This window comes from Methylobacterium sp. GC_Met_3 (genome assembly GCF_026540775.1).
Lineage (GTDB): Bacteria > Pseudomonadota > Alphaproteobacteria > Rhizobiales > Beijerinckiaceae > Methylobacterium.
On the sequence record NZ_JALNUL010000029.1, the window covers coordinates 1 to 52823 of the forward strand.

Genomic DNA, 52823 nt, shown 5'->3' on the forward strand with positions numbered 1-52823 from the left:
CACCCGGCACGCCTATAAGCACATGGGGCTGGCCGTACCCGGGAAGGATCAAAATGATCAGTCCCGTCTTTTCGAAGGATAAGACCACTGAACACGTCCGAGTGATGACCCATGCGCTTCGTTCAGGTCAGCAATTCAATCGCTTCATGGGCGATGACATCGGAATAACCAAGGCAATCGCCGTCCCTATTCCGTCGCAAAAATCGATAACATACTGTCCGGGCTTCGATTTTAGTCTCAGGTTTTCATCTGTATAGCCAAGCTTGGAAACAAGCGTTCGCGCCGATGAGCCGCGAAAAATTTCGTTTCGGCATGGAACAGGGCGAAGACGCACCTGTTGTGGTGGCGACCGCGCCAACTTGGTTTGGTGCCGGCTAGGTTGTCGCATTCAGGGCCCTGCCCCTCGGTTCGCGGCAGATCTTCGAGCATCAAGAACAACGTCAGGGATTAACTTCCGCCATGAAGAGAATGACGCTCGCCGTCCTCGGCCTTTCCGCCGCCTTCACCGCACCGGCCTTCGCGCAGGACGCGCTGCCGATCCGCGTGCTGCCCTTCGCCCAGCAGGACGGCGTCGGCGCCGCCGCCACCGAGACCCCGGCCTTCCGCGCCGAGGCCCTGCGCTCGGACGCCGCCAGCATTGAGGCGAGCCGGATCGCCCTGCAGCGGTCGCGTAACCCGCAGGTCCGCAACTATGCCAACCGCGTTCTGGTCGAGCGCAAGGCGACCACCGACGCCCTGCTGCCGCCGAACACGTCCTTGTCGCGCAACGGCAGTGTCGTCTCCGACAACCAGGGCATCCGGACCGATCTGAGCAACCCGATCGGCCTCGTGCTGGCGCCGGTGACGGTGGCCGCGAACATTGGCACCAGCATCGTTGGCGGCGCGCTGGGCGCAGTCGGCATCATCGACAACAGCCCCGCCGAGCCGGGTCGCCGCGTGGCGCTCGGCGAGCGCGGTCAGGCCCGCCTCGCGCGGCTGCAGTCGGCTCCGAACGGCCGCGCCTTCGATCGGACCTATGTCGATCAGCAGGCCCGCTCGGACGCTCAGACCTTGGCGCTCTACGACGCCTACGCGAAGTCGGGCGACAACGCCCAGGGCCGCAAGTTCGCCAATGAGGCGCTGCCCTACATCGCCGACGAGCACGCGCATTCGGCGACCCTCGCCAACCGCATCGGCGGCTGATCGAACGCATTCACGCTCTGAAGTACGCGAAGGCCGTCCCCCCGGGGCGGTCTTCGTCGCGTTGCGCGCGCGTGCTGGCGGCCGCTAAAGGACGGGCATGACCGAACCCTTGCCCGCGACCGGCGATCCCGAGGCGGCGGACGCGCCGCCACATCGCATGAGCGTCCGCGTCTACTACGAAGACACCGATTTCTCGGGCTTCGTCTATCACGCGAGCTACCTGCGATTTCTGGAACGCGGCCGCACGGAGCTGCTCCGCGACCTTGCCGGCGACCAGTCCGACCTGCACCGGGAGGCGCAGGGCCTCGTCTTCGTCGTCCGCCGGATGAGCCTCGATTTCGTCAGCCCGGCCCGGATGGACGATCTGCTGACCATCGTCACCCGCACGCGAACCCTGCGCGGCGCCTCAATGCAGCTCGCCCAGGAGGTGCGCCGGGGCGACGTGCTGCTAGTCGCCGCCGAGGTCACGGTCGCGTGTGTCCGCGACGGCCGCGCCGTCCGCCTGCCGGAAGCTCTGCGGCGCCGGCTCGGCCCCGCCAGATAGGTCTCAGCCCGCCCGGGACGGATCAGCCTCGCGCAGCAGCCGCGCGAAAGCCTCCGCGATGGTCATCGAGTCGTACGCGATCGACACGAGCTGGAAGCCCATCGCCACCATCTCGCGCGCGCGGGCGGCCGAAGGCGCGAAGGCGCAGGGCAGCTTGCCCGCCGCCAAAGTCCTGCGGACGATCTCGCCGAGTGCCGCCGTGACGGCCGAACCCGTCGGGTCGATGGCCGCGCCCCGGGACAGGGCGATCGAGAGGTCGGCGGGCCCGACTAGGATCCCGTCGATGCCCGGCACCGCCAGGATCGATTCGAGGGCGGCGATCGACTCCGCCGTCTCACACATGGCGATGGTGAGCGCGCGTGCATTGCCGCCCGCGAGATACTCCGTCCCGTCCCGCAGTCCGGATAGCAGGATCGCCCGGTCCGGGCCCCAGCTGCGCTGACCGACCGGCGGAAACTTGGCGGCTGCGGCCAGCGCCTCCGCCTGCGCCATCGTGTTGATCATCGGCGCGACGATCCCGGCCGCACCCGCGTCGAGCATCCGCGACACCATGGCGAAATCGCCGACCGGCACCCGCACCAAGGCGGGCTTGCCGGCGAGCGCCACCTCGGTGATCGCCGCACAGCTTGTTCGGTAATCGTAGGACCCGTGTTGCTGATCCAGCAGGACGGCGTCGAATCCGGCCCGCGCCAAAGCGCCCGCGATGGCGGGGTCGGCAATGCAGGACCATCCGAGGAACCGGGCATGGCCCGTGGGCAGCAGCTCCTGAAGACTGGGAACGGGAAGTGTCATGCGCTTCCTGTGCAGATCTCGCGTGATGCGCGACTCGGTGTCGCCGGCTTCGACCATACGGGACCGGGTTCCGGCAGGTCCACCCCGCCCCGGTTCGAACAGCCGGACGCCTCAGGATCGCCCGGATCGAAACCGATCCTTAACCCTGTCGCGCCCTTAACAAGGCCGTTGCCATGGCGGGGCGCCGGGGGCCGCCGATGGCCCTTACTTTCGACAGATTCGCGGGCGACAGCGTTGATATCGCTCACGGATCCGGCGGACGCGGGCCTCGCCCGGCGCAGCGCGGTCCGGAGCAGGAGACCTCGACAGATGAACCCAGCCGACGCGATGCAGGCCGCGCCTGTCGCCGACATGACGCTGCTCGGTCTGTTCCTGCAGGCCCACTTCGTCGTGAAGATCGTGATGATCGGGCTGCTCTGCGCCTCGATCTGGTGCTGGTCGATCATCGTCGACAAGACGCTGCTGTTTCGCCGCACCCGGGCCGAGATGGATGCATTCGAGGATGCGTTCTGGTCCGGCCGCTCGCTTGAAGAGCTGTTCCGTTCGTTCAACGACCGCCCGGCCACCGGTTTGGCCGCCGTCTTCGTCGCCGCCATGCGGGAGTGGAAGCGCTCGTTCGAGGGATCGGGCCGCCAGATCCAATCCCTGTCGCAGCGCATCGAGAAGCAGCTCGACGTCACCATCCACCGCGAGGTGGAGCGGCTCGAGTCCCGCCTTCTGTTCCTCGCCTCGATCGGCTCCGCGGGTCCGTATATCGGCCTGTTCGGCACGGTCTGGGGCATCATGACCGCGTTCACCTCGATCGCGGCCTCCAAGAACACGTCGCTGGCCGTCGTCGCCCCCGGCATCGCCGAGGCGCTGTTCGCCACTGCCATCGGCCTGTTTGCCGCGATCCCGGCGGTGCTCGCCTACAACAAGCTCCAGGCCGAGGTCGCCAAGCTGCAGTCACGGCTGGAGGGCTTCGCCGACGAGTTCTCCGCCATCCTGTCCCGCCAGATCGACGAGCGTCTGCCGCTCGCCGCCTGAGGCCGATCCGGAGGAGACACGATTATGGGTATGGCAGCAGGCGCATCGCAGGGCGGCAAGCGCCGTCGCCGGAGCCGCCGCGGCGGCCCGATCAACGAGATCAACATGACGCCGTTCATCGACGTCGTGTTGGTGCTCCTGATCATCTTCATGGTCGCCGCACCGATGATGACGGTCGGCGTGCCGCTGGACCTGCCGCAATCCAAGGCCTCGCCGCTCAATTCCGACGTGAAGCCGATCACCCTGTCGATCCGCCAGAACGGCCAGATCTTCCTCGGCGAGGACGAACTCACCGACGACACGATCGTGCCGAAGCTGATGGAAACCGCCAAGACCGGGACCGAGGAACGTGTCTTCGTGCGCGGCGACAAGCGGGTCGATTACGGCCGGGTGGCGCAGGTGATGGCGATCGTGACCGGTGGTGGCTTCAAGAAGGTCGCCCTCGTGACCGAGCCTGAGCATCAGTAGGGCCTGGATCGTGGAGTTCCGCTTCGACCGCAAGGAACCCGGTGTCTGGATCTCCGCCGGCACCCATGTCGCGCTGCTCGGGCTCGCCCTGTTCAGCGTCGCCGCCCCGGCCCTGCCGGAGGCGCAGGAGGGCGTGCCCGTCGAGGTGATCACCGAGAACCAATTCTCCGAGATCACCAAGGGTGAGCGGCAGGCCGACAAGCCGATGCCGAACGCGACCTCCCGCGCCGACCGCAAGGCTGAGAAGGTCGAGGATCGCGAGCCCGAGAACGCCAAGACCGACGCGCCGACCGCGCCCACGCGCACGGCCCAGATGAAGCTCGCCAACGCGGAGGAGATGCCGCTGCGCAGCGAGCCGGACCCGCAGGAGGTGGCCCAGGCCGCCAAGGCGGCCCAGGAGAAGCGGGACGCCGAGAAGGCCGCCGCCGAGAAGGCCGCGGAAAAGGCGGCCGAGAAAGCCGCCAAGGCTGCGGCCGAGAAAGCCTCGGCCGAGAAAGCCTCGGCCGAGAAGGCTGCGGCCGCTAAGGCGGAGGCCAAGGCCGAAGCGAAAGCCAAGGCGGAGGCCGCCGAGAAGGCCGAGGCCGAGAAGCGCGAGCAGCTTGAGAAGCTGATCGAGAAGCAGGAGGCGGAGGCCGAATTGGCCGCCCAGAAGGCCGCTGCCGCGAAGGCAAAGGCCGAGGCTGCGGCCAAGGCCGAAGCCGCGAAGGAAGCCGCCAGGAAGGCTGCGGACGCCAAGGCGAAGGCCGAGGCGGAAGTTGAGCGTCAGAAGGATCTTGCCGAGGCGAAGGCCGAGGCCGAGCGCGAGAAGGCGGAGGCCGCCGCGAAATCCAAGGCGGAGGCTGCGAAGGCCGAAGCTGCGGCGAAGGCGGATGCTGCCGCCAAGGCGAAGGCCAAGGCGGTGGCGGACGCGAAGGCCAAGGCCGACGGGGAGGCCAAGGCGCGCAAGCAGGCCGAACTCGCCAACAAGTTCAATGCGGGCGACATCCGCTCGATGCTGGCCTCGAAGGCGCCGTCGCAATCGACCGGCGCCACCGGCCAGGCGGTTCAGAAGGTGGCGGCGCTCGGTGCCGCGACCGGCAATGCCCAGCGCCTGTCGCCGTCGCTGCGGGACGCCCTGGTCGGCCTGCTCCAGCAGCAGATCGAGCGCTGCTACTCGGCGCCCCCCGGCGCAGCCCAGGGGGTGGTCCTGCCGGTGCTCGACATCCGCCTGAACCCGAACGGCTCGCTCAGCACCGAGCCGCGGATCATGCGCGGCGGATCGAGTTCGGTGGATCAGTCGATCGCGCAGGCCGCGCTCCGGGCGGTCCGCCGCTGCGCGCCGTACAACATTCCGGCCACCTACGCGCCGTATTACAACGACTGGAAGGCCATCAACGCGGAGTTCGAGTTCACGGCGACTTGAGGCCCTCCAGCCCTTCTTCCGCCCTGATCCGGCCGCCTCGTCAGATCGTCACTCGGATCCGACCCATCATGCATCATCTGCCCTCCGTCGAGCGCCTCCCGACGTCCTTCGCCGCGCGCCTGATCGCGGTCTTCGCGTTGCTGACGGCTTTCCTGGCCGGGCCCGCCCAGGCGCAGCTGCAACTGCGTATCGGCGGCGGCAACTTCCAGCCGATGCCGATCGCCATCGCGGATTTCGGCGGCGATCCGAGCCTCGCCGGCCTCGTCTCCGGCGTGGTCACCAACAACCTGCGCCGCTCAGGGTATTTCACGCCGCTCGAGCATGCGCGCTTTCCCGAGCAGCCGAACTTCGATGCCGCCCCGAATTTCGAGAAGTGGCGCGCCACCGGCGTCCAGGGTCTCGTGACCGGCCGCGTCGTCCGGGACGCCGGCCGGGTCAAGGTCGAGTTCCGGCTCTGGGATGTGACCTCCGGCCAGCAGATGACCGGCCAGCAATACGGCACCGACGCCGCCAATGTCCGGCGCACCGGCCACCTGATCTCGGACGCGGTCTACACCAAGATCACCGGCCTCGGGCCCTGGTTCGACAGCCGCATCGCCTTCGTGGACGAGACCGGCCCCAAGGAGAACCGCCGCAAGCGCCTGATGGTGATGGATCAGGACGGCGCCAACGTCCGGGCGATCACCAGCGGCGAGATGTCGGTGGTGGCGCCGCGCTACTCGCCGGCCACCCAGAACATCGCCTTCATGGCGCAGGCCACCGGCCACCAGCCGCGAGTGCAGATGATCAACCTAGAGACGGGTTCGCGGCAGGCGCTCGGCAGCGTCGATTCGATGAGTGCGAGCCCGCGCTTCTCGCCGGACGGCCGCAAGATCGTCATGAGCGTTCAGCAGGGCGGCAACGCCGACATCGTCACCATGGACCTCGCCTCGAAGGCCCAGCGCTCGATCACGAGCGGCATGGCGATCGACACCTCGCCGACATACTCGCCGGACGGCGCCCAGATCGCGTTCGAGTCCGATCGTGGCGGCTCCCAGCAGGTCTACGTCATGGGCGCGGACGGCTCGAACCCGCACCGAATCACCTTCGGTTCGGGCTCGGCCTCGCAGCCGGCCTTCTCGCCCCGCGGCGACCTGATCGCCTACACGCGCCAGCGCAACGGCGGCTTCGCGATCTGCGTGTCGAAGCCGGACGGCACCGGCGAGCGCGTCCTCACCGAGGGCTTCCACAACGAGGGCCCGACCTTCGCGCCGAACGGCCAGTACGTGCTGTTCTTCCGCGATCCCGGCGGCCAGGGCGGCGGCAAGCTGTTCATGGTCGACATCACCGGCAAGGTCGAGCAGCCGGTCCCGACGCCGGCCTATGCATCGGATCCGACGTGGTCGCCGCTGCTCGGCGGGCGGTGAGCAGGACCGAGCGGGAGCCCGGCTACCAGTCGGGCTCCAACTGATCCGCCGCAACGCCATCATGCGTTTCCGCGCCGACCAGTGATGCTGCTTGATCGCGGAGGGTGGCCGGTAGCGCGCCGAGCGCCGGATCGTCGAACGCCAGATGGGGCAAGTAGCGGTTGACGAGTCCGGCAACCAGCTCTGCCTGAGCACGATCCCGGCGCCGCTTCTCGATATTCCGGTCCGGCCGCTGCGCAAGCCACGCCTTATGAAGGGCGAAAGCGCGCGGATCCGGTGCCGTCAGCTCAGCGGGATATCCGCGTAGATCAAGCACGGTGACCCGGATCTTGGGACTATTCACCAGCCAGCTCAGGCCGGCAATCTCCACCGCGACGAGATCGTCGGGATCGCGCCCGATGCGTGCCACCGGGCCGGTGCGAAGCGGAACCTTCGGAGCAGGCGTGATCAGATCGACAATGTAGCCGTCGCGATTGGCGGCGCGAAATCGGGATTTCCCCATAACCTCGAATGACGGGTCAACCTTCCGCAGAAGGCCGACCACGCCTGTGGCTGCGATCTCCGGGACAACCAGCTTCAGGCTCGCCCGTGCGTCGTCAAGAAGATCGAAGTCGGCCGTCTCAAGTGCGGCCTCGTTGATCTGGACGCCGGCCAGGCGCTCGTAGGCGAACAAAGCGTTCGTACCCACCGTCGAGACGACTGGCTGCGCGAGGCGTGCCTCTGCCAAGGCTCGTAAGATGCGGGCAGCGATCACCGGCATCCGGCCCAGGCGCTGGGCGCGATTGACTGCCGCCACTCGATCCAGCCTTCGCGCCAGCCCCAAGTTGCGCTCGCGGGCCCGTGCTCGCCCGTCGAGGAAATTCTGACGGAGCGCCTCCGTTTTCGCCGATCGGGGACCGAGCGATTTCCAGATGCCGTGTCGAGCCCGGTAAAGATAACTGCGGCCATCGACGGTCTTCCACGCCATCGAGCCGGCGAACCGGTCGCGCAGTGTCGTGCGCGCCGCACGATAGGCTTCGAAGACCTGCTCGGCGTTGATCAGCTGGCGCGCCTGCTCGTCGTCGAGTTCGATGTAGGACATAGCGGACGCCCTGCCCGCTTGGTGGTGAAATCGCGAGCCAAGCCATTCGTCCGCAATCATTTATCCATATCAAGATCAAAGCCGAGTGCGATATGGATAAATGATTGGTTCGGAGGATCGGTGGTCCTACCCTGACCGCCGACCGCAGCGGAATCGATCTACGGTCACACGCTGCGTCTCACCCCTGCACCAAGAGCCGGTCGCGGTTCCGGAGCGCCGGAAACAGCTTCCCCCACAGCAGCGCGACGCCGACCGTCGCGGCGCCGCCCGCCACCACCGCCGGGACTGCCCCGATTGCGGCGGCCAGCACCCCGGATTCGAACTCGCCGAGTTCGTTCGAGGCGCCGATGAACACCGTGTTCACCGCCGCGACCCGGCCGCGCATGGCGTCCGGTGTCTCGCCCTGCACGAAGGTCTGGCGGACATAGACTGAGATCATGTCGGCGGCGCCGGTGACGAACAGGCAGGCCATCGACAGGGGGAGCGAGGTGGAGAGACCGAACACCACCGTGGCGGCACCGAACATGGCCGCCGCCCGGAGCATGCGCAGGCCCGCATGGCGCCGAAGGGGATAGTTTGCCAGCAGCACCGCCATGGTGACGGCCCCGAAGGCCGGCATGCTGCGCAATGCCCCGAGCCCGAGGGGGCCGACATGCAGCACCTCCCCGGCATAGATCGGCAGCAGCGCGGTCGCGCCGCCGAGGAGAACGGTGAACAGGTCGAGGCTGATCGCACCCAGCACCACCGGCTGCGAGCGAATATAGCCGATCCCGGCCGAGAGGGCCGCCCAGGTGATCGGCGGACGCTCGGTCACGGCTGCCGGGCGGAAGCGGATCAGCGCCGTCAGGACGCTCGCAAGCGCAAAACTCGCCCCCGCTCCGCCGAACACGACCGCCGGCCCGAGGGCGTAAAGGAAGCCGCCCAAAGCCGGCCCCATCACCGAGGCGCTCTGCCAGAGCGAGGCGTTCCACGCGATGGCCGAGCTGAACTGAGTCGCCGGAACCAGGGTCGGCAGCAGCGCCTGCAGGGCCGGGTTGGCGAAGGCCCGGGCGGTGCCGACCAGAATCACCAGGGCGTAGATCGGCCAGATTACGTGGACGCCCGACAGGGCGCAGGCCAGGAGGCCGAAGCTCGCCACGCTCTGGAGCGCGAAGGCCCCGGCGCCGACCAAGCGGCGGTCATAGGCATCCGCGACATGCCCGGTGATCAACGCGCAGACGATCGCCGGCAGGAAGCCTGCCAGGCCGACGAGGCCCAGCGCCAGGGGGGAATGGGTCAGGTCGTAGACGAACCAGCCGATCGCCACCGCCTGCATCTGGTAGGCGAGGCCCGTGAGGAAGCGGGCCGCCCCGAACAGGCGGAAATCGCCGATGCCGAAGACGGCCCAGCCGGAGCGATCCTGTTTGGACATGCCCCCTGCTGCGCGGCACGGGCTGAAGAATCAAGCCTGACGGTCGGGCCGGCGTCGGCTTTTGCGCCGACCGTAACGCCTAATGCAGCGCCAGCCCGGGCTTTCGCGGGGCCGTTGCCGGCGTGGCTGGGGGTAGGACATCCAGGATCGGCTCGCGGCGCGACCGGGCGGCTGGATCCAGCGGAAAGGTGCAGGTCACGCAGGTGCCGGCTCCGGTCGCCGTCTCCAGATGGACGCGGCCCCCATGCAGCTCCACGAAGGAGCGGACGATCGACAGGCCGAGCCCGACACCCCGATGCCGGGTGCCGAGGGTATGGCTCTCGAACCGGTTGAAGACCGAGTCGGCGATCTCCTGGGGCATGCCGCGTCCGTAATCCCGTACGCTCAGCAGCAGATCCTGGCCGCTACGTCGGGCATGGACCTCCACGCGTTGCCCGGCCTCCGAGAAGCCGACCGCGTTCGAGAGCAGATTGAACAGGATCTGGCGGACGCGTTTCCCGTCGGCGTGCACGCTGCCGATATCCTCGGGCACGTCGAGGGAGAGGGTGATGCGCGATTCGGCGAGCCGGTCTTCGATGCCGCGCACGGCCGCCTCGATGGTGGCCTGAACGTCCACGTCCTCGCGCTGAAGCTCCAGCGAGCCGGCATCGATCGAGGCGAGATCGAGAATATCGTTGATGATGACGAGGAGCGCAGCGGAGGAGCGCATGATGTGATCGGCGTATTCGCGCTGCCGCTCATTGAGGGCGCCGACCGTCTCGTCGCCCAGGAGCTGCGTGAAGCCGATGATGTTGGTGAGCGGCGAGCGCAGCTCGTAGGAGACGTGGTGCACGAAGGTGTCGCGCAGCTGAGCGGCCTTCTCCAGGGCGTCGTTCTTCTCGGTGAGCGCCCGCTCGACGTTCACACTGGCGGTGACGTCGATCAGGGTCAGGAGCGTCGCGCCCTCCGGCAGCGGCTGGGCCGCGCAGTCCAGCACAGAGCCGTCGGCCACTTCCAGACGGCAGGCCCGGGCGGTCCGCGATTCGAGGCCTACCACGGCGTCGCGGATGTCGAGCCACGGCTCCTCGGCGGGCGCCAGTTCCCGGCAGGCCGCGATGACGGCATCGACGTGCGGACGCTCCTCGACCATCGCGGGGTCGAGCTGCCACACGGTCAGGAAGGCGCGGTTGGCGAGGGTCAGCCTTCCGTCGGCCCCGAACACCGCGACCGGCTCGGCCAGGGTGTCGAGGGTTTCGGCCTGCAGGCGGCGCAGGGCGTTGTAGCGGGATTCGGCGTTCAGATGGTCGGAGACGTCGTCGAACAGGTAGGTCAGGCCGCCCTGCGGGTTCGGATCCGCCACGACGCGGAGCGTCCGCCCGTCGGGCAGGTACCACCACGACTGGTTCGCCTCCGCGGCGCGGTAAGCGGCGAGCACGCCCTGCTTCCAGCCCCGGAAATCGGCATGCTCCTCGAGCTTCCGCTTCGCGCGCAGATGATCGAGGATCTCGCCGTCGGAGGGCCGGCCGTCTAGGAACGCCTGATCGAGGTCCCACAACTGGCGATACGCGGCGTTGTGAAAGATTAGCCGCTGCGACACGTCGAACATCGCCACCGCGGTCGGCAGCTGGTCGAGGGTGCGGACGTTGGCATTCATCTGCCGCTGCAGGTCGGCGCGGACGCTCTCCAGTTCCGACACGTCGATGGCGATACCGACGCGGCCGGTATCGAGGCTGGTCTCGAACACGTCGAGCATGCGCCGGTTCCCACCCACGATGGCCGAGAGCCGCGGCAGGCTCCGGGTCAGGCCGGCGGCGCGCGCCGCCTCCTCGCGGGCGATGGTCTCCCGGGCCGGCCGGTCGAACAGCTCCAGGCCGGAATCGAGGGCGGCCTCGCGGCTCTCCGCCTCGACGGCATTGACGTAGGCGGCGTTGACCCAGCTCAGGCTGCCCTCGCGGGTCCGCCGCCACACGGGCTGTGGGATCGCATCAAGCAGCCCGGACAGCGTCGAGAGCCCCCGGCGGGTCTCGTCCAGGGTGGCGCGCAGGTCCGCGATCTCGCTGCGTTCCTGGCTTGTCTCGCGCAGGCGCAGGAGAGCCCGGCCGGCCACCGCCTGCCCGTGCGCCTCGATGCTGCGGCCGGTCTGCGTCCGCAGGCTCAGCGTGAAGCCCGTGCCGCGTGCCCGCAAGGCCTCGACGGCGGCCTCGACCGCATTGGCGTCCGCAGTGACGAGCCAAGTGCCGAAGGCCAGGACGCGCCGGGCATAGCCTGAGGCCGGACGCTCACCGTTGATCGCGAGGCTGACATCGCCTTCCACCACCGGTTCGCTGCGCCGGTCCCAGGTGACGATGATCTGGCGCTCGGCGTTGAGCAGCATTTCGGCGCGGTCATGGGCGCCGCGCAGGACGTCGAGAGCCGCGGCCAGTTCACGCTCGCGCCGGGTCCAGCGGTTGCGCTCATAGAGGTGCAGCAGGGACAGGATGACCGCGAAGGCGACCAGGCCGCCGAAGATCGCCAGCGCGGCCACGCTGTGGATCTCGCGCGCGGAATGGGCCGCGGGCGCATCGACGAGCTCGGCCAGAGCCGCGCTCGCCGTTGTGAGAGCGAGCGCACCCACGCCGATTCGAATGTGGGTCGCCCGACCGACACCCATGGTTTGCCCCGCCCCCGCCTACCGACGGCGATGCGAGCGGCGCGCGCCATCGCGCGGCGCCAAACGCACCGTCCCCGCGGCGGTTCTCCCGAACCGGCGCGGCCCCATCGATCAAAGATTCGACGTCACTCTACCGTGCGTAGGAATCCACCCGGAAGGGGAACGAAGCGTGGCTTTTGACCGACGCGCATAATCAGTCGTTAACGACACACAGAAGACACAGTCCCAACCCGCATACACAGCTTGACAAACAAGAAGGCCCGACGCAGCGCGCCGGGCCTTCAGGGATAGCCATGAATGAGCTCCAAACGTGGCCCGACCACCGGATATACAACCGGTGGTCGGGCGCGTCCGGGCGCCCTTCGGAGCCTCAGTAGCGGTAGTGCTCGGGCTTGAACGGGCCGGTCTCGGAGACGCCGATATAGGCGGCCTGATCGGGGCGCAGCTTCGAGAGCTTCACGCCGATCTTCTCCAGGTGCAGGGCCGCGACCTTCTCGTCGAGGGTCTTGGGCAGGGTGTAGACCTGCTTCTGGTACTTGCCCGGGTTGGACCACAGCTCGATCTGAGCCAGCGTCTGGTTGGTGAACGAGGCCGACATCACGAAGGACGGGTGGCCCGTCGCGTTGCCGAGGTTCACCAGACGCCCCTCCGACAGGAGGATGATGCGGTGGCCGTCCGCGAAGGTGATCTCGTCCACCTGCGGCTTGATGTTGGACCACTTGAGGTTCTTCAGGCCGACGACCTGAATCTCGTTGTCGAAGTGGCCGATGTTGCAGACAATCGCCCGGTCCTTCATCGCCCGCATGTGGTCGAGGGTGATGATGTCCTTGTTGCCCGTGGCGGTGACGAAGATGTCGGCGCGCGGGGCCGCATCCTCCATGGTCACGACTTCGTAGCCCTCCATGGCGGCCTGAAGCGCGCAGATCGGGTCGATCTCCGACACGAGCACACGGCAGCCGGCGTTGCGCAGGGACGCGGCCGAGCCCTTGCCGACGTCACCGAAGCCGGCGACCATGGCGACCTTGCCGGCCATCATCACGTCGGTGCCGCGGCGGATGCCGTCGACCAGCGACTCCTTGCAGCCGTAGAGGTTGTCGAACTTCGACTTGGTGACCGAGTCGTTCACGTTGATCGCCGGGAAGAGCAGCTTGCCCTCCTTGGCCAGCACGTAGAGGCGGTGGACGCCCGTGGTGGTCTCCTCGGACACGCCCTTGATGCTGTCGGCGAGGCCGGCGAACCAGCCCTTCGGCTTCTCGGCCAGCTTCTTCTTGAGCAGCGCGAAGAAGACCTCCTCCTCCTCGCTCTCCGGCTTGTCGAGGAAGGCGGTGTCGCCGTTCTCGGCGCGCAGGCCGAGGTGGACGAACATGGTGGCGTCGCCGCCGTCGTCCAGGATCATGTTCGGCAGGCCGCCGTCATGCCAGTCGAACAGGCGCGAGGTGTAATCCCAGTACTCCTCCAGGGTCTCGCCCTTCACGGCGAAGACCGGGATGCCGGCGGCCGCGATGGCGGCGGCGGCATGGTCCTGGGTCGAATAGATGTTGCAGGAGACCCAGCGGATGTCGGCGCCGAGCGCCTTCAGGGTCTCGATCAGCACCGCGGTCTGGATCGTCATGTGGAGCGAGCCGGCGATCTTGGCGCCCTTCAGGGGCTGCGCAGAACCGTACTCCGCGCGGACCGCCATTAGGCCCGGCATCTCCGTCTCGGCGATCGAGATCTCCTTGCGACCGTAATCGGCCAGCCCGATGTCCTTGACGATGTAATCCTTGGCCATGTGTCGACCGCTCCGTGTTCGCGTGGGGTTCGGCGCGAGCCTCTACCACCTCGCGAGCCGCGAAGCAATCAAGATATAAACATGTCTTTATACGTTCTAGAGAGTTCTCCGCCGAAGTGGTCACCGGTTCGGCGCAGGACAGCGCGTAACCGCAAGGCTTTAGAGCCGAGGCGGCAGCTTGGCCGCCCCGGCAACTCCACGAGTCCAGTGCCTTTAGCGGGTCGGGCGAGCCAGCCAGCCGACCGCGAACGCGACGGCGGCCACGAGGGCGAGGGTCGTGCCGCGATTCTCGTCCGCGCGTGCCGCGATGCTGCGGCTGTGGTGGACGGCGCGGTCCCGGTAGTGCTGCCCGCGCTCGAAGGCCTCGTCGGCCAGATCCCGGCCGCGCGCGCTGACGTCGCGGAACCGGGTCCGGCCCTCTTCGACGAGATGCTCGCCGCCGTCGCGCAGGTCGCGCACGGCGTCCCGGGCTTCGCCGTAGGCGTATTGGGCGGCGCCGGCGGCCTGGTCGTAAGCGCCCTCGAACTGGCGTCCCGGATTACCGCCGACCGCGCCGGCAGCCGTCTTGACCCGCCCACCCAGGTGGCGGAGACCGCCTTCGAGATGATCCTTGTTCATCGTGTCCCTCCGATCCGGCATGCGCCGGGATGGCGCACCGCCTGCGTCGGGGCGGAACGAGGCCGAAGCGTTGCGGTTCCGTTTGGATCGCGGACCGAATCACACGTTTCGGTGCGTCCTGGCCCTGGACAACCGAGTCACACGCCGCCGCAGATCCCTCAGATTTCGATCTCCGTCCCGACTTCCACCACCTGCCGGGTCGGGACGCCGAAGAAGGCGCCGGTGCGCTCCGCGTTGCGCTGCATGAAGGCAAAGAGGTTCTCCCGCCAGGGTGCCATGCCGCGATCATCACTCTTGGCGATGATCGTCTCGTGACCGACGAAGATGGTCATGTCGTCGAGCACGTGCGGCGGTAGGTGGCGCGATTCGACCGCACAGGCCAGACCTTCGGGGATCGAGGCCTCCTCCATGAAGCCGTAGCGCAGGATCACCCGGTAGAAGTCCGGCGCCAAAATCGTCACGTGCGCGCGCTGCTCCCGCGCGACGGTCGGGGTCTCCTCGTAGAGCGCCGTGATGATCAGGATGCGCTCCATCAGGGCGTGGTTGCGCTCCACGAACCGGGACAGGTGCAGCGGGATCCCGTGCTCCGCGGCCGACAGGAAGGCCGCAGTGCCCGGCAGGCGCAGCAGCTCGCGGTGCTGGAGGCCGGAGAGGAAAACGTCCTCCGGCAGGCGCAGGAGGACGCGCGCGTCCTCGACAAGCTCGTTGCCCTTCTTCCACGTCAGCATCATCAGCGCGACGAAGCCGGCGAGCACGAGGGGAAACCAGCCGCCCTCCAGGATCTTCACGCTGTTGGCGGCGAAGAACACGAGGTCGATGGCCAGGAAGAAGCCGTTCACCGCGAAGACAAGGATCGGGTTGTAGCCCCAGCGCAGCGCGATGAGCGCAGCGAGCAGCGTGGTGATGCCCATCAGCATCGAGACCGCGATGCCGTAGGCGCCGGCCAGTGCGTCGGACGATCCGAACATGACAACGGCCACAAGGGTGGCGACGGCGAGCAGCCAGTTCACCACCGGCACGTAGATCTGGCCGCGCTCGTCCCGGGCCGTCTGGACGATGCGCATCGCCGGGAGGAAGCCGAGCTGCACCGATTGCTGGGTCAGCGAGAACACGCCCGAAATGATCGCCTGCGAGGCGATGACCGTCGCCATGGTGGCGAGCGCGACCAGCGGATAATGCGCCCAATCGGGGCAGAGGCGGAAGAACGGGTTCTCGATCGCGCTCGGATCGGCGATCAGCAGGGCGCCCTGCCCGAAATAGTTGAGGATCAGCGCCGGCAGGACCAGCACGAACCACGCCGCGCGGATCGGCAGGGCGCCGAAATGGCCGAGATCGGCATACATCGCCTCGCCGCCCGTCACCGCCAGGAACGCCGCGCCCAGCATGGCGAAGCTGACGGCAAAACCGGCATGGAACATGAAGTCGAGCGCCCGGAGTGGATTGGCGGCGGCGAGGATCTCGGGATTGTGCAGGATCCCGAGGATCCCGAGCAGACCCAGAATCAGGAACCACGCGAACATGACCGGGCCGAACACCCGGCCGATGGCGGCCACGCCCTTGTACTGGACCAGGAACAGCCCGATCAGGATCACCAGCGTGATCGGCACCACGTATGGCCCGAGCGACGGCGCATCGACCTTCAAGCCTTCGATCGCCGAGAGCACCGAGATTGCCGGTGTGATCGCCCCATCGCCGTAAAGCAGCGCTGCGCCGACCAGTCCCACCACCAGCAGCAGTGCGCCCCAACTGCCCGGCCGCGCTTGGCGTGCGCCGAGCAGCGCCAGCATGGCGACGATGCCGCCCTCGCCTCGGTTGTCGGCACGCAGGATCAGCACCGCGTATTTCAGCGAGACGATCAAGATCAGCGACCACAGGATCAGCGACACCGCGCCAGTCGCCGCAGCCGGCACCGACACGCCGCCGCTGGTGGCAGCCTTCACGGCCTCCTTGAACGCGTAGAGCGGGCTCGTGCCGATATCGCCGTAGACGACGCCGAGGGCACCGAGGACGAGCGCTGGCCGCAGGCGGTTGCGGGCGGGCTCGCCCTCCTGCGCCGCGGTCTCCGTTCCGGGTTCCGCGGTGGCGGCAAGGGACTGACTCAACGCAACAGCTCCCGCATGACCCGCCCGGGCCTGGGCGCGTCGAGACTGCTCGACAGTTAGCAGCCAAGGCCACATCGTCCAGCGAGGGCGCAGCCGAAGGCGCCGGGATGTCGGAGCCACACGCAGACTTGAGGGTATAACGCGTCGCGCACAACGCCGAAGCAGCCGGCTCAGATCAGATCGGCGAGCGCTTCCGGACAGGAATCCCCGCGCCGCAGGCAAAAGACCTCCGCGCCGGCGTGACGGGCGATCGACGCGGCCACGGTTGCGGCCGGGGCCGGCGCGCCCTCGCTCTCGCTCACCGCAATGGCGAGCAGCGGGACATCGTACCGGCGCAGGGTCTCGCAGGCCGTCAGCGCGTGGCTGATCGCCCCCAGGTAGCTGCCGGTTACCAGCAAGGCGGGAACGTCCAGCGCACGGAGCCAGTCTAGCCCGGTGGCCGCTTCGCTCACTGGGCTCATGAGCCCGCCGACACCCTCGATCAGCAGCGTTCCCGTCGTGCAGGCGATCTGCGCGCGGCACCAGCCGACGAGGTCGGCCAGCTCAAGGGACCGACCCTCCAGCACGGCTGCCTGATCGGGCGAGAGCGGCGCGGAGAAGCGCCAGGGCGAACAGGCCTCAACCGCCTCGGCGTCGAGGGCGATGTCCTGCGCGTCGAGCAGGCGGGCGGTGTCGCTTTCGGCGAAGCCGGGATCGCCCAGAGCCGGGACGCCGCTCGCGAGCGGCTTCACGGTCCGCACCGCCCGGCCCTGCGCCCGCAGGCGCCGGGTCAAAGCCGCGGTGACGTAGGTCTTGCCGATCTCCGTCCCGGCGCCCGCGATGAAGACCGCCCGCGCGGCCATGCCGGGCTCAGGCCTGCAGGCTGCCGTGGCAGTGCTTGTACTTCTTGCCCGAGCCGCAGGGACACGGCTCGTTGCGGCTGACGCGGCCCCAGGTCCCGACATCCTGCGGATCGCGCTCCAGCACCGCGCCATCCGCCGCCAAGCCCTGGGCGGCGAAGCCGTAGGCGGGGCCGCCGCCGCCATCGCTGCCGGAGCCCTGGCCGGCATAGTCCATCTCGTTCTCGCCCGTGACCGGGTCGAGGTGCTGGGCGAACATCGGCGGCAGCGCCGGTCCGCCGGCGGGATACTGCTCCTGCTGTTCCTGGAACATGATCTCGACCCGCGACAGCTGCGCGGTCACCTGCTCGCGCAGGGCCGTGACGAGGCCGTTGAACAGATCGAAGGCCTCGGACTTGTACTCGTTCAGCGGATCGCGCTGGGCGAAGCCGCGCCAGCCGATCACCTGCCGCAGGTGGTCCAGCGTCACGAGGTGCTCACGCCACAGGTGGTCCAGGGTCTGGAGCAGGACCTGCTTCTCGATATAGACGGTGACCTCGGCGCCGTTCTTCTCGGTCCGCTCGGCATACGCCGTCTCGGCCGCCTTGAGCAGGCGCTCGCGCATCTCCTCGTCGGCGATACCCTCTTCCTTGGCCCAGTCCTCGACCGGCACGTCGAGGTTGAGCACCTCCCTCACCTGATCGCGCAGACCGACGACGTCCCACTGCTCGGCATAGGCGTTCTCGGGCATGAAGCGCGCGACGAGGTCGTCGATCACGCCCTCGCGCATCTCGTCCACGGTCTCGCGCACGCTCTCCTGGGCCATGAAGTCCCGGCGCTGCTCGAACACGACCTTCCGCTGGTCGTTCATGACGTTGTCGTACTTCAGCACGTTCTTGCGCATGTCGAAGTTGCGCGCTTCGACCTTCTGCTGCGCCTTCTCGATCGCCTTGTTGATCCAGGGGTGGATGATCGCCTCGCCCTGCTCCAGGCCGAGCTTCTGCAGCATCCCGTCCATGCGGTCGGAGCCGAAGATCCGCATCAGGTCGTCCTGAAGCGACAGGTAGAACTTCGAGCGGCCGGGATCGCCCTGGCGGCCGGAGCGGCCGCGGAGCTGGTTGTCGATGCGCCGGCTCTCGTGCCGCTCGGTGCCGATGATGTAGAGGCCGCCCGGCAGATCCTTCTTGCGGCCCGCCTCCGGATCCGCCTTCTCGCCCGCGGCCAGCACCTTGGCGCGGTTCTCGGCGATCTCGGCCTTGATCGCCTCGATCCGGGCGTCGCGCTCCGGCCCCTCAGGCACGCCGGCGAGTTCCTTCTCGACCCGCATCTCGATGTTGCCGCCGAGTTTGATGTCGGTGCCGCGGCCGGCCATGTTGGTGGCGATGGTGATCGCGCCGGGCACGCCGGCCTCGGCCACGATGTAGGCCTCCTGCTCGTGGAAGCGGGCGTTCAGCACGGCGAAGCGCTTGGTCACCCGGCCCTCGCGGGCGGCGGCGTAGACGTCGGTCAGCGCATTCGGGTCGGAATAGTCGAGCAGGGTGTAGCCCGCCTTCTTGAGCATCTCGGCGAGGTGCTCCGACTTCTCGATCGAGCCGGTGCCGACCAGGATCGGCTGATGGCGGCTATGCGCCTTGTCGATCTCCGCGATGATGCCGTCGTACTTCTCGGCCACCGTGCGGTAGACCTCGTCGTCCTCGTCGACGCGCTCGACCTCCTTGTTGGTCGGGATATCGACCACGTCGAGCTTGTAGATCTCGGCGAACTCGTCGGCCTCGGTCGAGGCCGTGCCGGTCATGCCGGCCAGCTTCTTGTAGAGGCGGAAGTAATTCTGGAAGGTGATCGAGGCGAGCGTCTGGTTCTCGGGCTGGATCGTGACCCGTTCCTTGGCCTCCAGCGCCTGATGGAGCCCTTCCGAGTAGCGCCGACCCTGCATCATGCGACCGGTGAACTCGTCGATGATCACGACCTCGTCGTTCTTGACGATGTAGTCCTTGTCGCGGGTGAACAGCGTGTTGGCGCGCAAAGCCTGGTTCACATGGTGGACGAGGCTGACGTTGTGCGCGTCGTACAGGTCGCCGTCCTTGAGCAGGCCGACTTCGCGCAGGGTCTCCTCCACGAACTCGTTGCCGATCTCGGTGAGCGAGACCGTGCGCTGCTTCTCGTCGAGGTCGTAATGCTCGCGCACCAGCCGGGGCATGATCGCGTCGACCGACACGTAGAGCTCCGAGCGGTCGTCCACCGGGCCCGAGATGATCAGCGGCGTGCGCGCCTCGTCGATCAGGATCGAATCGACCTCGTCGACGATCGCGAAATTGTGCCCCCGCTGCGCCAGCTGGGACATCTCGTACTTCATGTTGTCGCGCAGGTAGTCGAACCCGTACTCGTTGTTGGTGCCGTAGGTGATGTCGCAGGCGTAGGCGTCCTTGCGCTGCGCGTCGTCGAGCCCGTGCACGATGGTGCCGACCGAGAGCCCCAGGAAGCGGTAGAGCTGACCCATCCACTCGGCGTCGCGGGCCGCGAGGTAGTCGTTCACGGTGACGACGTGGACACCCTTGCCCTCCAGGGCGTTGAGGTAGACCGGCAGCGTCGCCACCAGGGTCTTGCCCTCGCCGGTCTTCATCTCCGCGATGCCGCCCTCGTGCAGCACCATGCCGCCGATCATCTGCACGTCGAAGTGCCGCTGGCCGAAGACCCGCTTGGCCGCCTCACGCACGGTGGCGAAGGCCGGCACGAGGATGTCGTCGAGGCTCTTGCCGGCGGCGAGTTCCGCCTTCAGCATATCGGTGCGGGCGCGCAGGGCGTCGTCCGACAGGACCTGGATCTCCGGTTCCAGCGCGTTGATCAACGCCACGCGGGGGCGATAGCCCTTGACGCGCCGGTCGTTGGAGGAGCCGAAAATCTTCTTGGCGATCGAGCCGAGCATCGTGGACCTGCGGACGCGCGAGCCCGCCCACGCAGCAGCGTGGCGGGCCGGCCTGGGCGGAGTTGGCCGGGCTTATAGAGGTAAACATCGCCCGGTGCACCTGAAAGGGGCAGGCCTCAACGCCTGTCGATGCGGTCACGGTTCCGACAGCGGCGGAACCGCCGCGCTTGCCTTCTCGTGCGACGCGGGCCACCTGTGCCGCGGCCCGCCGCCCGGCCCGGTCCGGAGCGGCCACGAGACGTCAGCCGAGGATTTCGCCCGCATGCTCCACCCCGCCCTCCTCCGGCGCGTCAGCGCGCTCGCAATCCTGATCGCGATGCCCGGCGTCGCGCTGGCTCAGGCCCCCCAGAAGGCGCCCGCCGCCACGCCCGCCGCGAACAGTCCGGCTGCCCCGGCGGGGCCGGATTCGGTGGCGGCGAGCGTCAACGGCAAGCCGATCACGCAGGGCGACCTCGCCATCGCGTCCGACGATCCGGCTTTGTCGCTGCCCGGCGTCGATGACGCCCAGAAGAAGAACCTGCTGGTCGACTACATGGTCGACCTTCGGGTCGGCGCGCAGGCAGCCGAGGCCGCCAAGATCGGCGATACGCCGGAGTTCAAGCGCAAGCTCGCCTACTTCCGCGACAAGCTCCTGCTCGATGACTATCTGGAGCAGGAGGCCAAACGCGCGGTGACCCCCGAGGCCGAGCACGCGATCTACGATCAGACCGTCAAGCTGATGAAGCCCGAGGAGGAGGTGCATGCCCGGCACATCCTCGTTGATAACGAGGGCGACGCGAAGAAGATCGCGGCGCGGATCAAGGGCGGCGAGGACTTCGCCAAGGTCGCAGCCGAGACCTCGAAGGACCCGGGCTCGAAGGCCGAGGGCGGCGATCTCGGCTGGTTCACCAAGGAACGGATGGTGCCGGATTTCGCGAACGCCGCCTTCGCGATGAAGCCCGGCCAGGTCTCCGACCCGATCAAGACGCAGTTCGGCTGGCATGTGATCAAGGTCGAGGAGATGCGGACCAAGCCGCAGCCGACTTTCGACGAGCTGAAGGAGCAGATCGACCAGCACCTGATCCGTAAGGCGCAGCAGGACCTGATCCTGAAGCTGCGCGCGGATGCGAAGATCGTGCGCCCGGACGCACCCGCCGAGGCGGCTCAGCCGGCGCCGGAGACGAAGAAGCCGTGAGTGGTGGGCGGGGCAGCGTCGGACGTACGCTGCCTCTGGCTCGCATGACGCGCACCCTGTCCCAGACGCCTGGAACGCAGTGGAAGGTGATCCGGGACCCAGCACGAACAGCGCCGCGTCAGCAGCACCGTTTTCTTCAGAAGGACGCTGCGCGTTCTCTTGCGCTGGATCCCGGATCGCATTCCGCTGACGCTGCATGCGCCCGGGAAAGGGGCGCGCGACTCACGAGACTGCGTGCTTGGCCCAGCACCTTGAGAAAGCTGAGTCTCTGCCGTCAGTACGGCCGATCCGGCACGAGATAGCTCGATTGCGCCGGCGCGGGCGTCGGCGTGACTCCAAGGGCGGCGAGTTCGCTGGTGCGGCGGCCTTCGGCGATCCGGTCGAGCACCGCGATCAGCAGCCAGGGGCACGCGATACCGATGAAGAACGCCATGGAACCCTCCCGTGCCGGATCAATCACCCGTCCGGCTTGAGGGGAGAATAGGCGGCCGGGGCGCGACAGCAAGCGCCCGCTCGGACCAATCCTCAGATCCAGCCCTGAAGCTCCCGCCGCACCACGTGCTCGATCACCTTCATGCCGAGGTCGCTGTCGTTCAGGCACGGGATATAGGCGAAGCGCTCGCCGCCATTGTCCTCGAAATAGTGGCGGTTCTCGCCGTCGAGTTCCTCCAGCGTCTCCAGGCAGTCAGCCGTGAAGCCCGGCGCTACGATCGCCATGCGCTTCACGCCCGATTTGGCCAGATCCATCACGGTCTCGTCCGTGTAGGGCTTGAGCCATTCCTCGTTGCCGAAGCGCGACTGGAAGGTGACGCGCATCTTCTCCGGCGACATCCCCAACGCCTCGCGGATCAGCCGGCCGGTCTTGTGGCACTGGCAATGATAGGGGTCGCCCTTGAGCAGGTAGCTGCGCGGCACCCCGTGGAACGAGGTCAGGATCACCTCCGGCTCGAAATCGAGTTTGGCTAACCCTTCCCGGATCGAATCCGCCATGGCGGCGATGTAGACCGGGTCGTCGTGATAGGGCGGCGAGACGCGGACCGTCGGCTGCCAGCGCATGTCCATCAGGGCGCGGAACGCCTGATCGCAGGCGGTTGCCGAGGTGGCGGCGGCGTATTGCGGATAGAGCGGCACCAGCAGGATGCGATCGCAGCCTTGGTCGAGCAATGCCTGGATCCGGCCGGCGACCTCCGGCTTGCCGTAGCGCATCGCCCAGTCGACCACGACCGTGTCGCCCATCGCGGCTTGGAGGCGCTCGCTCTGGCCCCGGGTGGTGGTCTTGAGCGGGCCCTCGTTGAGCGCGTTGTTCCAGACGCTGGCGTAGTCGCGGCCCTTGGGCCCTGGACGCTTGGTCAGGATGATCAGGTTGAGCAGCGGCCACCAGATCAGCCGCGACACCTCAATGACCCGGCGGTCCGACAGGAACTCCTTCAGATACCGGCGCATCGGCCAGTAGCTCGTGCCCTCCGGCGTGCCGAGGTTCATCAGCAGGACGCCGACGCGGCCCCAGGCGACCTTCGGATGGTCGGCCGGCAGGGTGGCGGCCGCGGGTTCGCGCGGGGCGAGGGGACGGCCATTGGCCAGCGCGGCGGCGGGTTCGACGCGTTCGTTCATGGCAGCGTCCCGGCGCCGCGCGCCGGGTCCTTCCTGTGGCATCAGATATCCGGCGGCCGACTCGCACGCTGAGGCCTGGACCGGAGGCTTAACCCCGTCGGGTCGGCTTCCATGTAGGGTGCGAAGTCGGCCGGCGAAGACCGGATGCGACATGCCGCACCGGATCCTCACGCACGACCCCTGTTCCTAACCACGCGGGGCGGCGCGCCGCAACCGAGGCTGTCGCTGGGCCACATGGAGATTCGATGAGCGAGACACCCGTGACCGATGCCCTCGCGGCCTTCCGCGCGTCCGGCTCACCCTGGCTGGTGCTACCCTTCTTCACCGATGGCGGGGCCGAAGCCGTGGCGGACCGGGTCGATGCGCGGATCGCGGCCGGCGCCCACGTGCTGCCGGCCCCGGCCCAGATCTTCCGCGCCCTGACGGAGACGCCGCTGCCCGCCGTGCGCGCGGTGATCCTCGGGCAGGACCCCTATCCGACACCGGGCGATGCCAACGGCCTCGCCTTTTCGTTCGTGGGATCGGGCCGCCTGCCAGCCTCGCTTAGAGTGATCCTCGCCGAGGCGGGTTCAGACCGGGCCGCCGGCGGCGACCTCACCGCCTGGGCGCGACAGGGTGTCCTCCTGCTCAACAGTGCGCTGACGGTCGAGGCCGGCAAGGCCGGGGCGCATCTACGATTCGGCTGGGCGCGTCTGACCGATGAGGCGGTGGCGGCGGTCTCGGCGCGGCCGGAGCCGGCGGTCTTCCTGCTCTGGGGGGCCCAGGCCCGGGCCCGGGCGGCGCTGATCGATCAGAGCCGCCATGGCGTGTTCGAAAGCGGACACCCTTCCCCGCTCAACCGCGCACGGGACTTTCCCGGCTCGGACCCGTTCGGCCGGGCCAATCGCTGGCTGACCGAGCGCGGTGTTCGGCCGATCGAATGGCCGCTGGGTTAAGCCGACCGTCCCGTCACTGCGGCTTGGCCGGCTCCGCGGACTTGGCGGATTCCGCAGGCTTGGCGGGTTCCGCAGGCTTGGCCGGTGCGCCTGCATCCGCGCCAGCCGGCAACAACACGTTCTTGGCGACCGTGCCCTCCGGCCCGTACTCGCCCGCCACCGCCAGGCATGCCTGATCGCGGTTCTGCTGCATCTGGTTCGACATCAGCGTGAACATCGTCTGCACGCGGTTGCCGAACGGCCCCCGGGGCTGGACGTCCTCGATCCGGACGCTCTGCTTCGCCAGCAGCCCCTCGAACTGCTCGCTGCCGATCCGGTAGCCGCAGACGTTGGAGGCCGCGAAGATGTAGGCGGCGAACTCCAGGGCCCGTGGGGCTGGCGCGTTGCGGATCTGCGCCTGCGCCGGAAGGGCGGCGGCGATCAGGGCGGCGGAAAGAACGATGTGGCGCATGCGGGGGCTGTCTCCTCGATCATGGCGGCCTCTGTCGGGCCGCCTCGGCGGACAACGACATAGGCCGGTCCGCAGCCCGCGCCACTGCGACCGAATTTGACGACAAATCAAGGCTCGGCCTTCACGCCTCGTTGGCCATCGTATCAATCGTGAGGGCGCCAACGCCCGAAAAGCGGCTCTTGTTCCGCTCCCGTCGTGCGGTGAGACAGAGTGTTAACCGGCTCGCGTCACGCCAGAGACCACGGTTTGTCCAGATCCAGGCGGTCTGCATCGCATGTTCGGTCTCGAATCCACTGTCGTCCCCCCTCTCGCCCCGGCACCGCGTGCCTCCGAGGGGCGCATGCCCGGCGGTGCGCGGCGCACCGATTCGGCTTTGTCCGCCGGCCCGGTCTGTCCGCACCGCGTGGCCCGCTGGGCCTGGGGCGAAGGCCTCCGGGCAGGCGACGCCGTCGCGCTGCTGGTGCAGGATTTCGGGCAGGCGGAGGCCATGCGCCTCGGCCTCGGCCGACTCGGCCTGCGCGTGATCGACCTTGCGGGTCGCCGCGGCGACGCGTTGGCGGAGGGCCTGTCCGGAGCCGTCCTGGTCATCGCCGACACGCATCTGGCGGAGGCCTACGCGGCGGTGATGGGCCGCCTCGCGACCTACCCGGCGCTGTGGTGGAATGGCCCGGGTGCCGATTTCGCGAGCCTCGATCTGGCCCTGGCCGAGCTGGCCTGAGGTTCTCATCCGGCCGCAAATTTTTATCGCAAACCCGGCGGCTACTTTCGCGAAACCTGCTTAGCGCGCCAGCCACGCATCGAGCGCTTCGTAGCGCGTCGGGTCGTCCGGGCAGAGGCCGGTGCCGCATTCCGCCGCCGTCGAGACGGCATTGGCCAGGGGGACGCCGAGGAACAGCAGAAGACAGGCCGTCCCGAAGAGCCCGGCACCCTGCCCCGGCAGGGTGGCAGGCTGGTCGGTATCGGCGATCAGGAGGAGCACGGCCACCGCCCCGATCAGCGCCACGAAAGCGATCAGTGTCAGGGTGTAGAAGTGGAGGCCGAATAGCGTCGCGCCATAGCCGCCGGTTCCGGGCACGACGTGCAGGGCGATCTGCCGAGCCGCGATAGCCGCACCCACCAGCGCACCGAGGATCGCGATGCCGTAATGGGACGGCCGTGGGCCGAATCGGATTCCGAGCGCGAAGCCGAAGCCCGAGGCCGCGAACCCCGCCCGCTGCAACAGGCAGAGCGGACACGGCAACTCGCCGAGCAGGAGCTGATAGCCGAAGGCCACGAGCAGGATCGCGCAGCAGCCCAGCAATCCGAGGGCGTTGAGCGTGCGGGCATGGAGCAGCGTCATGGCGCGTGATCCGGTCAGAAATCAAGGTTGAGCGTCGACGTGGCGTGGGCCGCGAACAGCGCCAGCGTCCCGAACAGCGCGGCGAGCCACAGCCCGATGGCGATGCCCCGCCGCCCGGCGAGAATCGCCGCCGCGCTCGTCGCCAAGCCGATGAACGGCAACACCATCATGATCCGCGTCCCTCGATCTGCCGGTCGGGGGAGCCCGGTCCGCTGCGCGAACGGGGACGCATGAGGGGTGAAGCTTTCGCGGACCTGTCGCGGCCGGCGTCGCGGCCCATCGGCCCGCATGCTACCCCTGGTTCGATAAGCCGGCCCCCACAGGTCGAGCCGGCATCGGGAGACGCCCCATGACAGCAGCGACTGCGCCGGTCCCGCCCATCGCGGCCGATCCACAGGCCCCGGTCCTGCTGCGCAGCGATTCCGATTGCGTCGCGACCCTGACGATGAACCGCCCCCAGGCGCGCAACGCCCTGTCGATGGCCCTGATGGCCGCGCTTCAGGACGCGCTCGACGCGATCCGGGTGGACCCGGCGGTGCGGGTGGTCATCCTTCAGGGGGCCGGCCCGGCCTTCTGCGCGGGGCACGACCTCAAGGAGATGCGCGCCGAGCCGTCCCGCGACGCGACCGAGGCGGTGTTCCGCGCCTGCGCCCGGCTGATGCTGAGCCTGACCCGCCTGCCGCAGCCGGTGATCGCGCGGGTCCACGGGATCGCCACCGCGGCCGGCTGCCAGCTCGTCGCCACCTGCGACCTCGCGATCTGCGCCGAGTCGGCCCGCTTCGCCACGCCGGGGGTGCAGATCGGTCTGTTCTGTTCGACCCCAATGGTCGCGCTGTCGCGGGCTGTGTCGCGCAAGGCCGCCCTGGAGATGCTGCTGGTCGGCGAGCCGATCGACGCCCAGGAGGCGCTGCGGATCGGTCTGGTCAACCGTGTCGTACCGGAGGCGGACCTCGACGCCGCGGTCGATGCGCTGGCGGGCCGCATCGCCGGGAAGGCGCGGCGTGTCCTGGCGATCGGCAAGGAGGCGTTCGGCCGCCAGATCGAGATGGGCCTGGAGGAGGCCTACGGCTACACCGCCGAGGTCATGGTCCGGAACATGATGATGGCCGACGCACAGGAGGGAATCGACGCCTTCCTCGGCAAGCGCCCGCCCCGCTGGGAGCCCTGAACTGCGCCGACCCTATCGACGCATCCTGGCGCGATAGGACGCAGGCCCATCGGCGCCGCTCGCGTAGGTTCTGGCGCCGCCCTGCCCTAGGATCGGGAACGCGCCGGTCGTGCTGGACCCCGGCGCCCCAACGCGGAACGGCTGATGAGCACCATCGACCTGTTCGGTCTGACGCTGGCCTTCTACGGAACGATGCCGCCGCCGCGTCCGCCGCGCCCGGATCGCAACGGTGCGACCTGGGCCGCCGCCTTGGTGTTCGGTGGCATCTGCATCGCCATGGTGGGGCCGATGGTCACCATCTGGAGCTTCCACCGGCCCTACGCCGAGGCCAAGGCGCGCTGCATTCGGTCCGGCGGCCGCGTCCTGTACGCGGCCCTCGATGGCAGCGGCCCCTATCGCTGCGAGAGGCCGGTCGAAGCCGACGTGGCGCATCCGGTCACGAATGCGGATTAATCCGCGACCCCGCGTCACCTTCGGGTATATCCGGCGCCGTCATCAGAGCGCTCTTCGCCGAAGTGGACCCCGGTTCGGCGCAAGAGAGCGCGCTACAATGACGGCTCTTGCGAACCGGATGCCGAGACCTTGGAAAACGCGCTCCTCCGATGGCTTCACTCCACCGCCCTCATGCGGTCGGATGTCGAGGCCGTCATCGGCTTCGTCTTGGCGATCGGTGTCACCCTGCACGCGCTGCTGCGCAAGCGGCGGGTCAGCGTGGCGGTGGGCTGGATCGGGCTCGCGTGGCTGTCGCCGATCTTCGGCACCGCGCTGTACCTGACCTTCGGCATCAACCGCGTCTCGCGCCGGGCCCGGCGGCTGCGGACGAAACCCTCCGACGCCCTGCACCTGCCCGATACCGACGACGCGGTGGTGCCGGAGGCGCTCTGGCCCCTCGACCGGGCGATCCGGCGGATCACCGGCCTGCCGGCCTTCGCGGGCAACACCGTGCAGATGTTCCGCAACGGCGACGTGGGTTATCCGGCCATGCTGGCGACCATACGGGAGGCCAAGGTCAGCATCGGCCTGTCGAGCTACATCTTCCGCGACGATCCCACCGGCCGGGAGTTCTGCGACGCCCTGGCCGAGGCGAAGGCGCGGGGCGTGGAGGTTCGCGTCATCATCGACGGGATCGGCGGCGGCTACTTCCGGGCGCCGGTCTACCACCGCCTGACCGCCGCCGGAGTGCCGGCGGCCCTGTTCATGCACTCGGCCCTGCCCTGGCGGATGCCGTTCCTCAATCTGCGCTCGCACAAGAAGCTGCTGATCGTCGACGGGCGCGTCGCCTTCACGGGTGGGCTGAACATCTGGCACGCGAACCGCGTCGCCCTGAAGCCCGAGCATCCGATCCGCGACACCCATTACCGGCTCACCGGGCCCGTGGTCGAACAGCTGGCCGCCGCCTTCGCGGCCGATTGGGCCTTCGCGGCCGGCGAGAACCTCGACGGCGCGCCGTGGTTCGTCGACCTTCAGCCCACCGGGACCAGCGTCGCCCGGGCGGTGACCTCCGGCCCGGATGCCGACGTGGAGAAGATCGAGCAGGTCATCCTCCAGGCGCTGGCCTGCGCGCGTCGGACCGTCCGGTTCGTGACGCCCTACTTCCTGCCGGACGAGCTCGTCACCGGCGCCCTCGCCCAGGCCGCTACGCGGGGCATCACCGTCGACGTGATCATCCCGCGGGTCAGCGACCACCACTTCATTGACTGGGCGACCCGGGCGCATCTCGACCCGCTGCTCCGGGCCGGTGTCCGGGTCTGGCTCGACGAACCGCCCTTCGACCATTCCAAGGTGATGGTGGTGGACGACATCTGGTGCTTCGTCGGCAGCGCCAACTGGGACATGCGCAGCTTCCGGCTCAACTTCGAGCTGAACGTCGAGATCGTCGACGCGGATCTCGCGGCCCAGCTCGACCAGTTCATGCGCGCCAAGATGGAGGCCCGGCTCAGCCGGGAGGATCTCGCCGCACGCGCGCTGCCGATCCGTCTCCGCGACGCAGGCGTGCGACTGCTGCTGCCATACCTTTGAAACGGCCGGGCACGTGTGCTTCGGGTGCCGGCCCGAGATGGACCACGATCGGGCGGTGATCGGAGCGGCCCCGGGGCAGCACCGCGTGGTCGTGGCAGATGAGGCCGCGGGCGAGGCAGCGGTCGAGCCGCAGCGGCAGCACCTCCACCATCGCGTGGGTCGGCCGGCGGGGGCCGACATCGCGGAATCCCGGGATCATCGCGGGCCCGACGATGTTGTAATCGCCGAGCACGGCGGCGCGGGGCGGCAGCTCGGAGACGATCCGGCGGAGCTGGCGCCGGTTCAGCATCTGCCCGTGCGACAGGTGGACGTTGGCGATCCCGAACGCGCCGAGGTCGAGGATCTGGCAGACCCGATGCACCAGGGCCCCGGAGGGCAGCGTGATCACCCGCGGGGGCGCGGGCCAGGGGGTCGGGCTCCACATGGCGAGGCCGTGGATCCGCCCCGGCAGGGGCGCCCACGCATAGTGGCCGCCGATCCGGTCGAGCAGGAAACCGATGGCGCGGGTCGCCTCCTGCATCAGCAGCAGATCGGGTTTCTCCTGGGCGACCAGGGCGGCGACGTCGTCGACCGCCGCGCCGGTGCGGCGCAGCAGGTTCCAGCTCACGATCTTGAACGGCGGGTGGGCGTTGTCCGCCGGCCGGAGCGGCGGGGTTTGAACCGGGGCGAGGCCAGAGCGGGCCGGGCGTGCAGCGATGGTCATCGGGCCGGACTCGTACTTCATCGGGTGGCCCCGTCGCCACCGCCGCGCTTCAACGCGCGCGAGGGCCGGACGTTCGATAGGATCCGCGGCGACGACAGTTCCACGACTGCGAGGCTTGCGCCGGATCGTGTGCATCCCGGGGCTGGCCGGATAGGAATCGGGGACCGAACGCATCGACTGGAAGCGGTATCAGTCGACACGTCGGACTTCCCACCGATCGAGCGACGCGGGACCGACGGCAGGACATATCGATTTCATCAATTCCCCATATCGATCCAATCTGTTTGGATCATGTTGCTGTGCAGCGTAGATATCGCTCGACGCCGGGCCAGACCCGGATATCGAGAGGATTGATCATGACCCTGCGTTCCTTTGTTCTCGCCGCCCTCATCGCCGCCCCCATGGCCGCCGCGACCACCGGCGCCCTGGCCGACGAGGCTCTGACCCTGACGCCGCCGCTCTACCGTGACCAGGCTCGGACCACGGCCACCGCGCGTCCGGCCTCCGAACTCGCCACGACCCCGCGCCTCGTCCCAGCGACGCCGGCCGCCACGCGCGTCGTCGCGGCTGCGATGCCGACGCGCTGACATCCGACGCCGTGATCCGGCTTCACGGTTGTCGTCAGCGCACCTCTCCGCTCGACACGCATCGTTGCCATGCCCTGCGGGCGGACGCTTCTCCGCCCGCAGGGTGTATGCTCGGTGAAAATGGAGGGCGCGATGGCGTACAGGATCTCATTCTGGAAGGGGAAGCGCGTCAGCTTCACCAAGCTGTGGCCCTGCGATCTGGAGGCGGCCGTCGCCCACGCCAAGACGCAGCTCCCGGTTCAGCGAGCGCAGACCGGCGCGACATCCGTGAGCGTGCTCTGCGAGCGGACCGGCGAGGTCGTGTTCACCTTCACGGAGGAGCCGGAATCCGCCGAGTCGTGATCGGCCGTCAGGCCGTGCCCGAATAGTGCACCGTCCAGGGCTCCGCGAAGACGTGTTCCTCCAGGTTCACGCCCGATCCGCCGCGATCGACCACCACGAAATCCTGCCGCGCCCCGAACGGCGTCAGCACGCCGTGCCACGTGCCGCGTGCGTAGCAGATCCCCTGGAACGGCCGGGTGGTGACGAAGGCCCGCGGTCGACCGGGCTGGCCGTCTTCGTCCAGGCAGACCACGATCAGGAACGGCGCAGCACTCAGCGGAACGAAGGCCTGGCTCCCGAGCGGATGGCGCTCGACCAGGCTCAGGCGCAGGGGCAGCGGATAAGGCTCCGCCTCCACGAGGCCGATCACCGCGCGGGCGCCCTCCCCCGCCAGCTCGATCGCCGCGAGATCGTGGAAGCGGCGCGCCATGCCGCCGTTCATCGGACGCGCCACAACGGTCGCCGTATCGATCACCGATCCGAACGGCGCGAAGGCCGCGTCCGTCAGGGGCTCGGCCGTGATCGAGCGGGCCTCGGACTTCCCCGTCATCGTCCCGTCCCGCGCAGAGCCCCCAGGGCGGGATGCCGGTTGACGTCCTTGTAGAGCAGGTAGCGGAACCGGCCGGGGCCGCCCGCGTAGCAGGCCTGCGGGCAGAAGGCGCGCAGCCACATGAAGTCGCCGGCCTCGACCTCGACCCAGTCGCGGTTGAGCCGGTAGGCGGCCTTGCCTTCCAGCACGAACAGCCCGTGCTCCATCACGTGCGTCTCCTCGAACGGGATGGACCCGCCGGGCTGCATCGTGACGATGGTGACGTGCATATCGTGGCGTAGGTCGTCGGACGCGACGAAGCGGGTCGTGGCCCAGGCGCCGTCGGTCCCGGGCATGGCGGCCGGTTCGATCGCACCCTCATGCGTAACGATGGCTTCCGGCACGCCGAGGCCCGGCGCTGGCTCGTAGCGCTTGCGGATCCAGTGGAACCGGGCCGGCTCGGCACCCGCGTTGTCCAGGCGCCAGGGCGCGCCCGGCGGCAGGTAGGCATAGCTGCCGGGGCGCAGGCTATGGGTCCGGCCCGCAAGATCCAGGCTCGGGGTGCCTCCGACCACGAACAGCACGCCCTCGGCTTCCGGATCGGGCTCGGGCGCCTCGCTGCCGCCGCCGGGGGCGACCTCCATGAGGTACTGGGCGAAGGTCTCGGCGAAGCCCGACAGGGGCCGCGCCAGGATCCAGGCGCGGGTCCCGTGCCAGCCTGGCAGGAAGCTCGTGACGATGTCGCTCATCACGCCCCGCGGGATCACCGCATAGGCCTCCGTGAAGACCGCGCGGCCGGTCATCAGCGCCGTCTGCGCCGGCAGGCCCCCGCAGGGCGGATTATAGGGTGTCTGGGTCATGGCGGTCTCCGGCGGCGTTCAGGCCGTTTGGGGCACGGCGGCCGGCGTGTCGAGGATCGCCGTCGCGTCGGTGGTCTGCTCGCCGTTCAGGATACGATGCGCCCGCGCGCGGTCGATGTCGCCCGGCCAGACGGCCCCGACGATCGTGGCGAACTTCGTTCCTCCGGTCCCGAGGCGACGAAAGCGAGGGGGCATGATCTCGCGTTGGTTCGAGCAGGCGCGAATCGACCGCGAGCCACGGATTCGCGAAACCGGCGGCATCGCCCGGGACCGTAATTCCCCGGTGGCGCGGTTCCCGGCGGGGATCAACCTGGGCTCTAAACTGTGCTGCGCGACGTCGCACAAAATTCATCATTGCGGTGTTCGCGGCCGCTCGATCATATTGAGCTGTCTATCTTTTCCGATAGTGCAATTGAGATAACAGTATGCCGTCTATCGCTGTATTTCATACAGACGAACTGATTTAATAGTAGAGAAATTTTGATTTATTATCGAGCAGTACGATATCGTCTATGCATCAATCTGAAAAAAAGGCAGACCGTTTATTGATTTGAAACTTGAGGCTTCGTATGACCGCGTCCAAGCAATCGTTCTGTGCGGTTGTCGCTGGCGTGCGGCCCAAACCTGAGATGAGCGGAAAGACGTCATGGCTCTCGTGATAAAAGCCGCCCTGTCGGGCCCGCAAACCTTGGTGCGTAAGAACGAGCAGGCCAGTCCCACCCAGCTCGGGCGGCTGAACGAGGAGAATCGGCGCCGGGCCCGGACCTTCGCCAAGCAGCAGAAGGCGGCCGAGCGCATCGCCGCCGCCACGACGCAGCTGGCCAGCGGCGTAGCCGAGGCGTCCTCCGCGGCGGAGGAGCTGCGCAAGGCGATGGAGCAGATCGCCGCCGGGGCCGAGCAGGCGGCCGGTGCCTCCGAGCAGTCGCAGCGCGCCGTGACCACGGTGTCGGAGGCGATCGCCAGCGCCCGGACCGAGGCCGAGACGTCCCGCCAGAAGACCGAGGCTCTGCAGACTCTGATCGCCGGCGTGAGCCAGCAGATCCGGCTGAGCATCGCCTCGATCAGCACCTCCGCCGACCGTCAGGCCGCCTCGGTGACGATGATCGTCGAGCTGGAGCGGCAGGCCGCCAATATCGGCGACATCGTCCGCGCCGTCGCGCGGATCGCCGACCAGACCAATCTGCTCGCGCTCAACGCCGCCATCGAGGCGGCCCGCGCCGGCCAGCACGGCAAGGGCTTCGCGGTGGTCGCCGACGAGGTGCGCACCCTGGCCGAGACCTCCGAGAAGAGCGCGGAGGAGATCCAGGCGCTGATCGGCCGGATCCAGGAGGACGTGAAGGTCATCGCCGACGGCATCAACCGCTCGGCCGAGGGAGCCCGCCAGCAGGTCGAGAAGGGTGAGGCGATCACGGCGCAGCTGGAGGGCGTACGCGCCGTGATGGTCGAGATCGCCAGCGGGGCCGATGCCATCTCCCGGGTCGCGGTCGAGGCCGAGAACGGGGCCGGCGAGGCGCAGAAGGGCGCCGAGCTGATCGCCGCGGCCGCCGAGGAGCAATCCTCCGCGGTGATCGGCAGGATTATCCTGTCCAATCATAACGTTAGCTTTCGGCGGTTGTTCGCTACCCACATCTAAGCCCGCGCCTGTGAGGCGGCTTTGTAGGTGCGGCTAGGGACTGCTGCGGACTCTGTCGCCCGCACCGGATGAGCGAGCGGCGTTCGTGAGGGCCGGACATCAACCGGCAAAACTGGCGTGCAAAGCTTTTGCTGTCGGTGGATCCACCCGGCCGTCCACGCTCGTCCCGATGCTCCCCTCACACTGCTGAGGGGCGGGCGTGGATGCTGGAGGCTCGGCAAAACGGAAACCGTTTCCGTTTTCGAAAAGCGAAATTGTTTCGCATTTGGCTGCCTAAGGGTATTTCAGCCGGGGTCGGCGCTCGGGATGGGACGTCGACCTCCACGCCCGCCCTTCAATGCCGTCCCAACGTTCATCAGGGGGCGGGCGTGGATGCGGAGATCCGGCTCGGCAAAACGGACATCGTGTCCGTTTTCAAAAGCGACACGGTGTCGTGTTTGACCTCCCCGAATTTGGGGAGGTCAAAACGGAAACGGTTTCCGTTTTCCGAAAGCGAAACCGTTTCGCATTTGCCGCCCGGCTGGCGGATCACCACTGAAGGTGGGGGGCGCGTCCCCCAGCCTGAGCCCTCGCCAGCTTGGCGAACCCCCGGCCGAGTAGAGTCGCCAAGTTGGCGACACTACCCTCACCGCAGCGCTGCCCGCGCAACTAGACCATCGGCCAGCCGCACCCGTTCTCGCGACCGCTCAAAGGCCTCATCACCATCACGGTGGAGGCGTTCCGACCTGTAAAGATCGAACCGGGCGAGCCGGATCATCCGGATGGCAAGGAAGGTGTAGATCAGGCGCATAGCTTGATCACCTCCCTCAGGACGGTGTGCACGATCCGGGTGCCGTCGTCATGATCGTCACCCTCGGTTGCTGTGAAGCGCTCGTAATCCTCCAATGCCAGCGCAGCCTTTGCCGCCAAGTCCTGAAGCGTAACCGAGGGCTCCTCGATTGCTCGGGTGAACACCACGTCCACCTTGCTGATCTCGTGGTCCAGCCGGTCATCGGACCAAGGCTCCCTGGCTGCTGTGTCGTCGATCCATGCTCGGTGCTGGACGGCCCAGAGGCAGGCTTCGGCGAGATCGGACTGCGGTATGGCTGCAGCCGGAGGAAGGGCCATGACGGCCCCACCTGTGAGCGGGGCGGCGAGGATGGCGCCGAGGGCGGCGCGGCGGGTGGAGGCGGTCATCGTCCGTTCTCCCGAGCCGTTTGCTCCTGACGGCGAGCAGCCTCCCACCCTTTTGCCAGGCGCGCAGCGGCGTCTTCGATGGCGCAGCCAAGGGTGTAGAGGCAGTCGGCGGGGGTATCGTCGTGGTGAGCGCCTAGGTGGCGGATCAGCTTCCCGAGCCGCTGGATATCCAACAGCGGCTCCTCGAAGCGCAGCAGCGTGATGCTGAGGTCAGGCTGGGAACTGGGCGCGTTCATGCCACCCTCCCGCTGTTGAAGTAGTGAGCACCCCGACCGGTCCACTCGGCCGCGCAGCCGTCCTGCTCGGCGGGTTCACGATCCACGTCGGGTTCGCGGTCGGTATCGGGCTCCCGGTCCGTGTCGCCGTCCATGGCGTCGAGGAGGTCGATCAGGCCGCCGATCAGATCCTCGACCTCGGTGCGGGACAGGGTGCGGATGCCGTGGGTGAACGCGGGCGCCAAGTTGGCGCTTGCGTCGGCCTGCATTGCGCGAATGGCCTGTGTGACCGGTCCTACCTGGGCTGAAGGCAAGCGTGGGCGTTCACCGCCGCCGAAGGGCGGTGTAGGGTGGTGGATAGCCATGTGACGGTTCCCAAAGCGTTGCAGGGCTAGGCTCGGCGCGGGAGTTCCAGTCCTTCGCTGAGCCGTTTGCTATTGCTAGCAGATTGCTTATAGTTGCTTGCACAAAGGCCGTCAACTAACATCTGCTAGCAATGTCTGAAGAGCGTGAGACGCGATCCGCCCCACTGGGTCTCCGGATCCTGCCATCCGTGAAAAAGGCGCTCGAACAGGCGGCCGCCGAGGACGCGCGGACCATGGCGTCCTACGTCGAGAAGCTTCTCACCGAGCACCTGAAGGCAAAGGGCCATCTGAAATGAGCATGAGGCTCGTCGGTAGCCTCGGGACGACCAAATGCGTGCCATCCTCATTGCCGCGGCAGTCGCGATCGCGGTCGCCGCTGTCGTGGTTCTCGGCGGCCTTGTACGCCGCATGATAAGCTGAGCTTCAGTCGCTGTGGCCTGTGGACCACGCAAATTCTGAATTGACGAACCGATAAAATTTCGCGCTGGCGACTGGCTTCAGTCTATGGGCATCAATGGCCTCGCTACTGCGGGAAGCCGTCTATGCCGATCTCCTTCGATGACCGCTTGCACCGCTACATCATGGTGGCGCTGGTAAGCGGTGGCTTCGCCATGATGGCTGCGGCTTGGCTCTGGGAGGGGCTATGACTAACTGGCTCACCGGACAGGGCTACGTGCGGCACCGCGAGGATCCGGAAGGGGCGAACTGATGCTCCGCACCACTTGGCCGAAGGCGCGGGGCTAGCTGAAGTGAGGACGCCGCTGCTCGCGATGGCGATCCCTGTCCTCGCAGTGTCGGCGGGAGCTGTGAACATTCTCAACGGTCTGGGCTGTGAACACCCCCAGCTCATGGTTTTGGTAGCCGGACTCTTTGCTGCTGGCGTGGTCGCGGTACTAGGCTGAAGCCATCCTCCACCCGGTGGAAGAGCTATTTAAGTCGAAGTCCATTGAGCGGGACTTTAGCTAAGCACTGTTCTCTTTGACCGCTTGAGTGATAGGACTCTGAAGATCCTGTGCAATCTGCTCACCGGCCATTTGGAGAAGGATGCGAGCGACTAACAGCATCTCGCTCGTGCCGTGCTTCTTAACCGCCTCGAAGGCGGCGATGCAGGCATCGACCATAGCCTCCGGCCCCTGATCCTCGGTCATTTGTTTCGCAGTCCGTAATTCTATTGTCCCTCTATCTCAGGACCGAAACTGTTGCACAACCGGTAGTTTTAGATGGGGGACATGCGGTTGAATGCTGCATGGCACGGTTGCGCATGATCATATAGCTCGCAACTCAGGTGCGAATTAAACGTTGCCGGTTGCGAAGCTGAGGAGTGCATGAGCATGCCGAAGGACGTCGAGTCAGCGGCTCATTCGAAAGCAGCTGCGCTGCAGCGCGTCGCCGATGCTCTCGGCGTGCCGGCTGCAAGCTTTACTGCCGACGTGCCGGCCGCCTCCCGCGTAGCTGAGACAGCCGAATTGCTGCGCCTCTGGACAGCGATCCGTGATCGGGATGACCGCAAGGCGCTCCTCGCAACCGCTCGCGACTTAGTCAGCGGATATGACGTTGGGCGTGAGGCTGCGGAGTAGCGCCATCCGCCCTTGAAGTCGCCGGCGTCATCTTCATCGAGGAGAACGGCGAGGGGCCAGGGGTGCGGCTGAGGAAGACCTGAGAGGCGAGACCATGTCCGACTCGATCGTGGATCCCAGAGCTGCAGGTCCCGCGCGCTCGGCCGACGAACTCGATCGGATGCTGAAGGCGAACGAGCGCCGGAAGGCCCGCCACGCGCCGGTCACCGTCTCGCTGCGGCGGACAGGCGCCGGCACGCTCGACCTCGACAGCCCGCACGATGATCCGCAGGGCTGGCTGATCCGCCTCGGCGACGCTTTCGGCACGCGCTCGGAAGCGTTCGCCGTCGGGCAGCTCAACCATCTGCTCGGCATGGTGCGCCCGGACGAACGGACGCCAGAAATCGAGGCGAACACGATGCTGGCCGCGGTCGAGGCTGTGCGGCCCGAGAACGAGCTCGAAGGTATGCTGGCCGTGCAGATGGCGGCGACGCATCGGCTCGCGATGGAATGCCTGCAGCGTTCAGCGGTCGCTGCGACGCCGGAGGAAATGAAGGCGAACGGCAATCTCGCGAGCAAGCTGCTGCGCACCTACACGGCGCAGATCGAGGCCCTGGCGAAGGTGCGGCGCGGAGGGGCCCAAAAGGTCACCGTGAAGCACGTCCACGTGCACGAAGGCGGGCAAGCGATCGTCGGCAACGTCGATGCGAACGGCAGGCTGGGACCCGGGGCACGGGAGGGGGGTAAGAGTGAAAATGGACCACGACCCCATACACCCGGAAATGGGCGAGCCCTCGCGGCTGCGGAGGGCGCCCCGCTGCGGAGCACGGACACGGAGCGGGAAGCCGTGCCAGTCACCGGCCGTGACGGGGAAGAAGCGATGTCGGATGCACGGCGGCGCGGCCGGAAGCGGGGCTCCGAGCGGTAACCGGAACGGCAACTATCGGAACGGGCAGCGGACCAGGGCTGCGGCCGCGATCCGGCAGGAATGCCAGGAGGTGGTGGCAGCCTCGCTAGAGCTGCTAGCGCAGCTCTCGTAAGGAGGTCTATTCGCTTTCGGTGTTATCGATTTCCCGCTCAGCAGGAGGTATCTTGAAAACTGCGTACACTATCGCGGCAACAACGGCACCAAGCTGAATAATTGTGGCCCCAATGATGGCCATCAGGACATGCTCAGTAACAAGTCGGTCAGCCGGAGCCATCAATTTATATGCAATGAAATAGTAGTCAACCGCCGCGAGGGCGGCGGTCAACAACACCGTAAACAGCACCGATAACCGGAAGAGCTTTAGAAGCTCGTGCGCTATTTGCTCGCTGAGAAGTTGCTTCCTGAGAGGGATCGTCCCAGCCAAGCGGCTAAGCGGTATCGGATCGTTCATCGTCGGCAGGGCTGCCTTAAGCCCTCAGCGCCACTGCGATTTCTTCGCCGACGGGCTGCCCCTTCCCGCGCACTGTGACAATGCCATCAGACTGACGTGCCTGATCGGCCGCCACTTTGGCGAGCGCAAGGGCTTTGCGGAAGACGGCAGCCGTAGTCGGCGCTTTGAGTTCGGTCTTCAGGGCTCCGATTAGGGCAAGCGTCTCCTCATCGGCCACGAAGGACAACTGCTTGGTTCTATCGGTCATAACGAGGGGTCTCCGAAAGGCGTTCGGGCCATTACCATAGTGGAAAAACCGCGCAACAGTCAATCATTAACCGCGCGCTCACCACTTGGTTTCCGCGTGGTTTTCATATAAGTGAGCACTGTGCGGTGACAGCGCAAGGGATTTTGTTCTGATGGGCGAGATCGTGGAATGGTCGTGTGACCCGGCCGTCGAGTTTGACGGCCAGGCCCTTGCGATCCTCACCAAGATGGCAGCTGCCCTTTTGGGGACAGCGCAAATCATGCGTGCAACTGATTCCTTCGAGACTCGCCAGCGAGGAATAGAAATAGTCGAAGATTTGGCGCCCCATGGTGAAATGCTGAACGAGCACATCGAGCATCTCGAAAAATACGCGGAAGACATCCTTGATGCACTAATGGAAGATGAGGAGGGATATTTCTCAAATGAGAGCAATTTGAAAAAATTCACTGTTACGAGCATTATCAAAAAGAAAAAGAGAACCATAAGAATTCAACGTTTCCTCGTTACCAAGGGCAACCTCGCTGTGGCGCCTGACAACGACATGTTAGCTTTGGAATGTCGCGACGGGGCGCTTTCTTGCAGCCTGAAAGAGCCAGGGATTGTTCCGGAACGGGTGCGCAAACGAGCACTGGGGTAACGCGCCCGAAACACCTGACCATCAACTCGACACGCACGGCCGTGCAGCTATCCTGCCCCCATGCGCACTACCCTCGCCGCCCTCGCTCTCGTCGTCGCTGCCGGTGGGGCACAGGCGGTCGAGCCAACGGCGAAGCAGCTGATCAAGGCGTACACCGCAGCGGATGAGGCATGCCGCGGCTTGCCGGGCGAGACCGCTACGGCCGAGTGCGATCGCCGCGGCAGGCTGAACTCGCGGCTCAACCAGATCGGCCGGTGCTACGGCAAGGCGAACCAAGACAAGTCGGAGTTTGCCTGGCACGAGTGTACGTCCCATTCGAACCGCAACAACGATCTGGTGCCAGCGTCGCACTGATGTTCAATCGCCATCACCGCTCGGCCCCGCACTGATCTGCTCACGGGGCGGGGGAGCGCCGCGCCGTCTAGCGCTGCAACCGTTGGTCGGTACACTGGAGGGCGATGCATAAGCTCGCCCCCGGCAGCCTCCCCCGCCTGCAAACCCTCTCGACGCTGGGGCCGCGCTTCTACCGAGCCTCAGTCTACATGCGACGGTTGGAAAAACTCGGACTGGTCGCGACCACTGGCCGATTGGATCCAGCCTTTAACGGCGTCGAGTACCAAATCACTGACGCTGGCTGTGCCGAACTCGAGAAGCGGTATGGACCTTCCTCGACGACGCCAATCGAAGGCTGACGTCACCAGCGTGTGAGCCGATACGCGACGGGGCCTCGAAGGAGGCCCGGCACGCTAGTCTATCGACGCCGCGTTGAAGCGGATGGCAAAGCGGAGGAAGGCCGATAGCTAGATCGCGTGTCTTTGGTTGTAGCGCTGATCGGCTATGACAGGCGATTCGGTCGTCACGAAGTCTAGGCGGAACAGGGGCACCTGATGCTCGTCCGTGACCTCGATGTGCCAATCTTGACCTAAAGCGATCTGCTGCGCGTTGTCACGGATAACTTCGCCCGCGAACTGAACAGCCTCGCGCCGAGCCTCATGCCAATTTGCTAGCTCGGTTCCAGTGTCATCGGGCGAACTGCGTCCGTCCCGGACATGGAAGAAATAAAGAGGCATGGGCGATCCGCGATAGGGGGCGGAAGCTCACGCATCTCCCAGCCGCAAGCGCCCGGATCAGTTTGCCTGCGATGGCTTATCTTAGGCCAAGCGTCATCGCGCCGCCTTCAAGTGGATTAGAATAACGCCTTCCGCGCAGGTCAGTCATCATCGACTTCCGGGGCCTCGTAACAGAGGCACGCGAACTCGACGAGGCCGGCGAGAATTCCCAGGACGCAGACGGCTTCGACGTGCATCGATCGCTCCGACGTAAGTCCCAATTCCCAGATGAGGGAGATGCGGAGCAACAAAGCAGCTTGTGTCTCACTGTTCCATCTCGGCCATAGAAATACCCGCCGCGGCAGGGCCGGGCGGGTTCAGTTGCCATTGGGGTTTCGAAGGCCCTGGGATATCCCAGTGCTGAACTGAGTCGCGTCACCCGTTTGAGGGATCTCTCAGCTTCAATCCGCCCTCCGCATCTGCGCGCCGCTACGCTGTACGACGTCCTGACACAGCTTCCCGCCGGTCTAGGTGCGGACGCTGGTCTCAGGTCCCACCTCTTCCCGATAGCGTCGGCTGCGCCATGTCGTTCGCCTCGCAGAGGAGACCCATCGATGGACCGTGAGCGCGATCGCGACGTAGCCGAAGACCTGATCGAGGATGCCCGAAAGGTGACGGGCGACAGCGAGAAGACGGAGCGGCCGGGCCAGGGTACCGACCAGCCCGGCGGCGACGATCCGGTCCCGACACCGAAGGAGTGACGGCTCCCAAGCGTGGGCCCTGCTTAGCCGGGCTCAGGCATGAACTTGGGAGCCGCCGCAGCTCACGCCCCCTTGCCCATTAGGCAGGCCGCCCCGCGGCTTTCGCGGATGTCCCGTCCTCGATCTGAGCATCAAGCTGTGCCTTGAAATCGGCGATCCCGAGGATCTGGGTGGTCTTCCCATTCTCGTCGAGGAACTCGTACAGCGCATCTTCGATATTCCGGTTGCTGAAGAAAACGATCGCGTCCTGATCTCCGCCGCCTTCCTCATGAGGTTCGCCATGAGCAGGGCCTGAGACGAAGCTACCGGTGGGTCGGATCTCTTTCAGTTCGCCATTCGGGCGGTAGAACCGCAACTCGCCCTGCATGACCAGGGTGACGTAGGGGCAATGATGTCGGTGCAGCATCACGCGCTGGTTGGCGGCGAATTTGAAAACGACATCGACGATGCGGTTCTCTTCATCGACCTTGTAGACGAAGAAGGCGATGTGATCGAGCCAGGGGAGAGTGCGCCAGGTAATATTACTCTGGTCGAAGCTGTGCAGGTCCATGCAAATTCCTCCGTTTTGTTTTTTTGGATGCGGCAATAAACGGAGCTTGATCGCCATGAACCCCGCTAATTACCGAGCCTGATCCTTCTGCATCGCTGGGTCAAACTCGGCCTATGCAGGTCTGCTACCCAGGCGGGTACGGGTCGCCAAACGGGTCACCGAACGCCTTTCGCCGAAACAGCGTGCGCCAGCGTCACTTCTTGAGCGTTCGTTGCTCTCCAATCGTTCCTGCCATCCCGCGCATTGGGCTGATCCGACAGCGCGGTGGGTACGCGTCCCCGGCGTCCACTCACCCTTCCGAGCGGAAGTAATTTATACCCTGAGATGTGTCGCTTTCGAAAACACAATCTTTAGTAGAAGTTGAAGGTGCGACCCTTTAACCACCGTGCGAAAAACATCATTTGAGTGTAACCGCGTTAATCCTTCTAGATCATCTTGACGATGCTATCGTGAAGGGCGTTCAATATGAAGCGCATTTTATTTGAGCCCCCTAACGCGCTCAATAATGACCTGCGGCTGTCAGATATCCTCGCAGCGCTGAGCCACGCTCTCGATTTGACCGAAGGGCAACCGGCCGGACATTGCCTGCGTGCGACCTACATCGGCATGCATATCGGCCGCGCGATGGGCCTGCCACAGATCCAGCTGTGGGAGCTGTACTATACGATCATGCTCAAGGACCTCGGCTGCTCCAGCAACGCGGCCCGGATATGTGCGCTCTATCTCGCCGACGATCTCAGAGTGAAGCATGATTTCAAGACCGTCAGCGACAGCCTCCCACAGGTGCTGGGCTTCGTGTTCTCACACACCGGTCTCAAGGTCGGGCTGGCCGAGCGGTTTAAGGCGATCCTGAATATAGCCCGCAACAGCGGTACCTTGGTCGAGGATCTCATCCAGACCCGATGCCAGCGCGGCGCCGAGATCGCCGCCCGAATGCGCTTCCCCGCGGCCGTCTGCGACGCGATCCACGCCTTGGACGAGCACTGGAACGGCAAAGGTCATCCCGACCAGCTAGCCGGTCCAGCGATCCCGCTGTACGCCCGCATCGCGTTGCTGGCGCAAGTGGCTGACGTGTTCCATACGGCGTCGGGCCCGGAAGCGGCGTTGGCCGAGGTACGGTCTCGCGCCGGCACATGGTTCGATCCGTACACTGTGACTTGCTTCGAGCGAGTCGCGGCCGAGCCTGGCTTCTGGCAGGTCCTGCACTCGCACGAGAGTGTCACCGATGCGGTCTCGGCCCTGGAGCCTGCCCAAAGTTTGATCGTCGTCGACGAAGACTACCTCGACGACATCGCTCGTGCTTTCGCCCAGGTGATCGACGCCAAGAGCCCATTCACATCCGGACATTCCGAGCGGGTGGCCGTCTACGCCGACATGGTGGCGGCCGAACTCGGGCTCGATCCAGTCCGGCGGCGCTGGCTTCGTCGAGCGGCGCTGCTGCACGACATCGGAAAGCTCGGCGTCTCGAACACGATCCTCGACAAACCCGGCAAACTCGACGAAGCCGAGTGGCGGGACATGCGGGCCCACGCACTCCTGTCCGAGACGATCCTGGCACGGGTAGGGGCCTTCCAAGAGATGGCCCGGATCGGTGGCAGCCACCACGAGCGGCTGGATGGTAAGGGGTACCCCCGAGGTCTGACGGGCGAGGAGCTTGCCCTTGAGACACGTGTCGTCTCGGTCGCCGACGTGTTCGATGCACTTACCGCCGACAGGCCGTACCGAGCTGCTATGCCACTCGAAAAGGCTCTGGAGATCATGCGTGCCGATCTCGGCGCAGCGTTCGATGCAGATTGTTTTGCAGCGCTGGAGCGGGCTCTCGCCGCAATCGAGGGCGATCTGGCGCGGGCGGCATGACATACGCGTAGACATCTGTAGCTTCCGAGATGTCACGATCCGACGCGTACTGCGCATCTTTACGGCAAGTTAACCGCCGCTACCCCACCGTACCCTCAGCGATCGGCTCTGGCCGCGGGCCGGAAGAGCAGCACCGGGGTTGGGCCTCGGTGCTGCCTCGCCGGCGCAGTCGCGGCAGCTCGGCCGGCATCACATTTCTGCTGCGATCACCGCGCCACCTGGGCGCAATGATGGGGGGCGGCTTGTCCGATTGTGCCGCCGGGAGTACCCGCATGCGCAATACCCTGTTGGCCCTGCTGGCCGTGATTTCCGTCATGGTGACGCACGCCGTCTATAGGCTGCTGCGGCTGCCCTTCCGGCTCGTAGGTGGCCTATTCCGGCACAAAGCCCCACCGGCCCGGCTGACGGCCCTCTAACCCACAGCCGGCATGATGCTGTCGAGCCGCGTCGCGTAACGGTCAGGCTCGCCGCCGGTGAGATAGACGACCTCTCCCGCCAGCCCGTGATCAGATCGGGCGGCGGGGCCGGACCGGCGACACCAGCCTCAGCGGTTGCCGGACCCCACCGGCGTAGCTGAGATCCCCCAGGCAACCCTGGGAGGTCCCCATGCTCATGAACATAGATCCACTGATCGCGGTGGGCGTCGTCGGAGCCACCGCTGTCACTGACGCGGCCTACGTTTTCTTCAACGCAGCCGTTACCGCCCGACGGCGCATCCCGGCCGCGAACTGGTCGGCGTGCTGGTACCTGCTCTCCGCGTTTGCCGTGATCAGCTACACGGAGAACGCGGTGTACGTAGCCTTCGCAGCTTTGGGGTCGTGGCTGGGTGCCTTCGCGTCCGTGACGTGGCTCGTGCGCCCTGCTCCACCGCGATAGAGGATCCTTGGCAGCTAGCTGCCTACTTCCCAGAGGCAACGGACTTGGAGGTGGCCGAGTCACGTTGGCCTGGAAGGCTGCCCAGGAACGTGCCTAGCTGATCCGCCCAAAGGTCGGCGTGAAAGATACCCGCATGGCCCCATCCACCCGGCAACAGAACGAAGTGGCCCGAGGGCAGGCTTGCGACAGTCTCCCGGGCCACAGGCAGCTGCGCCGGGTTCACTTGGTCGTCCGCGAAGTTGATGGCGAGCATTGGTGCCTTGATGCGGGCGACGTCAGGGGCCGGGTCGTAGTCGGCCGAACTCTCGTAGTCGTACAGCGCGTCTCCGGCATCGCGCCCCCGGTACTGTGCTGTCAGCTCGTCCTCGTAGGCCAGCGTCTTGGCTCGGTCTGGCCCGGCGGCCTGCAGTCGCTCGGGCGTGCCGACCATGAGGGCGAACATCAGTGCTGCACTGCGCGTCCAGGCGGTCGGCGGGTCCGCACGGTCGTATTCGCCACCGTTCCACTTCGGGTCGCTGCGCACGGCGTCGGCCACGATCTGGCGCCACATCAGGTTCCTGCCGCTGATCTGCATCGGCATGCAGGCGATCGGCATCACCCCATCCATGGCATCCGGGTGCTGCTCGGCCCAGAGCCACGTCTGCATGCCGCCCTGCGAGATACCAGCGACGAGCCGCAGATGGTCGATGCCCATGGCCTGTAGCATGGCATGCTGCGCCTCGACCTGATCGCGGTAGCCGTAGTGCGGGAAGCGCCCGTGCATGCCGTCTGACGGCTTGGTGGAACCACCGAAGCCGATGCCGTCCGGCAGCACGACGTAGTAGCGCTGCACATCTAACGGCTGGCCCGGCCCGAACAGGTGGTTGGCGAGCGTCGGCACGAGGAAGGTCTTACCCGTGCCGGTCGTGGCGTGGAGCAACAGAACCGCGTTAGTGATCTTGCCGCCCGCATCACGCTGCGGTGTGCCGAGCGCGGTGTAGTGCAGGCGCAGTGGGGCCAAGTGCTCTCCATTGCGGAACGCGAACTCGGGCAGTTCCACGTCGCCATCGTGCTGCACGGCCTGAAGGCCGGGCGCAGCGGCCCCTATGGGAGCAGCTGCTGGCGGATCCGCGCGGGCAGGGAGGACCGGCACTGAAAGCAGGAGAGCGGCTGCGAGGAGGGCGCAGCGGTGCCTGTTTCGATCGACCATGCGGCGTCCCCATCCCTGGTTTTGTTGACCGAGCCTCTGTCAGAGGGGGGGAAACTGCAAGCCATGGCGGCGCTGGGAAAGTAACAGGGCGAGCACCTGCTCAACGCGAACCGCGACGGCCTCCTGCCGGCAGCCCATTATGCTCGGCCATCGCCAGGATGAGCGTGCGCTGGTGCGCCTTGAGGCGTTCAAGTAGGGCGTCGAACTTGTCGGACATCGGCCGGCTGTAGTCGCGAGATCGCACCTCGACAATCTGACAGCCTCAACATGCAACCCTTAGACAGTACCTCTGCCGAGAGGCGCCCGCTCTCAAGCTCCTCCTGTTACTCAGGCTCCCCGATAGCCCTTCCCATCATCACGAGGATGCTCATGAGGCAGAGCTTCCTGATCACCCTCAGGCGCGCCCATGTCGCCCGGTTCGGTGGCTCCCGGTGAGCGTGGTCCCTCTACCGTATCTTTGACCGGAAGATCCTCATAGGCACGCTCACCCGGCGGTGTCTCAGCGGGATCGGTCTCAGGACGCTTCGGATCGATCATACTTAGACTCCTTCCGACGCTCACAGAGGCGAACCAGATTTCGATTTCGTCTGCGGCTGCTTATGGGCGGGCAAGCTTGTAGGGCTGCACCACCTTTGGCTGCAGCTGGCTTTGGACAGCCTCGGCTTGATCCGGCGGTAGCTCCTCGATGCTCATCTGGAGGCTCGGTCCGACGACCTTCCCGAAAGCCTCGCGAGCATCGGTCTCATCGTCCGCCAGCACGATCATGAGGTGCGTTTCAGATACGGTGTCGTTCGGCGGGGGCAACGTCATCTGCTGGGCAATAAAGATGGGCATGATGCGATCCGTGCTACTCGGCTACCCCGAGTGTCGATTGAGAGCTTCTTCTCCAGCCGCGCGTGCCTCGTCCTCGCTGGCATAGGTGCCATCCGACATGATGACCGGGTTCAACGGCATGTCATCGGCGTCGAAGAGATGCCACTTGAAGCGTCCGGGCTCCGAAGGATCGGGCAGGACACGGACGACGGCAGGCGGGGCTCTATCCATTGCCTAGCATGCCACGCACGCAAGCCGGTTCCAAGGTGCGGTTCAAGATGGGGCATCGAACACGGGCTGAGCAGGACGACCTCGACAGCCTCGCTCGCTCCGCCCATCTTGCCGGGATGCGCTACGCCCTCGCCGTTGCCGTGATGCTAACCGCCGCGCCGGCCGTCGCCGAGCCATGGGCACGACATCCCGATCTCAGCCGGCCGCAAGTTCCGATGGCGGACAACCCTGACGAAGGTCCTTCCGGCGACCGGTTCACGAAGAGCTACTTTGAACGCCTAGACCGGCTTGGCTTCGCCTGCGATGCTACCGACACAGCAGGCCGCCATGTCGCGGTTGATTGCCGGAACGGGCGCGGCAACACCATTGCCTACCGCGGCCAGTTCGTCGGCGCCGGCTACCTGCAAGTCCAGTCGGCGACAGTGGACGGGCGCCGGCAATCGAAGCCTGCTCTCGTCAATCATCAGACGAGCGTATGGAACGGGGAGCTTCGGTCCGCTCCCCATTAAACCTATGGCTAGCGGTTAGACGGTCGCCGACTGCGCGTTCTGAAGCGCCAGGCTGTGCATGTTGCCGAACGCGCTTTCCATGATCCGAGCGGCCTCCCTTGGCCGATCCGATCCGGTGATGTTCGTGGTGGTGTTGAAGGTCTGATGGACCGCGCGACTGGACTGATTATTGTTGATCGTTGAGAGCGCCGGGTTCGGCGCAGGCTGCATGATCGCGTTCACGTCGAAACCGCCAGGGTCCATGCGCGGTAGGCCCGGCAGATGGATGCGAGGCGCAGCACCTGAGCCGTCCGCCCCTCTTACCTCAATCTTCGGCGCCGTGACCTGAATGCTGGACTGCGCAGCGCGCTCGATCACTCCCGATGCCGGCTGCCGCTCAAGTGGCATTGTTGACGCCTTCGGATCGACCTTCTGCATCAGCTCGACGGCAATGCGATTGTTAGCGCCAACGAGTGAAGCCCACTCGCTGCGAAGCCCAACCGAGTCGGCTCCGCGCTGACGGGCTAGGTTCGCGCCAATGCGGTCCTGCATCTTCTCGTCAAACAAGTCGGTGCCCTTGAGCCCGAGCTTGCGCATCTGGTCGCGCAGAGTGTCGCCGACGATTTGATATCGGCCCATCGCGGACGAGTTGGGATTGCCGGGCTGCCGGCGCATGTGGTTCCCCAACGCCAAGATCTCGTCCAGCGTCTTGGTCGTGAGTGTCTGCTCCTGACCGCCCGGCAGGTAGCGGCCATAGCCAAGGGACGTGTTGTAGCCACCGCCTGGCGCCTTCGCCGTCCCCTCTGACCGGGCGATGTGATCCAGCACGTCCTTGTAGGCGCCAGGATTGGCCGCCACGCCGCCGGACTGGTCGCCGCGCATGGCACGGACGGCACGGGCACGAAGGCCGCCACGGGCGTCCGCAGGCGCATTGGGATCCGGCTTACCGCCTAGGATAGTTGGGGCATTGCGCTCGTACCAAGAGCGGTTGTCCTGCACGGGGCCTTGGCGAGCGCCCGGCGTCGCCACGACGCCGGCCCCCGTGCTTCCGGGCGGTAGCACGCCCATCTTCTCCAGCAGCCATGTCGAGGCCGAGCCGACGCCCGACACCTCCTTGCCCGCGAATTTGTCCAGCAGGTTCGACACCTGGACGGAGGCCTTCGCGATCCGCTCGACCGCAGTGGCGAACCGCTCCACGCGTTCACCAAAGGCGTCCCACTTCTTGAGGAACGCGTCTCCGTTGCTGCCGGTAATGCTCTCAATGAACGCGCCGATCTTCTCAGCCACCCACACTAGGGCCTTGGAGATCCCGTCCATGATGTGCTCGACCTTCTCGGGGTTCGAGCGGATCCAGTCCTGGAAGCGATCCACAATCGCCTTCAGGGCCGGAGCAAGCGACACCATGAGTTTGTCGCCGAGGGCCGAGGCGGTCGCCTGTAGCCGCGTCAGGGACCGCTGGAACGCCATGGAGGCCTCGGCGGCCTGCTCGCTGTTGACGCCCAGCGACTTCGTTGTGGTGTCGTACTCGGCGCGGTAAGCCTTAATCTGCTGAAGCTGCCGCGAGATGAGGTTGTAGTCCTCCTCCGAGATGCCGGCCAACCCGGCCTCGCGGAAGCCCACGTCGTAGGGGTGCTTATTCAGCTTCTCGACGGTCTGCAGGAGCTGTTGTGACGTGTCGGCCGTCATGTCCACGCCGAGGCTCTGGACATAGGACTTGACCCCGCTGTTCTCGCGGATCGCCTTGGCGAAGCTCTCGACCGCGCCGATCGCTTGCTGCGAACTGCCACCCACCTGCTTGAAGGCGTAGCCGAGGCTATTCAAGCTCTGGACGGACGCGCCGGTCCGCTGCGACACGAACCCGAGGTGGTCGAAGGCCTGCGTCACTCGGTTGGTCGCGTAGCTGACAGCCGTCGCCATGGCGGTGGCGGCCAAGGTGAGCCGGCTCATCCCGGCCATGAAGTCCTTGTTGCGCTGCTCGCGCTTCCGAGTGGCCTCTTGCTCGGCCTTCTCCTTCTCCTGAGCGGCGGCAAGGGCTGCCCGCGCCTCCTTCAGGTTGGTCTCCATCGTGAGCTTGGCGATCTCCTGCTCGGTTTTCGCGCCGGCCCACCGGGCATCCTCAATCCGCTTCTCAGCAGACTTCACGGCGGCCTCGTAGTCGGCGATCGACTTCTTGGCGGTGTTGAGAGACGACGTGTCTACGTCGAACCCGAGGGCGACCGCGAATGACTGGATCCAGTTGTCTGCCATGGTCAAGCCTCAGTGTAGCCGTGTCATCACTGCGCGGATCTCGGCAGGCATCATGTCGCCGCCGCCCTCAATCCATCGCTTGACCGTGAACCCGAGCGCGTAGCCTATGATCTGCTGTAGGGCCGCACCGTCGATATCGGCGAAGGCCGGTTCCGCGTTGCCATTCGGCCAGACCGGCACCCATTCGCCGGCATGCTCGCGCGTCAGGCTTCCGCAGCTCGCGCGCTCAATCATGTCGGTGTCGTTGTCCGTCAGGTTGCCCCAGCCTCGGAACACCGTCGCCGCCACCTTCGGCACATCGAGCTTATTCCGCAGCTTGAATTGATTGCCGGGCGCCAGGACCAGCGGGACGGCTTCCGCGATCAGCGGAGCGAACCGGCGCAGGATCCGGGTTTCCGTCTGCGCCGGCATGCGGTCGAACCGATAGCGGTTGCCGGCGATCTCGAATTCGGGCGCCATGTCAGTGCTCCTGACGGGCCGTAGCAGCGCGGACGACGAGATCACGTAGCCGTTCAAGACTTTCAGGCTCAAGCCCGCCTTTGAGTGCGAACCCGGTCAGCACCGTTATTGCGACTTGCGTGCAGATCTCATCGTCAACCTCGATACCGTAGATACTGAGACCGGCGCGGACGCCCTTCATCGCGCCGTCGAAGGCCACGGGGTCGAGGAAGTCTGGATCGTCATTGTCCATTGGTCGGCATTCCAATCCCGCGCTGCGCTTGAGCAAAAGAAACCGAGCCAGCAGATAGCTGAACGCACACAAAGCTCGTGAAAAATGGTTCGCCGCGCGTATCACCATTATGCCCGACGTACATGACTTTGTATCTACCGTCGGCTGCAATACCAAACCGATCCAATAGAGCGTTGTTCGGTGCGCCCGTGATGCTGGGATCGTACTCGGCGGCTTGGATCGACTTTTGATCGATCTGAACGACACGGCCCGGATAGATCTCACCGTTGAGCAACGCCTGCCCTTCGATCCCCTGAATGGTCTGGACTGGCAGCCCGATGAGACCGGTCCGCGAATTCAAAACGATGTCATCGCCCGGAAGCGCCTTGTCGTTGGCGAGGATCTGAAGATTGCCTTTCTGCACGCTCCACGACGTGTGGGTGGCGAAAGCAATCTCTCGAAGGTGGTCTCTGGCATTCCCCCATAGGGCACAGCCACGAGGAAACTTGACCTTTGAGAGCGCATCCTTGTCGATGTAGCCGATGCCGGCGCCCAGAGCTTTCATCGCATCCGCGCAGACCATGGCACGATCATAATAGGTGTGCCCGGCAGACAAAGTTTTGTTGACGATGGCGTAATTTCTCGGCCCACTTTTGTCGGTCGCCAGTAGCGCCAACACCTTGTCGGTCACATCGACACGAAGATTGCGAGCCTGTTGGATCTCGCCCTTGAACAGAACATAAGTTGTTCCGCTGGCGTAGCCCGCGCTTACCGTTACGGTCTTGCCTCGAAAGAACGCCGGTTGCGTGCTGCTATCCTTCAGATTGAATATGCCGATCCGGGCGACGTTCGGCGTCGATGTGTCCGCCATGGTGATGTCGAACGTCATCTTCAGGCCCTGCCCGCCGTTCTCATCGCCGAGATAAGTCCACTTCGCGCCGCCCTCGATCTCAACGGACATATTGCGCAGGTACTGAAGGGTCATCAGCTTGCCCCTACCCGCCTGAATTGCCGCGCGTGATCATGTAGGTGAACGACCTGCGGTAGGAGCCCGTGTCGATCAGGGGTTTCGTGCCGGTGCGCCCACGGCGGATCCGAGCCTTGATCGTGCGCTCGGCCAGCGGGGCAAAGGCGCCGTCCGTGATCTGCTCCTGAACCGCTGCCACGCCGATCAGGCCGATGGCGTTGAGGGCATTCTCAGGGGCTGCCAGGTCGCCTAGGAACGCCGCCTGAGCCGCCTTCTTCAGACGGGCAGCAGCCTGCTCGCGAATGCTCTCAATCCCCGGCACGAGGTGCGGGCGAGCGGGCAGGTTCCTCTCCGGCACACCATGCTCGAACATGTAGCCGAGAGCGGCATTGCCGATCGGCGCCTCGCCCTTCTCGGCTGGGTGCATCGAGTCGCCGGGAATGCCGATGACAACGCGTTTGCTCAGCTCGCGCAGCACCGACTGCGAGAACGGGGAGAGCTTGGCGGGCGTGGCCGTGAACTTGGATCGGATCGGCATGATGCGCCTACGTGTTGCGGTGGCCGGCGCCGACCCTGGAAAACAAGGGCCTCACCGGCATGCGGAGTTGGATTGTCGAGGCACCTGCCGCATGGCCTCGCCCAGCCCGTGGAAAGCCAGGAGCCGCACCCGAGGAGGACTCACCCGAGCGCGGCATCCGCGTTGGTCTGAAGGGCTCTCAGCAGGCCCGACCACCGATCGGCATGACCCTGCCTAGGACCGGACTCGGCGGTCTCGGGGAATGCCGGACCGAGCATGCCGCCCTGCCCAAGACGCTGCATCTCAGGACGGGCGCGGATCGTACGCACACCACCAGAGCCGCCGAGATCGTAGACGACACGTGCAGCCATCCGGGCTCGCTCATAGACCCGCTGCGCTTCGGCCCCTTGGATTGCGACATCCTCGATCATGACCGAGACGACTTCGCCGGCCGCCTGAGTGACGGCACGCTCGGCCTGGTCAGCGACTGAGCGCTTGGCAGTGAGATCCACGTCGAGGGCGCGAGCAGCCTGCCGCGCGGCATCCGCATGAACCCTGGCGCGGTCCTGTTCCCGGCGGGCATCGAGACTGTCGGCATCCGGGCCTAGATCCGGCCGAACGCCGCCTGCCGTAGCCCAATGCAGGATCTTCTCGGCAAGCGTATCGGCGCCACGCATCTCCATGGCGACGCTGACGGCGGCCTTGCTCTCGGCATCCGCCTCAATGGCCTTGGCCTTAGCGACCGCGTCAGTGGCAAGGGTGACTGCCTGCCGGGCAAGATCACGAACCCGGATCGCTTCCGCCAAGCGAGCGCGCGCCTCCATCTCGTCTAGAGGCGGCAGGAAGGGCTTGGGGGGCGGCGGGAGCACCGGAGGCGCCTCGGCGGCGCGACGGGCGTCCTGAGCCGCCTTGAGGGCCGCCAGGGGCAATGCCGCTTCCGCCTGGACAAGGGAGGGCGGAGCAATCGGCGCTGCGGCTGCGACGGCTGTTGCGGCGCTCTCTCTGCTGATCCGTTCGGCGTCCTGGACACGCCGCGCGATCAGAGCTTCCAGCTCAGCATGGTTCTGCGGCATGCGGGTGAGCGGGACCACTGTCGTCGCCGATGCGACCGGCTGAGAGACGATCGCGGCGGGGCGCTGCGGGTGATGCAGGGTTCGGTCCACCGCAGGGATGGCCTCGGCCGGACGGGCGGACGCCGTGGTCGCGGCGCTCGGGGCGAAATGGTGCACGGGTTCTGCGCTCACTTGCCGGCCCTCCCGTAGAACTTGTCGGCGGCTTCCTGCGTCGCCTTGAGCTGCTGACGCTGGCGCTCGTTGCGATCCGCATAGGCCTGATCAAAAGCTGCGCGGTCGCGCATGGCCTGAGCTTCGGGGGACTGAAGGGCGTTGTGTGCCCTCATGATTGATCGAGACTGCGTGATGCGGTCGACCTGCTCAGTGATGCCCTTGATCGTGTCGCAGATCTTGCGCGTACTGTCGGCGAGCTTCTGCGTGCCGCTAACCCGACGACGCGGGGTCACGACATCTCGCA

The 52823-nt window shown here is 66.5% G+C and carries 63 protein-coding genes and 1 pseudogene (1 of these 64 running past the window's edge); 27 read left to right on the plus strand and 37 right to left on the minus strand.

All coding sequences use genetic code 11. The features are described 5' to 3' along the window. From OXS27_RS23485 to ybgC, 3 genes are all read left to right on the plus strand, one after another. Positions 1-257, plus strand: a 257-nt coding sequence (locus tag OXS27_RS23485; protein ID WP_267359023.1) for a hypothetical protein, incomplete at its 5' end; no start/stop codon positions are given. A gap of 202 nt (positions 258-459) precedes the next feature. Beyond that, positions 460-1182 (plus strand): DUF4142 domain-containing protein, encoded by a 723-nt coding sequence (locus OXS27_RS23490; RefSeq protein WP_243918368.1) that lies wholly within the window; start codon positions 460-462, stop codon positions 1180-1182. Between the two features lie 97 nt (positions 1183-1279). Then, positions 1280-1726, plus strand: a complete 447-nt coding sequence (gene ybgC / locus OXS27_RS23495) for a tol-pal system-associated acyl-CoA thioesterase (RefSeq protein WP_267359025.1) — start codon at positions 1280-1282, stop codon at positions 1724-1726. Between the two features lie 3 nt (positions 1727-1729). Here the strand turns inward: ybgC and OXS27_RS23500 are convergent, their stop codons facing one another. Beyond that, on the minus strand, positions 1730-2518 hold the full coding sequence (locus tag OXS27_RS23500; RefSeq protein ID WP_267359027.1) for an aldolase/citrate lyase family protein: 789 nt from the start codon (positions 2516-2518) through the stop codon (positions 1730-1732). Between the two features lie 309 nt (positions 2519-2827). Here OXS27_RS23500 and tolQ point away from each other — a divergent pair, with 309 nt between their 5' ends. The 4 genes from tolQ to tolB all read left to right on the plus strand — a co-directional run bounded on the left by tolQ (position 2828) and on the right by tolB (position 6820). After that, a complete protein-coding gene (tolQ, locus tag OXS27_RS23505; RefSeq protein WP_267359028.1) occupies positions 2828-3544 on the plus strand; it encodes a protein TolQ in 717 nt (238 codons plus the stop codon). A gap of 24 nt (positions 3545-3568) precedes the next feature. Further along, positions 3569-4012 (plus strand): biopolymer transporter ExbD, encoded by a 444-nt coding sequence (locus OXS27_RS23510; RefSeq protein WP_243918374.1) that lies wholly within the window; start codon positions 3569-3571, stop codon positions 4010-4012. A gap of 10 nt (positions 4013-4022) precedes the next feature. Further along, complete coding sequence (gene tolA / locus OXS27_RS23515; protein WP_267359029.1) at positions 4023-5414, plus strand: cell envelope integrity protein TolA; 1392 nt, start codon at positions 4023-4025, stop codon at positions 5412-5414. A gap of 68 nt (positions 5415-5482) precedes the next feature. Further along, positions 5483-6820 (plus strand): Tol-Pal system beta propeller repeat protein TolB, encoded by a 1338-nt coding sequence (tolB, locus tag OXS27_RS23520; protein WP_267359030.1) that lies wholly within the window; start codon positions 5483-5485, stop codon positions 6818-6820. Positions 6821-6842: 22 nt separating this feature from the next. On the opposite strand, the gene OXS27_RS23525 is transcribed toward tolB, so the two are convergent. The 8 genes from OXS27_RS23525 to secA form a co-directional block, all read right to left on the minus strand. Beyond that, complete coding sequence (locus OXS27_RS23525; RefSeq protein ID WP_267359032.1) at positions 6843-7901, minus strand: nucleotidyltransferase domain-containing protein; 1059 nt, start codon at positions 7899-7901, stop codon at positions 6843-6845. A gap of 178 nt (positions 7902-8079) precedes the next feature. Continuing rightward, positions 8080-9312, minus strand: coding sequence for an MFS transporter (locus OXS27_RS23530; protein WP_267359034.1), 1233 nt, complete (start codon positions 9310-9312; stop codon positions 8080-8082). A gap of 79 nt (positions 9313-9391) precedes the next feature. Then, positions 9392-11941, minus strand: a complete 2550-nt coding sequence (locus OXS27_RS23535; protein WP_267359036.1) for a PAS domain-containing sensor histidine kinase — start codon at positions 11939-11941, stop codon at positions 9392-9394. A 370-nt stretch (positions 11942-12311) separates the two neighbouring features. After that, positions 12312-13712 (minus strand): adenosylhomocysteinase, encoded by a 1401-nt coding sequence (gene ahcY / locus OXS27_RS23540; RefSeq protein WP_267359038.1) that lies wholly within the window; start codon positions 13710-13712, stop codon positions 12312-12314. Positions 13713-13925: 213 nt separating this feature from the next. Next, positions 13926-14330, minus strand: a complete 405-nt coding sequence (locus tag OXS27_RS23545; protein WP_267359039.1) for a CsbD family protein — start codon at positions 14328-14330, stop codon at positions 13926-13928. A gap of 158 nt (positions 14331-14488) precedes the next feature. After that, positions 14489-16432 (minus strand): KUP/HAK/KT family potassium transporter, encoded by a 1944-nt coding sequence (locus OXS27_RS23550; RefSeq protein ID WP_267359041.1) that lies wholly within the window; start codon positions 16430-16432, stop codon positions 14489-14491. A gap of 170 nt (positions 16433-16602) precedes the next feature. Beyond that, entirely contained in the window at positions 16603-17274 is a 672-nt protein-coding gene (gene bioD, locus OXS27_RS23555) for a dethiobiotin synthase (protein ID WP_267359043.1), read from the minus strand. Positions 17275-17281: 7 nt separating this feature from the next. After that, complete coding sequence (gene secA / locus OXS27_RS23560; protein ID WP_267359045.1) at positions 17282-20173, minus strand: preprotein translocase subunit SecA; 2892 nt, start codon at positions 20171-20173, stop codon at positions 17282-17284. Between the two features lie 262 nt (positions 20174-20435). Here secA and OXS27_RS23565 point away from each other — a divergent pair, with 262 nt between their 5' ends. Beyond that, on the plus strand, positions 20436-21347 hold the full coding sequence (locus OXS27_RS23565) for a peptidylprolyl isomerase (protein WP_267359046.1): 912 nt from the start codon (positions 20436-20438) through the stop codon (positions 21345-21347). A gap of 274 nt (positions 21348-21621) precedes the next feature. Here OXS27_RS23565 and OXS27_RS23570 read toward each other — a convergent pair whose 3' ends face one another. Beyond that, on the minus strand, positions 21622-21780 hold the full coding sequence (locus OXS27_RS23570; protein WP_243918394.1) for a hypothetical protein: 159 nt from the start codon (positions 21778-21780) through the stop codon (positions 21622-21624). A 92-nt stretch (positions 21781-21872) separates the two neighbouring features. After that, positions 21873-22958: a ferrochelatase gene (gene hemH, locus OXS27_RS23575; RefSeq protein WP_267359048.1), complete on the minus strand. Its 1086-nt coding sequence runs from the start codon at positions 22956-22958 to the stop codon at positions 21873-21875. Positions 22959-23203: 245 nt separating this feature from the next. Here hemH and OXS27_RS23580 point away from each other — a divergent pair, with 245 nt between their 5' ends. After that, on the plus strand, positions 23204-23893 hold the full coding sequence (locus OXS27_RS23580) for a uracil-DNA glycosylase (protein WP_243918398.1): 690 nt from the start codon (positions 23204-23206) through the stop codon (positions 23891-23893). A gap of 13 nt (positions 23894-23906) precedes the next feature. Here the strand turns inward: OXS27_RS23580 and OXS27_RS23585 are convergent, their stop codons facing one another. Beyond that, positions 23907-24344 (minus strand): hypothetical protein, encoded by a 438-nt coding sequence (locus tag OXS27_RS23585; RefSeq protein WP_267359051.1) that lies wholly within the window; start codon positions 24342-24344, stop codon positions 23907-23909. Between the two features lie 340 nt (positions 24345-24684). On the opposite strand from OXS27_RS23585, the gene OXS27_RS23590 reads away from it, so the two are divergent. After that, positions 24685-25062, plus strand: coding sequence for an AMP-dependent synthetase (locus tag OXS27_RS23590; protein ID WP_267359053.1), 378 nt, complete (start codon positions 24685-24687; stop codon positions 25060-25062). Positions 25063-25122: 60 nt separating this feature from the next. On the opposite strand, the gene OXS27_RS23595 is transcribed toward OXS27_RS23590, so the two are convergent. Continuing rightward, positions 25123-25683: a disulfide bond formation protein B gene (locus OXS27_RS23595; protein WP_267359055.1), complete on the minus strand. Its 561-nt coding sequence runs from the start codon at positions 25681-25683 to the stop codon at positions 25123-25125. Between the two features lie 14 nt (positions 25684-25697). Next, the gene (locus tag OXS27_RS23600) at positions 25698-25853 is read right to left on the minus strand and encodes a DUF5993 family protein (protein WP_267359057.1); all 156 of its coding nucleotides are present in this window, start codon (positions 25851-25853) and stop codon (positions 25698-25700) included. Between the two features lie 179 nt (positions 25854-26032). Between OXS27_RS23600 and OXS27_RS23605 the strand changes: the two genes are divergently transcribed. From OXS27_RS23605 to OXS27_RS23615, 3 genes are all read left to right on the plus strand, one after another. Beyond that, positions 26033-26851, plus strand: coding sequence for an enoyl-CoA hydratase (locus tag OXS27_RS23605; protein WP_267359059.1), 819 nt, complete (start codon positions 26033-26035; stop codon positions 26849-26851). Between the two features lie 144 nt (positions 26852-26995). Continuing rightward, the gene (locus OXS27_RS23610) at positions 26996-27304 is read left to right on the plus strand and encodes a hypothetical protein (protein WP_243918419.1); all 309 of its coding nucleotides are present in this window, start codon (positions 26996-26998) and stop codon (positions 27302-27304) included. 129 nt (positions 27305-27433) lie between these two features. Continuing rightward, a complete protein-coding gene (locus tag OXS27_RS23615) occupies positions 27434-28870 on the plus strand; it encodes a phospholipase D-like domain-containing protein (protein ID WP_267359062.1) in 1437 nt (478 codons plus the stop codon). Here the strand turns inward: OXS27_RS23615 and OXS27_RS23620 are convergent. After that, positions 28788-29573, minus strand: coding sequence for an endonuclease/exonuclease/phosphatase family protein (locus OXS27_RS23620; RefSeq protein WP_267359121.1), 786 nt, complete (start codon positions 29571-29573; stop codon positions 28788-28790). The two genes, OXS27_RS23615 and OXS27_RS23620, sit on opposite strands and share 83 nt — an antisense overlap. A gap of 356 nt (positions 29574-29929) precedes the next feature. Here OXS27_RS23620 and OXS27_RS23625 point away from each other — a divergent pair, with 356 nt between their 5' ends. Together OXS27_RS23625 and OXS27_RS23630 are read left to right on the plus strand one after the other, a co-directional pair. Continuing rightward, complete coding sequence (locus OXS27_RS23625) at positions 29930-30160, plus strand: hypothetical protein (RefSeq protein WP_267359063.1); 231 nt, start codon at positions 29930-29932, stop codon at positions 30158-30160. Positions 30161-30292: 132 nt separating this feature from the next. Continuing rightward, the gene (locus tag OXS27_RS23630; protein ID WP_267359065.1) at positions 30293-30502 is read left to right on the plus strand and encodes a hypothetical protein; all 210 of its coding nucleotides are present in this window, start codon (positions 30293-30295) and stop codon (positions 30500-30502) included. A gap of 7 nt (positions 30503-30509) precedes the next feature. Here the strand turns inward: OXS27_RS23630 and OXS27_RS23635 are convergent, their stop codons facing one another. Genes OXS27_RS23635 through OXS27_RS23645 form a run of 3 tightly spaced genes read right to left on the minus strand, consistent with a single transcriptional unit; the run spans position 30510 to position 32065 of the window. Beyond that, positions 30510-31031, minus strand: a complete 522-nt coding sequence (locus OXS27_RS23635) for an ureidoglycolate lyase (protein WP_243918440.1) — start codon at positions 31029-31031, stop codon at positions 30510-30512. Then, positions 31028-31870 (minus strand): bifunctional allantoicase/(S)-ureidoglycine aminohydrolase, encoded by an 843-nt coding sequence (locus tag OXS27_RS23640; RefSeq protein WP_267359067.1) that lies wholly within the window; start codon positions 31868-31870, stop codon positions 31028-31030. Before OXS27_RS23640 ends, OXS27_RS23635 begins: the two co-directional genes overlap by 4 nt. Positions 31871-31888: 18 nt before the next feature. Next, positions 31889-32065, minus strand: a complete 177-nt coding sequence (locus tag OXS27_RS23645; RefSeq protein WP_267359125.1) for a hypothetical protein — start codon at positions 32063-32065, stop codon at positions 31889-31891. A gap of 451 nt (positions 32066-32516) precedes the next feature. Here OXS27_RS23645 and OXS27_RS23650 point away from each other — a divergent pair, with 451 nt between their 5' ends. After that, a complete protein-coding gene (locus tag OXS27_RS23650) occupies positions 32517-33503 on the plus strand; it encodes a methyl-accepting chemotaxis protein (RefSeq protein WP_267359069.1) in 987 nt (328 codons plus the stop codon). A 625-nt stretch (positions 33504-34128) separates the two neighbouring features. Here OXS27_RS23650 and OXS27_RS23655 read toward each other — a convergent pair. The 5 genes from OXS27_RS23655 to OXS27_RS23675 form a co-directional block, all read right to left on the minus strand. Further along, positions 34129-34293 carry a hypothetical protein gene (locus OXS27_RS23655; protein WP_267359071.1) on the minus strand — a complete coding sequence of 55 codons (165 nt, stop codon included), beginning with the start codon at positions 34291-34293 and terminating at the stop codon, positions 34129-34131. Continuing rightward, a complete protein-coding gene (locus OXS27_RS23660) occupies positions 34284-34679 on the minus strand; it encodes a hypothetical protein (RefSeq protein WP_267359073.1) in 396 nt (131 codons plus the stop codon). Before OXS27_RS23660 ends, OXS27_RS23655 begins: the two co-directional genes overlap by 10 nt. Then, on the minus strand, positions 34676-34915 hold the full coding sequence (locus OXS27_RS23665; RefSeq protein WP_267359075.1) for a hypothetical protein: 240 nt from the start codon (positions 34913-34915) through the stop codon (positions 34676-34678). The genes OXS27_RS23660 and OXS27_RS23665 overlap by 4 nt, the downstream gene beginning before the upstream one ends. Continuing rightward, on the minus strand, positions 34912-35163 hold the full coding sequence (locus OXS27_RS23670; RefSeq protein WP_267359077.1) for a hypothetical protein: 252 nt from the start codon (positions 35161-35163) through the stop codon (positions 34912-34914). The genes OXS27_RS23665 and OXS27_RS23670 overlap by 4 nt, the downstream gene beginning before the upstream one ends. Before the next feature lie 1058 nt (positions 35164-36221). Continuing rightward, positions 36222-36407: a hypothetical protein gene (locus OXS27_RS23675; protein WP_267359079.1), complete on the minus strand. Its 186-nt coding sequence runs from the start codon at positions 36405-36407 to the stop codon at positions 36222-36224. A gap of 183 nt (positions 36408-36590) precedes the next feature. Here OXS27_RS23675 and OXS27_RS23680 point away from each other — a divergent pair, with 183 nt between their 5' ends. The 4 genes and pseudogenes from OXS27_RS23680 to OXS27_RS32585 all read left to right on the plus strand — a co-directional run bounded on the left by OXS27_RS23680 (position 36591) and on the right by OXS27_RS32585 (position 37855). Beyond that, a complete protein-coding gene (locus OXS27_RS23680) occupies positions 36591-36836 on the plus strand; it encodes a hypothetical protein (RefSeq protein WP_267359081.1) in 246 nt (81 codons plus the stop codon). An 8-nt stretch (positions 36837-36844) separates the two neighbouring features. Continuing rightward, positions 36845-36919, plus strand: a pseudogene (locus OXS27_RS32685) (transcriptional regulator); the annotation flags it as partial. A gap of 11 nt (positions 36920-36930) precedes the next feature. After that, entirely contained in the window at positions 36931-37743 is an 813-nt protein-coding gene (locus tag OXS27_RS32690) for a hypothetical protein (RefSeq protein WP_267359083.1), read from the plus strand. After that, positions 37679-37855: a hypothetical protein gene (locus OXS27_RS32585; RefSeq protein WP_346733011.1), complete on the plus strand. Its 177-nt coding sequence runs from the start codon at positions 37679-37681 to the stop codon at positions 37853-37855. Before OXS27_RS32690 ends, OXS27_RS32585 begins: the two co-directional genes overlap by 65 nt. A gap of 6 nt (positions 37856-37861) precedes the next feature. Here OXS27_RS32585 and OXS27_RS23690 read toward each other — a convergent pair whose 3' ends face one another. Together OXS27_RS23690 and OXS27_RS23695 are read right to left on the minus strand one after the other, a co-directional pair. Next, the gene (locus OXS27_RS23690) at positions 37862-38194 is read right to left on the minus strand and encodes a hypothetical protein (protein WP_267359085.1); all 333 of its coding nucleotides are present in this window, start codon (positions 38192-38194) and stop codon (positions 37862-37864) included. A 16-nt stretch (positions 38195-38210) separates the two neighbouring features. Beyond that, the gene (locus tag OXS27_RS23695) at positions 38211-38441 is read right to left on the minus strand and encodes a hypothetical protein (protein WP_267359087.1); all 231 of its coding nucleotides are present in this window, start codon (positions 38439-38441) and stop codon (positions 38211-38213) included. Positions 38442-38592: 151 nt separating this feature from the next. On the opposite strand from OXS27_RS23695, the gene OXS27_RS23700 reads away from it, so the two are divergent. Both OXS27_RS23700 and OXS27_RS23705 read left to right on the plus strand, forming a co-directional pair. Next, complete coding sequence (locus OXS27_RS23700; protein ID WP_267359089.1) at positions 38593-39078, plus strand: hypothetical protein; 486 nt, start codon at positions 38593-38595, stop codon at positions 39076-39078. Positions 39079-39138: 60 nt separating this feature from the next. Then, positions 39139-39432, plus strand: a complete 294-nt coding sequence (locus OXS27_RS23705) for a hypothetical protein (RefSeq protein WP_267359091.1) — start codon at positions 39139-39141, stop codon at positions 39430-39432. A 446-nt stretch (positions 39433-39878) separates the two neighbouring features. Here the strand turns inward: OXS27_RS23705 and OXS27_RS23710 are convergent, their stop codons facing one another. Next, positions 39879-40148: a hypothetical protein gene (locus OXS27_RS23710; protein WP_267359093.1), complete on the minus strand. Its 270-nt coding sequence runs from the start codon at positions 40146-40148 to the stop codon at positions 39879-39881. A 593-nt stretch (positions 40149-40741) separates the two neighbouring features. Here OXS27_RS23710 and OXS27_RS23715 point away from each other — a divergent pair. Further along, positions 40742-40888 carry a hypothetical protein gene (locus tag OXS27_RS23715; RefSeq protein ID WP_267359095.1) on the plus strand — a complete coding sequence of 49 codons (147 nt, stop codon included), beginning with the start codon at positions 40742-40744 and terminating at the stop codon, positions 40886-40888. A 79-nt stretch (positions 40889-40967) separates the two neighbouring features. Here the strand turns inward: OXS27_RS23715 and OXS27_RS23720 are convergent, their stop codons facing one another. Further along, complete coding sequence (locus tag OXS27_RS23720) at positions 40968-41438, minus strand: regulator (RefSeq protein ID WP_267359097.1); 471 nt, start codon at positions 41436-41438, stop codon at positions 40968-40970. 465 nt (positions 41439-41903) lie between these two features. Here OXS27_RS23720 and OXS27_RS23725 point away from each other — a divergent pair, with 465 nt between their 5' ends. The 3 genes from OXS27_RS23725 (at position 41904) to OXS27_RS23735 (ending at position 44171) form a co-directional block, all read left to right on the plus strand. Further along, positions 41904-43295 carry an HD-GYP domain-containing protein gene (locus tag OXS27_RS23725; RefSeq protein ID WP_267359099.1) on the plus strand — a complete coding sequence of 464 codons (1392 nt, stop codon included), beginning with the start codon at positions 41904-41906 and terminating at the stop codon, positions 43293-43295. 272 nt (positions 43296-43567) lie between these two features. Beyond that, entirely contained in the window at positions 43568-43711 is a 144-nt protein-coding gene (locus OXS27_RS23730) for a hypothetical protein (protein WP_267359101.1), read from the plus strand. Between the two features lie 196 nt (positions 43712-43907). Next, positions 43908-44171: a hypothetical protein gene (locus OXS27_RS23735; RefSeq protein ID WP_267359123.1), complete on the plus strand. Its 264-nt coding sequence runs from the start codon at positions 43908-43910 to the stop codon at positions 44169-44171. 22 nt (positions 44172-44193) lie between these two features. On the opposite strand, the gene OXS27_RS23740 is transcribed toward OXS27_RS23735, so the two are convergent. The 3 genes from OXS27_RS23740 to OXS27_RS23750 all read right to left on the minus strand — a co-directional run bounded on the left by OXS27_RS23740 (position 44194) and on the right by OXS27_RS23750 (position 46194). Next, the gene (locus tag OXS27_RS23740) at positions 44194-45360 is read right to left on the minus strand and encodes an alpha/beta fold hydrolase (protein ID WP_267359103.1); all 1167 of its coding nucleotides are present in this window, start codon (positions 45358-45360) and stop codon (positions 44194-44196) included. A gap of 327 nt (positions 45361-45687) precedes the next feature. Next, positions 45688-45897: a hypothetical protein gene (locus OXS27_RS23745; protein ID WP_267359105.1), complete on the minus strand. Its 210-nt coding sequence runs from the start codon at positions 45895-45897 to the stop codon at positions 45688-45690. 60 nt (positions 45898-45957) lie between these two features. After that, positions 45958-46194, minus strand: coding sequence for a hypothetical protein (locus OXS27_RS23750; protein WP_267359107.1), 237 nt, complete (start codon positions 46192-46194; stop codon positions 45958-45960). 218 nt (positions 46195-46412) lie between these two features. On the opposite strand from OXS27_RS23750, the gene OXS27_RS23755 reads away from it, so the two are divergent. After that, a complete protein-coding gene (locus tag OXS27_RS23755; RefSeq protein ID WP_267359109.1) occupies positions 46413-46913 on the plus strand; it encodes a hypothetical protein in 501 nt (166 codons plus the stop codon). A 15-nt stretch (positions 46914-46928) separates the two neighbouring features. On the opposite strand, the gene OXS27_RS23760 is transcribed toward OXS27_RS23755, so the two are convergent. From OXS27_RS23760 to OXS27_RS23790, 7 genes are all read right to left on the minus strand, one after another. Further along, entirely contained in the window at positions 46929-48956 is a 2028-nt protein-coding gene (locus OXS27_RS23760) for a hypothetical protein (protein WP_267359110.1), read from the minus strand. Between the two features lie 192 nt (positions 48957-49148). Next, positions 49149-49655, minus strand: coding sequence for a phage tail assembly chaperone (locus tag OXS27_RS23765; RefSeq protein WP_267359111.1), 507 nt, complete (start codon positions 49653-49655; stop codon positions 49149-49151). Then, positions 49600-49830, minus strand: a complete 231-nt coding sequence (locus OXS27_RS23770; protein ID WP_267359113.1) for a hypothetical protein — start codon at positions 49828-49830, stop codon at positions 49600-49602. Before OXS27_RS23770 ends, OXS27_RS23765 begins: the two co-directional genes overlap by 56 nt. After that, on the minus strand, positions 49820-50794 hold the full coding sequence (locus OXS27_RS23775) for a hypothetical protein (protein ID WP_267359115.1): 975 nt from the start codon (positions 50792-50794) through the stop codon (positions 49820-49822). Before OXS27_RS23775 ends, OXS27_RS23770 begins: the two co-directional genes overlap by 11 nt. A 10-nt stretch (positions 50795-50804) precedes the next feature. Further along, entirely contained in the window at positions 50805-51314 is a 510-nt protein-coding gene (locus tag OXS27_RS23780) for a hypothetical protein (protein WP_267359116.1), read from the minus strand. A gap of 140 nt (positions 51315-51454) precedes the next feature. Further along, the gene (locus OXS27_RS23785) at positions 51455-52537 is read right to left on the minus strand and encodes a hypothetical protein (RefSeq protein WP_267359117.1); all 1083 of its coding nucleotides are present in this window, start codon (positions 52535-52537) and stop codon (positions 51455-51457) included. Then, positions 52534-52823, minus strand: partial view of a hypothetical protein gene (locus OXS27_RS23790; protein WP_267359119.1) — the 3' portion only. Its footprint extends 31 nt past the window's final position; 290 of the gene's 321 nt are visible here — the last part of the coding sequence; its start codon lies off the right edge, out of view — the gene reads right to left on this strand; the stop codon is at positions 52534-52536. Before OXS27_RS23790 ends, OXS27_RS23785 begins: the two co-directional genes overlap by 4 nt.

Excerpts from the sequence above, each read along its gene's own strand:
- OXS27_RS23535 (WP_267359036.1), bottom strand. The coding sequence starts at position 11,941 with ATGGGTGTCGGTCGGGCGACCCACATTCGAATCGGCGTGGGTGCGCTC.
- OXS27_RS23745 (WP_267359105.1), bottom strand. The coding sequence starts at position 45,897 with ATGATCGATCCGAAGCGTCCTGAGACCGATCCCGCTGAGACACCGCCG.
- ybgC (WP_267359025.1), top strand. The coding sequence starts at position 1,280 with ATGACCGAACCCTTGCCCGCGACCGGCGATCCCGAGGCGGCGGACGCG.
- bioD (WP_267359043.1), bottom strand. The coding sequence starts at position 17,274 with ATGGCCGCGCGGGCGGTCTTCATCGCGGGCGCCGGGACGGAGATCGGC.
- OXS27_RS23780 (WP_267359116.1), bottom strand. The coding sequence starts at position 51,314 with ATGCCGATCCGATCCAAGTTCACGGCCACGCCCGCCAAGCTCTCCCCG.
- secA (WP_267359045.1), bottom strand. The coding sequence starts at position 20,173 with ATGCTCGGCTCGATCGCCAAGAAGATTTTCGGCTCCTCCAACGACCGG.
- tolQ (WP_267359028.1), top strand. The coding sequence starts at position 2,828 with ATGAACCCAGCCGACGCGATGCAGGCCGCGCCTGTCGCCGACATGACG.
- OXS27_RS23510 (WP_243918374.1), top strand. The coding sequence starts at position 3,569 with ATGGGTATGGCAGCAGGCGCATCGCAGGGCGGCAAGCGCCGTCGCCGG.
- OXS27_RS23605 (WP_267359059.1), top strand. The coding sequence starts at position 26,033 with ATGACAGCAGCGACTGCGCCGGTCCCGCCCATCGCGGCCGATCCACAG.
- OXS27_RS23670 (WP_267359077.1), bottom strand. The coding sequence starts at position 35,163 with ATGCAGGCCGACGCAAGCGCCAACTTGGCGCCCGCGTTCACCCACGGC.
- OXS27_RS23490 (WP_243918368.1), top strand. The coding sequence starts at position 460 with ATGAAGAGAATGACGCTCGCCGTCCTCGGCCTTTCCGCCGCCTTCACC.
- OXS27_RS23695 (WP_267359087.1), bottom strand. The coding sequence starts at position 38,441 with ATGACCGATAGAACCAAGCAGTTGTCCTTCGTGGCCGATGAGGAGACG.
- OXS27_RS23570 (WP_243918394.1), bottom strand. The coding sequence starts at position 21,780 with ATGGCGTTCTTCATCGGTATCGCGTGCCCCTGGCTGCTGATCGCGGTG.
- OXS27_RS23740 (WP_267359103.1), bottom strand. The coding sequence starts at position 45,360 with ATGGTCGATCGAAACAGGCACCGCTGCGCCCTCCTCGCAGCCGCTCTC.
- OXS27_RS23710 (WP_267359093.1), bottom strand. The coding sequence starts at position 40,148 with ATGCCTCTTTATTTCTTCCATGTCCGGGACGGACGCAGTTCGCCCGAT.
- OXS27_RS23760 (WP_267359110.1), bottom strand. The coding sequence starts at position 48,956 with ATGGAGACCAACCTGAAGGAGGCGCGGGCAGCCCTTGCCGCCGCTCAG.
- OXS27_RS23645 (WP_267359125.1), bottom strand. The coding sequence starts at position 32,065 with ATGCCCCCTCGCTTTCGTCGCCTCGGGACCGGAGGAACGAAGTTCGCC.
- OXS27_RS23730 (WP_267359101.1), top strand. The coding sequence starts at position 43,568 with ATGCGCAATACCCTGTTGGCCCTGCTGGCCGTGATTTCCGTCATGGTG.
- ahcY (WP_267359038.1), bottom strand. The coding sequence starts at position 13,712 with ATGGCCAAGGATTACATCGTCAAGGACATCGGGCTGGCCGATTACGGT.
- OXS27_RS23595 (WP_267359055.1), bottom strand. The coding sequence starts at position 25,683 with ATGACGCTGCTCCATGCCCGCACGCTCAACGCCCTCGGATTGCTGGGC.
- OXS27_RS23655 (WP_267359071.1), bottom strand. The coding sequence starts at position 34,293 with ATGCGCCTGATCTACACCTTCCTTGCCATCCGGATGATCCGGCTCGCC.
- OXS27_RS23705 (WP_267359091.1), top strand. The coding sequence starts at position 39,139 with ATGCGCACTACCCTCGCCGCCCTCGCTCTCGTCGTCGCTGCCGGTGGG.
- OXS27_RS23690 (WP_267359085.1), bottom strand. The coding sequence starts at position 38,194 with ATGAACGATCCGATACCGCTTAGCCGCTTGGCTGGGACGATCCCTCTC.
- OXS27_RS23700 (WP_267359089.1), top strand. The coding sequence starts at position 38,593 with ATGGGCGAGATCGTGGAATGGTCGTGTGACCCGGCCGTCGAGTTTGAC.
- OXS27_RS23530 (WP_267359034.1), bottom strand. The coding sequence starts at position 9,312 with ATGTCCAAACAGGATCGCTCCGGCTGGGCCGTCTTCGGCATCGGCGAT.
- OXS27_RS23725 (WP_267359099.1), top strand. The coding sequence starts at position 41,904 with ATGAAGCGCATTTTATTTGAGCCCCCTAACGCGCTCAATAATGACCTG.
- OXS27_RS23755 (WP_267359109.1), top strand. The coding sequence starts at position 46,413 with ATGCCACGCACGCAAGCCGGTTCCAAGGTGCGGTTCAAGATGGGGCAT.
- OXS27_RS23565 (WP_267359046.1), top strand. The coding sequence starts at position 20,436 with ATGCTCCACCCCGCCCTCCTCCGGCGCGTCAGCGCGCTCGCAATCCTG.
- OXS27_RS32690 (WP_267359083.1), top strand. The coding sequence starts at position 36,931 with ATGTCCGACTCGATCGTGGATCCCAGAGCTGCAGGTCCCGCGCGCTCG.
- OXS27_RS23775 (WP_267359115.1), bottom strand. The coding sequence starts at position 50,794 with ATGACCCTTCAGTACCTGCGCAATATGTCCGTTGAGATCGAGGGCGGC.
- OXS27_RS23750 (WP_267359107.1), bottom strand. The coding sequence starts at position 46,194 with ATGCCCATCTTTATTGCCCAGCAGATGACGTTGCCCCCGCCGAACGAC.
- OXS27_RS23770 (WP_267359113.1), bottom strand. The coding sequence starts at position 49,830 with ATGGACAATGACGATCCAGACTTCCTCGACCCCGTGGCCTTCGACGGC.
- OXS27_RS23680 (WP_267359081.1), top strand. The coding sequence starts at position 36,591 with ATGCCGAAGGACGTCGAGTCAGCGGCTCATTCGAAAGCAGCTGCGCTG.
- OXS27_RS23600 (WP_267359057.1), bottom strand. The coding sequence starts at position 25,853 with ATGATGGTGTTGCCGTTCATCGGCTTGGCGACGAGCGCGGCGGCGATT.
- OXS27_RS23545 (WP_267359039.1), bottom strand. The coding sequence starts at position 14,330 with ATGAACAAGGATCATCTCGAAGGCGGTCTCCGCCACCTGGGTGGGCGG.
- OXS27_RS23610 (WP_243918419.1), top strand. The coding sequence starts at position 26,996 with ATGAGCACCATCGACCTGTTCGGTCTGACGCTGGCCTTCTACGGAACG.
- OXS27_RS23525 (WP_267359032.1), bottom strand. The coding sequence starts at position 7,901 with ATGTCCTACATCGAACTCGACGACGAGCAGGCGCGCCAGCTGATCAAC.
- OXS27_RS23640 (WP_267359067.1), bottom strand. The coding sequence starts at position 31,870 with ATGACCCAGACACCCTATAATCCGCCCTGCGGGGGCCTGCCGGCGCAG.
- OXS27_RS23585 (WP_267359051.1), bottom strand. The coding sequence starts at position 24,344 with ATGCGCCACATCGTTCTTTCCGCCGCCCTGATCGCCGCCGCCCTTCCG.
- OXS27_RS23675 (WP_267359079.1), bottom strand. The coding sequence starts at position 36,407 with ATGACCGAGGATCAGGGGCCGGAGGCTATGGTCGATGCCTGCATCGCC.
- OXS27_RS23720 (WP_267359097.1), bottom strand. The coding sequence starts at position 41,438 with ATGGACCTGCACAGCTTCGACCAGAGTAATATTACCTGGCGCACTCTC.
- OXS27_RS23620 (WP_267359121.1), bottom strand. The coding sequence starts at position 29,573 with ATGACCATCGCTGCACGCCCGGCCCGCTCTGGCCTCGCCCCGGTTCAA.
- OXS27_RS23650 (WP_267359069.1), top strand. The coding sequence starts at position 32,517 with ATGGCTCTCGTGATAAAAGCCGCCCTGTCGGGCCCGCAAACCTTGGTG.
- OXS27_RS23635 (WP_243918440.1), bottom strand. The coding sequence starts at position 31,031 with ATGACGGGGAAGTCCGAGGCCCGCTCGATCACGGCCGAGCCCCTGACG.
- hemH (WP_267359048.1), bottom strand. The coding sequence starts at position 22,958 with ATGAACGAACGCGTCGAACCCGCCGCCGCGCTGGCCAATGGCCGTCCC.
- OXS27_RS23630 (WP_267359065.1), top strand. The coding sequence starts at position 30,293 with ATGGCGTACAGGATCTCATTCTGGAAGGGGAAGCGCGTCAGCTTCACC.
- OXS27_RS23580 (WP_243918398.1), top strand. The coding sequence starts at position 23,204 with ATGAGCGAGACACCCGTGACCGATGCCCTCGCGGCCTTCCGCGCGTCC.
- OXS27_RS23735 (WP_267359123.1), top strand. The coding sequence starts at position 43,908 with ATGAACATAGATCCACTGATCGCGGTGGGCGTCGTCGGAGCCACCGCT.
- OXS27_RS23590 (WP_267359053.1), top strand. The coding sequence starts at position 24,685 with ATGCCCGGCGGTGCGCGGCGCACCGATTCGGCTTTGTCCGCCGGCCCG.
- OXS27_RS23625 (WP_267359063.1), top strand. The coding sequence starts at position 29,930 with ATGACCCTGCGTTCCTTTGTTCTCGCCGCCCTCATCGCCGCCCCCATG.
- tolB (WP_267359030.1), top strand. The coding sequence starts at position 5,483 with ATGCATCATCTGCCCTCCGTCGAGCGCCTCCCGACGTCCTTCGCCGCG.
- OXS27_RS23500 (WP_267359027.1), bottom strand. The coding sequence starts at position 2,518 with ATGACACTTCCCGTTCCCAGTCTTCAGGAGCTGCTGCCCACGGGCCAT.
- OXS27_RS23665 (WP_267359075.1), bottom strand. The coding sequence starts at position 34,915 with ATGAACGCGCCCAGTTCCCAGCCTGACCTCAGCATCACGCTGCTGCGC.
- OXS27_RS23715 (WP_267359095.1), top strand. The coding sequence starts at position 40,742 with ATGGACCGTGAGCGCGATCGCGACGTAGCCGAAGACCTGATCGAGGAT.
- OXS27_RS23660 (WP_267359073.1), bottom strand. The coding sequence starts at position 34,679 with ATGACCGCCTCCACCCGCCGCGCCGCCCTCGGCGCCATCCTCGCCGCC.